Raw genomic sequence first — 57,671 nt, forward strand, 5'->3', positions numbered from 1 at the left:
GGGTGGCGCCGGTGACGATCAGCTTGGCGATCAGGGAGTCGAACTCCTGCGGGACGGTGTGGCCCTCCTCATACCCGGAGTCCAGCCGCACCCCGGGACCGGACGGCGGGCGCCAGGCCGACAGGGTGCCGACCGCCGGTAGGAAGCCCCGGCCCGCGTCCTCGGCGTTGATCCGGAACTCGATGGAGTGGCCGCGCATCGGCGGGTCGCCGTAGCCGAGCTCCTCACCGTCGGCGATCCGGAACATCTCCCGGACCAGGTCGATGCCGGTGACCTCCTCGGTCACCGGGTGCTCGACCTGCAGCCGGGTGTTGACCTCCAGGAACGAGATCGTCCCGTCCTGGCCCACCAGGAACTCACACGTACCCGCGCCCACATAGCCGGCCTCCTTGAGGATGGCCTTGGAGGAGCCGTACAGCAGCGCGACCTGCTCATCGGTCAAGAACGGCGCCGGGGCCTCCTCGACCAGCTTCTGGTGGCGGCGCTGCAACGAGCAGTCGCGGGTGGAGACCACCACCACGTTGCCGTGCCGGTCGGCCAGGCACTGGGTCTCCACGTGCCGAGGCCGGTCCAGGTAGCGCTCAACGAAGCACTCGCCGCGGCCGAAGGCGGCCACCGCCTCGCGCACCGCCGACTCGTACAGCTCGGGGACCTCCTCCAGGGTGCGGGCGACCTTCAGGCCCCGCCCGCCGCCGCCGTAGGCGGCCTTGATGGCGATGGGCAGCCCGTGCTCGCGGGCGAAGGCCACCACCTCCTCGGCCCCGGCCACCGGATCCTTGGTGCCGGCCACCAGCGGGGCGCCCACCTTCTGCGCGATGTGCCGGGCCTGCACCTTGTCGCCCAGCGCCGTGATCGCCGCCGGCGGCGGACCGATCCAGGTCAGCCCGGCGGCCTGCACCGCGGCCGCGAAGTCGGCGTTTTCGGCCAGGAAGCCGTAGCCGGGGTGCACCGCGTCCGCACCGGCCTCCGCCGCGATCTTCAAGATCTTGTCGATGTCCAGGTAGCTGTCGGCGGCCGTCCGGCCGCCCAGCGCGTACGCCTCGTCCGCGACCCGCACGTGCAGCGCGTCCAGATCCGGTTCGGCGTACACCGCCACGCTGGCCAGGCCGGCGTCGCGGCAGGCGCGAGCGATGCGTACAGCGATCTCGCCGCGGTTGGCAATCAGGACTTTGCGCACGTGCAACTCCCCTTCCTGCGCTCAATTCGCCGCCTTGCGCCTTACGGTTCGCCGCCTTACCGGCTCATCGCCGGGAGAGCAGCTTTTCGGTGAGGCGATGCAGCCGCGCCGCGTCCTCGGCGTCGAAAGACCCGTCGTCCAGGCTGATCGGACGGTCCTCCCACAGGGCGGTGAGCGGTTCGGCCGGCGGGTTGTCGATGACGTCGACGAGCGGGCCGGCGGAGTCCTCGGCGGACTTGGTAGCGCCCTGCTTCATCTGCTCGACCTGGGCCGCGGTCTCCGGGTCGAATTCACCGGCGAGGCCGGTGCGCGTACCACCGGGGAACTGCAGGACGTAACCGACGCCCTGGCCACCGTGCGCCGCGGCCCAGGAGACGCCGAGGAGGTTGTTGAGCTTGCCACCCTGGAACATCGCCTCCCAGCCGTTGTAGCCGTGCTCCAGCTCAAGGTCGTCCCAATGGATGCGGCCCGCCGCCACGCCCGGCCCCGCGACATTGAGGATCGCCGCCGCTCCGGCCCTGCGCATCGGTTCCACAAGGCCGTGGCTCAGCAGGAACCGGCTCAGGTAGTACAGCGCGAAGTTGTGTTCGAATCCCTCGGCGGTGACCCGACGGTAGGAGCGGAAGAACCGGGCGCACAGGACCAGGGCGTCGACGGTCGTGAAGGTGTCCCCGATCTCGTCGATGACCCGCTCGTTCTCGCCGACAAGGCTGAGATCGGCCGGTATGAAGAAAACCCGCTTTCCGGCCCCCTTGTTCTCCGACTCCTCGATGAAGCGTTCGCCCTTGGCCGGATCGGGGGCGATGACGAGGACGTTGTCCCCGCGGTCGCGACAGATGCGGGCCAGCGCCAGTCCGATGCCGGATGTCCCGCCCGTTACGACAATGTTCTTCACCGGAATATCCCTTCGGTCGCCGAGCCGGGGGCGAGCCCTCGGCCGGCGTTCTGTCGGCGTCACCTATTTGTGGTGGTGACGGCAATGCTTGCAGAGCTTTCACGGTCGCCGCAAGAGGTTGGGACCGTTCGGTCCGTGATCTGTGGCGAGGCCGTAGGGACGGCGGATCCGGGAGCGTTTAGGGTTTCAGCACTGGATTGCCGGCCCTGCCCAAAAAAGGAGGCTGAGCGGTGGAGGCCATCGGACCACCGGCGGTTCGGCCGTCGCGGCGCAGGTCGGTGCTCGTGTCGTGGCGCGGATGTCCGCGCCGACCGATCGAACCGGCTCGGGTCGCCGGCGCATCGCCGTATCGGCCCGCGTCGCCACTACGCTCGCCCCCACCCGAAAGGGCCGGCCATACTACCCTGAAAGGATTCATCCGGAAGATGAACCGAAAGCCGGCGGGTGCATCGTTCCCGGCGCGGCGCACCTCGCCGGCCATCCGCATGCAATGGGACGACCAGGCAGGCCGCACCTCCACGCCTCCACGCCACCGCCGGCGCACCCGATACCACCGTGCCGCACTCCACGGCGAAACCGCTGCTCAGCGCCTACTGCAAGCGTTCCCCGGCGTTCGCGGCGGGGCACGGGATCACCCTCAAGGCGACGGGACACCCCCCATGGCGTCGCGAGTGATGCAAGTCACCCATTTCGGGCATACGTGCCACCCTGACGCAACACTTGACTTTTCCTACCAAGTTGGTAGGCTACCTAAAATATTGGCGCAGACCTCCCGAATCCAACCCCCTCCATCGGGGTCGCGGACGATGGCGTACCCGGTTCGGGAATTCCGGCTGGTCGACACCGGCCTCCCCTCCCCCTTCAGGTGAGTGGCCTGCGCCACATGACAAGTGTTCTGATCACATATGACCCCAAGGGGCGGAATCCATGTGTCACATGTGAGCCTCCTCAATGATCGGACGGGCCACCCCGCCCTGGCTGTCTTGGGCGCCGTCTCCCAATGGTCGCGCCGAGCTTAGCTAACTGATGGGGACACAAGATCATGATCGGAAGACAACAAACAACCGCGGAAGCGGCTGGGAAACACGAAGAAGCACGCAGGGAACGACGGTTTCCCGCACCCAGGCCACAACGGGGCATCGGCCGCAGAGGCGGCGCCGCCGGGCGCCGCGAGCCGGTGGCCGGCTATATGCCGGGTATTGCCCGCTTTGATGAGGGCTGCCCTGTGTTGTGCGCGGCGGCCCGCCGCATCGAGACCGCTACGCTCGGCCGGCAGATGCGCGGCACGGTGGTCGAGGAGGTGGAACGGGCCCTCAACGCGGGCGAGCCGCATGTGAACCCGGACGCCATGTGGCTCACGCTGCTCGCCCTGCACTACACCGGCGACTTCGACGCCGTGAAGGCCTACTGCGACGAGCTGTCCCGGGATCCGGACTGGATGCGCGCGTCCCGGCGCCGGGAACTGGTGCTGATGATGCGGGCCCGCGTCGCCCTGGAGGGCAGGGCGATGGGGTCGGCCGCGGAAATGCTCAGGTCGGTGCTCGCCGACATGGGGCCGGGACCGCTGCGGACCCTGGCGGTCGCGTGGCTGATCGAGTCGCTGGTCCGCGCCGGCGAGTTCGACCAGGCGCACGAGGTGCTGCTCGCGCACGGGTTGACCGGCCGACTGGCCTGCGGCACGGCGGAGCGCGCGCACGTCCTGGCGGCGCGCGGGAACCTGCGCCTGGCCACGGGGCACTTCCAGCTCGGCCTCGACGACTACCTGGCGTGCGGCCGCCTGCTGAAGTCGCTCAACGTCGCCAACCCGGCGGTGATCCCGTGGCGTTCCATGGCGGCGTTGGGGGCGCTGGCGACGCACCGCTGCGACCTGGCACGCGTCCTGGCCGAAGAAGAACTGGTCGCGGCCAGGAGATGGGGGTCACCGCGCGCCATCGGCGCCGCGCTGCACGCTCTCGCCCTGGCGCGTCGGGACGAGTCCTCGGCGGCCATGCTGGAGGAGGCGGTGGAGCTCCTGTATCTGGCGCAGGCCGGGACGGAGTTGATTCAAGCACTTTACGACCTCGGCACGTTGCGTATCCAGCAAGGGAACGTTCCTGAGGGGCGGACCGGGCTGGCCGCCGCCGCGGCGGTGGCGCGCGAGTGCGGCAGCGCGTACTGGACGGCCCGGACCGAGACGGCCCTGGCCAGATCCGGTGAGGGCAACGCCGCCCAGGCCCTCACCCCACAGGAGGCACGGGTCGCCAACCTCGCCCGCGCGGGGTACAGCAACCGCAAAATCGCCGAAACGCTCTTCCTGACCGTCCGCACGGTCGAGTTCCATCTGTCCAGCGTCTACCGCAAACTCGGCATTTCCGGACGGCGTGAACTTTCCGCGGTGCTCAGCCTCACCATCTCCTAGCTCCCACAGTGACGTAGCAGCTCCATAGGCACCCCATAATGTCGTAGCTCCCCGAGCACGGCCCACATATCCCAAGGCCCCATCCGCCCATTCGGACGGATGGGGCCTTGGGCTGCGCGCAGACAAGCCGCTGTGGCCCTACCGTAGATTCGTTCGCCGCCTCTTGTGAGGGGTGTAGGGGCATGCCAGAGTCAAGGCATTGATCCGGGAACTCGACGATAAACCCTTCCCCCCGGCAATAGAGGTTCCCCATGCTCCAGCAGAACACGACAAAGCGGCTCGGTTATTGGCTGCTGCACCTGCACCAGTTGTTCGATGCGGCCACCGGCGCCGCGCTGGCGGACGAGAAACTGACCCGCCGGCAGTGGCAGGTCCTGCACGCGCTCAGCATCGACGTGGACACTGTCGCCGGCCTGGACGACGCGTTCGCCCCCTTCCTGGCCGTCGACGGCGACACCTCGTACCGGCCCATCGTGGACGAGTTCGTCGAGCGCGGATGGGTCACCGACGACGGCGGTACGCTCACGCTCACCGCGGCGGGCACGGCAGCGCACGAACGCGCCGAAACGCTCGTGAACGCGCACGCGGCCACATCACTCGCCGGAATCAGCGAAAGCGAATTCCTCGCCGCCAACGACGTGCTGGCACGGATCGCCCGCAACATCGAGAACACGTGAGAAAGCGCCGCACGCCCACCGGTTTTCGCCGGACCTACAGCCTCCCTCACTGGAGATCCGCATGGACGCTTCCGTAATCGTCATCGGTGCCGGGCCGACCGGGCTCATGCTGGCCGGAGAACTGCGCCTGGCCGGGACAGACGTCATCGTGCTGGACCGACTGGGCGCGCGCTCCGGGCAGTCCCGCGCCATCGGATTCACCATCCGCACGATGGAGGTCCTCGACCAGCGGGGGCTGTTGCCGCGATTCGGGGGCATTGAGACCGTTTACGCCGGGCATTTCGGCGGGCTCCCCCTGGATTTGGGACTGCTGGACTCGACACACGGCGCGGCCCACAACGTACCCCAGAACATCACCGAGGCCGTGCTGGAGGGCTGGGCCCGGCAGTTGGGCGCCGATATCCGGCGCGGTCAGGAATTCACCGGTTTCGTCGAGGACGGCACCGGGGTGACCGTCACCTTGCGTGACGGCCCGGCGCTGCGATGCCGGTACCTGGTCGGCTGCGACGGCGGGCGCAGCACGGTGCGCCGGATCGGTGGATTCGACTTCCCCGGGACGTCCGCCACCACCGAGCTGTTCCTCGCCGACATCCGCGGCCTGGAACTGGCGCCGCGCACGGCCGGTGCGCAGACCCCCAACGGCATGGCGATGGTGGCGCGGCTGTCCGACGGCGTCCACCGCATCGTCGTCGCCGAGCGGGGCATCCCACCGCGGGATCGGACCGGCCCGCCAGAGTTCGCCGAGGTCGCCGACGTCTGGAAGCGGGTGGCGGGCTCCGACATCTCCACAGCGAAGCCGGTGTGGGTCAGCGCCTTCGGTGACGCGGCCCGCCAGGTCACCGAGTACCGGCGCGGGCGGGTCCTGCTGGCCGGCGACGCCGCACACATCCACCTGCCGGCCGGCGGGCAGGGCATGAACACCGGCCTCCAGGACGCGGTGAACCTGGGCTGGAAGCTGGCCGCCGTCGTGCGCGGGCGAGCCCCCGGAACGCTGCTGGACACCTACCACGACGAGCGGCACGAGGTCGGCCGCGCACTGCTGGCCAACACCCGCGCACAGGGGGCGTTGCTGCTGGGCGGCAACGACGCGGTGCCGCTCCGCGACGTCCTAGGCGACCTGCTCGGCTCCGCGGAGGCGCAGCGACTGCTCGGCGCCCGGGTCAGCGGCCTGGACATCACCTACGACATGGGCCGCGGCCGGCATCCTCTGCTCGGCGCGCGCATGCCGCTCATCCGCCTGGACCGCGCGGGCCGCGGCACCGGCAGCGCCGAGTTGCTGCACACCGGGCGCGGCGTGCTTCTCGATCTGGCCGACAACCGGACCCTGCGGCGGCGCGCCCGACCGTGGCGCGACCGGATCGACATCGTGACGGCGACGCCGCGCGGGAACGACGCGGCCGACGCCCTGGCGGACACCACCGCGTTGCTGCTGCGGCCCGACGGCCATGTCGCCTGGGCCGCGCCCGGAACCGATGACGATCTGCGCACCGCCCTGGACCGCTGGTTCGGGCCGGGCCGATAACCATCGAGAAGAGGAACGATGCACAGCACCCTGATCGTGGCCAGAATGGCCGCCTCCTCGGCGGACAAGGTCGCCGGGCTCTTCGCCGACTTCGACCAGACCGATATGCCGAACCGGATGGGCACCCGACGGCGGCAGCTCTTCGAGTTCAACGGCCTGTACTTCCATCTTCAGGACTTCGACGAGGACAACGGCGGCGCGCTGATCGAAGAGGCCAAGACCGATCCGCGGTTCGTCCAGATCAGCGAGGACCTCAAGCCCTACATCACCGCCTACGACCCGCAGACGTGGCGCTCCCCCAAGGACGCCATGGCCCGCCGGTTCTATGCGTGGAGCGCACGATGAGCGGTGGGCACGTCCGGCGGCCGGTGATCACCGGTGTGGGGGTGACCGCACCGGGCGGCGTGGGCGTCAAGGAGTTCTGGAAGCTGCTCACCGATGGGCGGACCGCCACGCGCCGGATCTCCTTCTTCGACCCGTCCCCTTTTCGTTCCCAGGTCGCCGCCGAGGCCGACCTCGACGCGGAGCTGTCCGGGCTGACCCCGCAGGAGACGCGGCGGATGGACCGCGCGGCCCAGTTCGCCGTGGTCACCGCGCGCGAGGCGGTGGCCGACAGCGGGCTGGACTTCGCGGGGCTCCCCCCGCACCGCACCGGCGTGACCGTGGGCAGCGCGGTGGGCGCGACCATGGGGCTGGACCAGGAGTACCGCACCGTCAGCGACGGCGGCCGGCTGGAACTGGTCGACCACACCTACGCGGTGCCGCACCTCTACAACTACATGGTGCCCAGCTCGTTCGCGACGGAGGTCGCCTGGGCCGTGGGCGCGGAGGGGCCGGCCACGGTGGTCTCCACCGGCTGCACCTCCGGGCTGGACGCGATCGGCTACGCCGCCGACCTCATCCGGGAGGGCTCGGCCGACGTGGTGGTCGCCGGGGCGACCGACGCCCCCATCTCCCCCATCACGCTGGCCTGCTTCGACGCGATCAAGGCGACGACCCCGCGCAACGACGACCCCGAGCACGCCTCCCGCCCGTTCGACGCCACCCGCAACGGATTCGTCCTGGGCGAGGGGGCCGCGATGTTCGTCCTGGAGGACCTGGACGGCGCCCGGGCGCGCGGAGCGACGATCTACGCCGAGGTCGCCGGGTTCGCGACGCGGTCCAACGCCTTCCACATGACCGGTCTGCGCCCCGACGGCCGGGAGATGGCCGAGGCCATCCGCGTCGCGCTGGACGCGGCCCGGCTGGCCCCCGAGGACATCGACTACATCAACGCGCACGGCTCGGGCACCAAGCAGAACGACCGGCACGAGACCGCCGCGTTCAAGCGCAGCCTCGGCGAGCACGCCTACCGCACGCCGGTCAGCTCCATCAAGTCGATGATCGGGCACTCGCTGGGCGCCATCGGATCGATCGAGGTCGCCGCCTCGATCCTGGCGATGACGCACGACGTGGTGCCGCCGACGGCCAACCTGCACCACCCGGACCCGGAGTGCGACCTGGACTACGTGCCGCTGACCGCCAGGGAGCAGCGGGTCGACGCGGTGCTGTCGGTCGGCAGCGGGTTCGGCGGGTTCCAGAGCGCGATCGTGCTGGCCGATCCGGAGCGGAGCGGCGCATGACCACGGCGACGTGGGTCACCGGGCTCGCCGTGGCGGCTCCGACCGGGCTGACCGTTGAGGAGTACTGGGCGGCCACGCTTGCCGGGCGCAGCGCCATCGGTCCGGTGACCCGTTTCGACGCCTCGTCCTACCCGGCGCGGCTGGCCGGTGAGATCACCGGCTTCGCCGCCGAGGAGCACCTGCCCAGCCGGCTGCTGCCGCAGACCGACCGGATGACGCAGCTCGCGCTGGCCGGCAGCGACTGGGCGTTCGCCAACGCGGGGGTGGACCCGGCGCAGCTCCCCGAGTTCGACATCGGGGTCATCACCGCCAGCCATTCCGGCGGGTTCGAGTTCGGGCAGAACGAGCTGCGTGCGCTGTGGAGCAAGGGCGGCCGGTACGTCAGCGCCTACCAGTCGTTCGCCTGGTTTTACGCGGTCAACAGCGGCCAGATCTCCATCCGCCACGGCCTGCGCGGGCCGAGCAGCGTCGTGGTCAGCGACCAGGCGGGCGGTCTCGACGCGGTCGCGCAGGCGCGCCGGCAGATCCGCAAGGGCACCCCCATGGTGATCAGCGGCGCGGTCGACGCCTCCCTCTGCCCGTGGGGGTGGGTCGCCCAGCTCACCAGCGGCCGGCTCAGCACAAGGGACGACCCCGGGCGGGCCTACCTGCCGTTCGACGACGACGCGGCCGGCCACGTCCCCGGCGAGGGCGGCGCGCTGCTGGTGCTGGAAAGCGCCGAGCACGCTCGCACGCGCGGCGCCGGGCGGGTCTACGGGGAGATCGCCGGCTACGCGGCCACCACCGATCCCCGGCGGGGCAGTGGCCGGGAGCCGACCCTGCGGAACGCCATCGAAGGAGCGCTCGCCGACGCCGGGGTGGAGCCCGCCGACATCGGGGCGGTGTTCGCCGACGCCGCCGCCGTGCCCGAACTCGACCGCGTCGAGGCGGAGGCCATCGCCAAGGTCTTCGGACCGTCCGCCGTACCGGTGACCGCACCGAAGACGATGACCGGCCGCCTGTACTCCGGGGCGGCGCCGCTGGACCTCGCCGCCGCGTTCCTGGCCCTGCGGGACGGGGTGATCCCGCCGACGATCAACATCCGGCCGTCCCGCCGCTACGACCTCGACCTGGTCACCGGGGCTCCCCGCGCGGCGCCGCTGCGCTGCGTCCTGGTCGTCGCGCGCGGCCACGGCGGGCTCAACTCCGCCATGGTCGTGCGGGCCGTCGACCGCCCCGCTCCCCCGAACCGCTGACGACCCCGGTCTCCGAAACGGACGTCCACGAAAGAACCCCCGAGAAAGGCAGGACCACACATGCCCCGAAGTCAGTTCACGTTGGACGAGCTCAGGACCGTCCTGCGGGAGGCGGCCGGAACGGACGAGGGCGTCGACCTCGACGGGGACATCATCGACGTCTCGTTCGACGCCCTCGGCTACGAGTCCCTCGCGCTGCTGGAGACGGCCAGCCGCATCGAACGCGACCACGGCATCAGCCTCGATGAGGAGGCGCTGGTGGCAGCGAAGACCCCGCGCGAGCTGATCGACCTGGTCAACGCCCACCTGGCCGCCGCCTGAACGATCTAGAGGAGCTCTCATGTCCGTCACCACAGACAACGACTCCGCCGCCGGGACCGGCACGCAGCCGGTCGCCCGGGTCGCCCTGGTCACCGGTGCCACGAGCGGGATCGGGCTGTCCTGCGCACGGCTGCTCGCCCAGCAGGGCCACCGGGTGTTCATCTGCGCCCGCAGCGAGGAGGCCATCGCCGACACCGTCAAGACCCTGCAGAACGAGGGGCTCGACGTGGACGGGACCGCCGCCGACGTGCGTTCGCAGGAGGACGTCGCCCGCCTCGTCCGCGCCGCGGTGGACCGGTTCGGCACCATCGACGTGCTGGTGAACAACGCCGGCCGCAGCGGCGGCGGGGTGACCGCCGACATCGGCGACGACCTGTGGGCCGATGTCATCGCCACCAACCTCACCAGTGTCTTCGTGGTGACCCGCGAGGTGCTGAACGCGGGCGGGATGCGGGTCAAGTCCCGCGGCCGGATCATCAACATCGCCTCCACCGCCGGCAAGCAGGGCGTGGTGCTGGGCGCGCCGTACTCGGCCTCCAAGCACGGCGTCGTCGGCTTCACCAAGGCGCTGGGGAACGAACTGGCGCCGACCGGTATCACGGTCAACGCGGTGTGCCCCGGCTATGTCGAGACGCCGATGGCGCAGCGGGTCCGGCAGGGCTACGCGGAGGCGTACTCCACCAGCGAGGAGGCGATCCTGGAGCGCTTCCAGGCCAAGATCCCGCTGGGCCGGTACTCCACCCCGGACGAGGTGGCGGGGCTGGTCGGCTACCTCGCCTCCGACACCGCCGCCTCGATCACCGCGCAGGCGCTCAACGTCTGCGGCGGCCTGGGCAACTTCTGAGAGGAACGGGACAGTGTCACAGAAGACCACCGGGGACGAGACCACCGGACGCGAGGTCGAGCACACCATCACCGTGCGGGCGAGTGCCGAGCAGGTGTACCGGCTGCTGGCCGAGGTGGAGAACTGGCCGCGGCTGTTCCCACCGTCGGTGCACGTGGAGTACTTGGAGCGCGACGGCACCGACGAGCGGATCCGCATCTGGGCCACCGCCAACGGCGAGGCCAAGAACTGGACCTCGCGCCGCAAACTGGACCCCGAGAACCTGCGCATCGACTTCTGGCAGGAGGTCTCCGCGCCGCCTGTGGCGGAGATGACCGGCGCCTGGCTGATCGAGCCGGCCGGATCGGCGGAGACGCGGCTGCGGCTGCTGCACTGGTACCGGGCGATCGACGACGACCCGGAGGGACTGGCCTGGATCGACCAGGCCGTCGACCGCAACAGCCAGGAGGAGCTGCCGGCACTGAAGTCGGCGCTGGAGGAGGCGAGCGCGGACGACGGGCTGACGCTGTCGTTCATCGACTCGGTCGAGGTCGACGGATCGGTCAAGGACCTGTACGACTTCGTCAATGAGGCGGGCCGGTGGCGGGAGCGGCTGCCGCACGTCGCCGCCGTGCGGCTCACCGAGGACACGCCGGGTCTGCAGGTGCTGCGGATGGACACCCTCACCAAGGACGGCTCCTCGCACACCACCGAGTCGGTCCGGGTCTGCTTCCCCCACCACCGCATCGTCTACAAGCAGACCACGCTGCCGGCACTGATGAGCCTGCACACCGGCTACTGGGAGTTCGAGGAGACGGGCGACGGCACGGCCAGGGCCAGCTCCCAGCACACCGTCGTGATCAACGCGGCGCGGATCCCGGAGATCCTCGGCCCGGACGCCGGGGTGCCGGAGGCGCGGGCCTTCATCCGCGAGGCGCTCGGCGGCAACAGCCGGGCGACGCTGGAGCTGGCCAAGAAGTACGCCGAAGCCCGGCGCTGACCGATGGCGGACACGGCCACACGGGCCGTCCGAGGGGCCGGCGCGCTCGACGCCGACGTGGTCGTCGTCGGCGCCGGACCCGTCGGGCTGCTGCTCGCGGGAGACCTGGCGGAACAGGAGGTGCGCACCGTCGTGGTGGAGATGCTGGCCGAGCCCATGGCCGAGTCCCGGGCGTCCACCCTGCACGCGCGCACCATGGAGCTGCTCGCGGAACGGGGCGTGCTGGAGCGGCTCGGCGAACTGCCCGACGGCGGTCCCGGGCACTTCGGCGGCATCCGGATCGACCTGACCGAGGCCGACCCCGACCACCCGTACGCCGGGCAGTGGAAATGCCCTCAGACCAGGCTGGAGGCGGTGCTCCAGGAACGAGCGGTGCGGGCTGGAGCCGACCTGCGGCGCGGGTGGCGGCTGCAACGCCTCGACGACCGGGGCGACCTCGTCACCGCCGGGATCCGCGCGACCGACGGGACCGAACGGACGCTGACCGCCGCGTACCTGGTGGGCTGCGACGGCGAACGGTCCACGGTCCGTGGGCTCGCCGGCTTCGAGCTCGCCGGCACCGAGGCCCGGCGGGAGATGCTGCGCGCCGACATCGCCGGCATCGACATACCGGACCGGCGCTTCGAACGGCTGCCGAAGGGGCTGGCCACCGCGCACCGCTGGCCGGACGGCAGTACCCGGGTCATGGTGCACGTGTACGGCGTGCGCCCCCGCGCGCACCAGGGACCTCCGACGTTCAACGAGGTGGCGGCCGCCTGGGCGGAGGTGACCGGAGAACAGATCGGGCACGGCACGCCGTTGTGGCTCAATGCCTTCGACGACGCACGCCGGCAGGTGACGCGGTACCGCCGGGGCCGGGTCCTGCTCGCCGGCGACGCCGCCCACGTGCAGATGCCGGTCGGCGGGCAGGCGCTCAACCTGGGCCTCCAGGACGCGGCCGACCTCGGCGGGCCGCTCGCCGACCGGGTGGCGGGCCGGATCGGCGACGACGCCCTGGACGGCTACCACGAGCGGCGCCATGCCGTCGGTGCCCGCACGCTCAGCAACATCCAGGTGCAGTCGCTGCTGCTGCTCGAAGGGAGGGACGTGGAACCGCTCCGAGAGGTCTTCGCCGGGCTGCTGGAGCTCGGCCCGGTACGCCGCGCCGCGGCCGGCGCGATCAGCCAGATCGGCGAGCCCGCCACCTGGGCCATCGGCCGGCCGGCGGGCGCGCGGCCGCCGGTGCCGGGCCCGCCGACCGCGCGCCCGGTAGCGCCGGCGTCACCGCCGGCACGCACGCACACGCCACACCAAGGAAAGGGACACAGGATGGAACGGCTGGAGAACAAGACCGCGCTGGTCACCGGGTCGAGCCGGGGCATCGGCCGGGCCGTCGCGCTGCGACTGGCGGAGGAGGGCGCGCTGGTCGCCGTGCACTACGCCACGCAGCGGGACGCGGCCGAGGAGACCGTACGGCTGATCGAGCAGGACGGCGGGCGCGCCTTCGCCGTGCAGGCCGAACTCGGCGTGCCCGGTGACGTGCACGAGCTGTTCCTCGGGCTGGAGCACGAGCTCAAGGCGCGCACCGGGGAGACCGTGCTGAACATCCTGGTCAACAACGCGGCCATCACCACGCCGGCGGGGCAGACGCCGGAGGACGTCACCCCCGAGGACCTGGACCGGCTGTACGCGGTCAACGTCAAGGCCCCGTTCTTCATCGTGCAGCGCGCCCTGCCGCTGCTGTCCGCCGGCGGCCGGATCATCAACGTCTCGTCCGGGCTGACCCGGCTGGCCAACCCCGAGCAGGTGGCGTACGCGATGACCAAGGGCGCCGTCGAGCAGATCACCCTGCACCTGGCCCGCCATCTCGCGCCGCGCGGCATCACGGTCAACACCGTGGCGCCCGGCATCACCAACAACGGCAGCGCGATCTTCGACGTTCCGGAGGCGGTGCAGCAGATGGCACAGCTGTCGGCGTTCAAGCGGGTCGGCGAGGCGGCGGACGTCGCCGACGTGATCCGCTTCCTGGCGACCGACGAGGCTCGGTGGATCACCGGGGCGTTCGTCGACGCCAGCGGCGGCACGCTGCTCGGTTGACCACTCGCATCGGTTGAGTACTCGGCATCTCGGGAGTAGCGGGGTCCAATGACCACGGCACAGGAAACGATGACCGCACCGGAACCGGCTGCGGAAGGGAGGCCGGACAGCCTCGCCGACCGGATCGAGCGGCTGCGGGAGGTGAAGCGGCGGGTCCGCGAGGGGCCCGATCCGGTGGCGACCGAACGGCAGCACGCCAAGGGCAAGCTGACCGCCTACGAACGCATCGACCTGCTGCTCGACCCGGGCACTTTCACCGAGGTGGAGCCGCTGCGCCGGCACCGGGCGACGGGCTTTGGGCTGGAGCGGCGGCGCCCGCACAGCGACGGCGTGGTCACCGGTTGGGGCCGGGTCGGCGGCCGGACCGTGTTCGTCTACGCCCACGACTTCCGCGTCTTCGGCGGCGCGCTCGGCGAGGCGCACGCCCAGAAGATCCAGAAGATCATGGACATGGCGCTGGCCGCGGGCGCCCCGCTGGTCTCGCTGAACGACGGCGCGGGCGCGCGCATCCAGGAGGGCGTGTCCGCGCTGGCCGGGTACGGCGGCATCTTCCAGCGCAACACCCGGGCGTCCGGCGTCATCCCGCAGATCAGCGTGATGCTCGGCCCGTGCGCGGGCGGGGCGGCCTACTCGCCGGCGCTCACCGACTTCGTCTTCGCGGTCCGCGGCATCTCCCAGATGTTCATCACCGGCCCGGACGTGGTCGCGGCGGTGACCGGGGAGGAGGTGACGCACGAGGGCCTCGGCGGTGCGGACGTGCACGGCGGGGTCTCCGGCACCGCGCACTTCGTCTACGACGACGAGGAGACCTGCCTGGCGGAGGTACGGTACCTGCTGTCCATGCTGCCGTCCAACAACCGCGAGCTCCCGCCGGTGGTGCCCTGCACCGACCCGCCGGACCGGCGGCTGGAGCGCGTCCGCGACCTGGTGCCGCTGGACGGCAACCGGTCCTACGACGTGCGCGAGGTGATCGCGGAGATCGTCGACGACGAGGAGTTCCTGGAGGTGCACGCCGACTGGGCCCGCAACCTGGTGTGCGGGTTCGCCCGGTTGGACGGCCACGTGGTCGGCGTGGTGGCGAGCCAGCCCGCCATGCTGGCCGGGGTCCTGGACATCGACGCCAGCGAGAAGGGCGCGCGGTTCGTCCAGTTCTGCGACGCCTTCACCATCCCGCTGCTGACGCTGGTGGACGTGCCCGGGTTCCTGCCGGGGGTGCGGCAGGAGCACGACGGCATCATCAGGCGCGGCGCGAAACTGCTGTACGCCTACTGCAACGCCACGGTGCCGCGCGTCTCGGTGGTGCTGCGCAAGGCGTACGGCGGGGCGTACATCGTGATGGACTCGCGGTCGATCGGCGCGGACCTGGCGCTGGTGTGGCCGGGCAACGAGATCGCGGTGATGGGCGCCGATGCCGCCGCGGACGTGATCTTCCGCAGGGAGATCGCGGCGGCGGAGGACCCGGCCGCGACCCGCGCGCGGAAGATCGGGGAATACCGCGACCGGCTGGTGCACCCCTACTACGCGGCCGAGCACGGGCTGGTGGACGACGTGATCGACCCGGTGGACACCCGGGCCGTGCTGGTCCGGGCGTTCGCAATGCTGCGGCACAAGGACGCCGCTCTGCCGCACCGCAAGCACGGCAACCCGCCCCAGTGAGCCCGATGGACGCCGAGCCCGACGGGCCGGAAAACAGCGAGAGAGCGATTCGAGCGATGAGTGAGCACACGGACGTGCCGTTGCTGCGCGTCGAGAAGGGCACCCTGGACCCGCTGGAGCTCGCCGCGGTCACCGTGGTGCTGCTGCACCGGTTGAACGCGGCGCGGCGGGAGCCGGAGCCGGGCTCGTGGCCGTCGGCCGTCTCGGCCCCGTGGCGGCGTCCCGAGCGGATCCCCGCCTACCGGGGGCCGCGCAGCTGGCAGGCGCAGGCCGCCTGACGGCGTGCCTCGCCCCCTGACGAACGGAGACTGATATGCAAGTCGGGCTGCTCTTCGACCTGCGCAACCCCGAGCCCTGGCAGCGTCCCTGGACCGACCACTACGCCCGCTCCCTGGAACTGTGCGAGGAGGCCGACCGGCGCGGCGTGGGCGGTCTCTGGTTCACCGAGCACCACCTGTTCGAGGACGGCTATCTGCCGCAGCCGCTGACCATGGCCGCCGCCGCGGCGGCGCGTACCCGCAACGCCCGCATCGGCACCGCGGTGATGCTGCCGAACCTGCGCCACCCGGCGCACATCGCCGAGGAGGCCGCCGTCGTGGACCTCATCAGCGGCGGCCGGCTCGAACTCGGCTTCGGTGCCGGCTACGGGGTGCTGGAGTACGCGCTGTTCGGTGCGGACCACGGGCGCCGCTTCCGCAACGTCGAGCGGAACATCGGCGAGGTCCTGCGGCTGTGGAGGGAGGCGGACGTCACCCCGCTGCCGGTGCAGGATCCGGTGCCCGTGTGGGGCGGGTTCTACGGGCCGCGCGGCGCCGGCATCGCGGGCCGCCTGGGCCTCGGTCTGCTGCACATCTCCCCCGAGATGTTCGAGCACTACCGTGCGGGCCTGGTGGAGGGCGGGCACGACCCGGCCTCGGCACGCGTGTCGGACCTGCTGCCGGTGATCCTGGCCGACGACCCCGAGGCCGCCTGGCCCCGGGTCGCCCCCCACCTGGCCCACCAGAAGAACACCTACCGCGCGACCTGGGCGGCAGGCACCGACCTGCCAACACCACCGCTGCTGCATCCGGAGGACTTCCCGGAGGAGCGGCCCGCCGACGGGTCGTGGACCATGCTGGAGATCCTCACCCCCGAGGACGCGGCGGTGCGCATCCACGAGAAGATCCGCGGGCTGCCGGTCCAGCACCTCATCTTCTGGGCGAGCGTCGCGGGCATGCCGGACGACCTGGTGGTCCGCAACATCGAACTGATCACGGACAGGCTGCCGGAACTGCTGGAGAAGGCGTCGGCCGGTGGGTAGCCCGCACGCCGCGGCGGTCCGGCGCCGCACCGGTCGGGACGGATGGCCGCTGCTGTTCGTCCTGTCGGGGAACATGCTGCTCGACGCCGTCGAGGTCTCGGTGGTGCTGGTGGCGCTCCCGGCCATCGGCGCCGATCTCGGGCTGGACCTGTGGTCGGTGCAGTGGCTGATGAGCGGATTCGCCCTCGGATTCGCCGTGTTCCTGCTGCTGGGGCCGCGGCTGACCGCCGCCTGGGGGCTGCGCAGGAGCTACCTCGTCGCGATGCTGGTGTTCGCCGCCGCCTCTCTCGCCGGGGGGCTGAGCACGAGCATGACGCTCCTCGTGGCCTCCCGGGTGGTCAAAGGGGCCTGCGCGGCGCTGACCGCGCCGGCGGGGCTGGCGCTGATCGGCGAGACGTTCCCTTCCGGGCCGCGGCAGCGCAGAGCCGTGTCGGTGTACTCGATGTTCGGGGCGTACGGGTTCAGCCTGGGACTGGTGCTGTCCGGGGTCCTCGTCGCCGATGACTGGCACTGGACGTTCCTCTTCCCCGCTCCGGTGGCTCTGCTGCTGCTGGCGGTGGGGCATCGCGTCATACCGGACGTCAAAGGGCAGGCGCCGCCGGTGTTCGGCGCGGCACTGTTCCGCAACGGGCCGTTGATGCGCGCGGTGGCGGGCGCGGGCAGCCTGAACGGTGTCTACATCGGCCTGCTGCTGCTCGCGACGTTCACCATGAGCGGGAGCCTCGGATGGCAGGCATGGCAGACCGCGCTCGCGCTGCTGCCCGCCTGCCTGCCGCTGGCGATCTCCGTGCCGTTCGCCGGGCACCTGATCCAGCGGTTCGGCACGTCCCGGCTGATCGCGGCCGGGGCGCTGCTCGCGTTCGCGGCGCAACTGCTCGCGCTGGCCCTGTCCGGCCGGGACTCCTACGGCGGAGCCCTGCTGCCGTCACTGCTTCTGGTCGGGGCGGCGTTCGTGGTGTCGTTCGCCGCCCTGAACATGCAGGCGACCCAGAGCACCGCCCCCGCCCTGCGCCGCGCAGCGGTCCCCGTCTATCAGACGGGGGTCCAGATCGGCAGCGTCGTCATGCTGCCGCTGGTCGCCGCGCTGCTGAACGCACCGGGTGGGCAGCGGTCGGCACTGCTGGCCACCTCGGTGCTCGCCGCCCTCGGGCTCGCCGTCGCCGCCACCGGCCTGCGCACCCGCCCCGGCGCGGGAGAGTCCTGAACCGGCGGACTCCTGGAGCCGCGAACGCCCGCCCCGAGGGGACCGTTGCGGAAACTCACCCCAGCGCGCCGAGCGCCTTGAGCGCCGTCCGGAGTGCGTGGTCGTCGGTGACGAGGGCCTGTACGCCGAGCACCTGCCCGCCGCTCCGGACGGACTCCGCGGCACGGGCGAGATCGTCCGGGTCGCGGACGTACGCGATCAGCGGGCGCCCACCGAACGCGTCCGCGCCGCGGGCGGCCTCGATCGCCAGGTCGAGGGGCACCGTGACGGAGTCGAAGGCCGGCGGCACGGCGACCGGCGCACCGTCCGGGACGAACAGGGACAGCAGCGGGCGGCCACGGGTCGGTACCGGCAGCGGACCGGCCACGTCGTAGACGCCGCGATGATCGCTGGCGCGGACGCGCTCCAGGTCGAGATAGGTGTTGGAGGACGGGTCGGCGATGACGGCGTCGAACGGATAGTCGTCCCACAGTTTCCGCGCCACCACGCCGGCGTCGATGGTGGCCTCGGGACCGATGTCGACCGGCCTGGACAGGTTCCCGACGTCCCAGGCCCGCGCGCCGGGTCGTCCGTCGGGCACGGTGCGGTCCCGTGCTGCGAGGACGAGTCCGCTGCCGGACGGCACGAAGTTCTGCAGGCTGGCGACGGCCCGGGCGAGGTTCCAGGGATGCTCGCGATGGTTGGTCGCGGCGATCAGCAACCGGGTGTTCCGGATTCGCCGCGCCAGGATCGGGGCCAGTGAGGTGGGGTCCAGTTGGTGGCCTTCCGGTGCGAGCGGGTCGAGCCGTTCCAAGCCCAGGACCACGGCGTCCAGGCCGGCTTCGTCGATGCGTTCCGCCAGGTCGGCCTCGCTGAGCAGGTGTCGGGCCAGCCGGTCCGACAGCGCGATGGAGCGCCACTGCGTGCTCATGCCGACACCTCGCTGAGCCGTCCGGCGGCGGCCCGGAAGTGCCCGGCGAGCGTTGACGCCGCGTACTCGTGTTTGTAGATGCCGCGCCGCTGGAGCAGCGGGACCACCTCCTCGACCAGGATCGGCAGGGTTTCGGTGACGAGATCGGGCGCGATCACGAATCCGTCGGCGGCGTACGAGCGGAACCAGTGCTCCATGCGGTCCGCCAGGTGCTCTGGCGCCCCGACGAAGGTGCCGTGGCCACCGCTCAGATACCGGGTGCGCAGCAGGTGCTCGGAGAGCGGGATCTGCGGGCCGTCGGCCAGGACCCGCAGCGTCGACGCCCGCAGGTGGTCCCGGTCGGCCGTGGCGGCGGCGGTGGCGGCCTCCAGCACCGTCGCGGGGATGGGCTTGTCCGGGTCCAGGTCCGCGACGTTCGCGCCGATCAGTCCGCCGAACCAGGACTCGTGCTCCGACCGGGTGATCGGGTCCTGCGTGAACAGCTCGTCGACCCGGGCCTTGGCCTCCGCGGTGGTGCTCGCGAGCACGATCCGCAGGCCGGGCAGGTAGGCCAGGTCCGCGGGGTCGCGGCCGGCGTCCCGCGCGTCGGATTTGACCTTCCGGTACCGCTCCTGCGCCTCGGTGACGGTGAGCGCCGAGTCGAAGACCGCGGCGGCGAGGCGTCCGGCCAGCCGCCGTCCCTCGTCCGACGAGCTCGCGCGGATGATGGGCGGCCGTCCCTGCGGAGAGCGAGGCAGCGGCAGGCGTCCGGAGACCGTGAAGTTCTCGCCGCGGTGCGCCACCGCGGGACCGTCGCCGGCGGAGTCCCACAGCCCGACGACGACCTCCGCGAACTCCTCGGCGCGCCGGTACCGCAGCCCGCGCTCGGGGTGCCTGGCCAGGCCGAAGTTGGCCGCCGCGTCCTCGGCGAAGGTCGTGACGAGGTTCCACGAGACCCTGCCGTCCGACAGGAGGTCAAGGGACAAGAGCCGCTCGGCGAGCCGGTAGGGGTCGTTGTAGGTGGTCGACGCGGTAACGATGACACCGATCCGCTCCGTATGGGGCACGACCGAGGCCCATGCGACGAACCGGTCCACGCCGTCGATGTCGATCCGGTTGAAGCCGAGGAACTGCGACGAGTCCCCGGCGAAGACGGCGTCGAACAGGCCTTTCTCTGCGAGCCTGGTGATGCGCGACCAATAGTCGGCGGTGAATATCTCCCGGCCGGTCAGTTGCGGGGAAAGCCAGGCGCGTGGCGAGACGCCGTAACTGCGCACGTTGTAGGCGAGGAAAAGTCGCCTGCCGTCCTCGGTCATCTTCTCTCCTTCGTTCCGCTCACGACACCGGCCAGAGGCCGAAGTGGTCCCGGAGCGTGCTGCCGGTGTACTCCCGCCGGAACACGCCACGGTCCTGCAGGATCGGCACGACCTCGTCCGCAAACAGCCGTGCCCCGGCGAGGCCCTGCGCGGGCGATATGGCGAACCCGTCGGCCGCCCCGGCCTCGGCCCACCGCTCGATGTGATCCGCGACCTGCCGCGGGGTCCCGAACACGCGGCCATGGCCGTGGGCCGTGCCGAGCGCCTGCAGCAGCTGCCGCAAGGTGGCGCCCTTCTCCTTGGCCAGGTCGACGAAGATCTGCGCGCGGCCCGGCTGGCGTGTCAGCGTGGCGGCCTCGGGCAACCGTTCCTCGGGGACCTGCTCGTCCAGGTCGATATCGGAAAGGTCAATGCCCCCGAGGAGTGCCTCCAGGCTCGTCCGGGTCCGCTCGTAGTCGATCCGGGCGAGGAACTGGTCGTGGAGTTCTCGGGCCTCGGCTTCGGTGGCGCCGATCGTGACGACGAGTCCCGGGAGGATGCTGACCCGTGACTCGTCCCGTCCCTGCCGTTTGACGCGCTCCTTCACATCGCGGTAGAAGGCTTGCGCCTTCTCCAGGTCGCGTTGCGCGGTGAAGACGAGTTCGGCGTGTTCGGCGGCGAAGTTCCGGCCCCTGTCGGAGTCGCCGGCCTGGACGAAAACGGGACGGCCCTGCGGCGGACGGGCGATGTTGAGCGGACCGGCGACGTGGAAGTGCTTGCCGTGGTGGTCGATGCGGTTGATCTTCTTCGGATCGAAGAAGACCCCGTTCTCGCGGTCGACGAGCACCGCGTCAGACTCCCAGCTCGCCCACAGCTTTGAGACCACCTCGATGAACTCGTCGGCGCGCTCGTACCGCTCCTCGTGGCCGGGGATCTGGTCGTATCCGAACTGCTCCTCGCCCGCGACGGAGGTGACGATGTTCCAGCCGACCCGCCCGTTGCTGATGTGGTCGAGCGTCGCCAGGGTGCGGGCGAGGTTGTAGGGCTCGGTGAACGTGGTCGAGGCCGTCCCGATCAGCCCGATCTTCTCGGTCCGCGCCGCCAGCGCCGCCAGCAGCGTCAAGATCTCCAGCGAGCCTGCGTACGCCTGGTCCGGGCTGGGCAGCGGGAGCCCGAGCCCGTCGCCGCGGATGAGCGCGTCCAGCTTGGCCCGCTCGCCGATCTCGGCCACCTCCACGTAGGGCGCCAGAGAGTTCAGCTCCTCGGCCCTGCTGTCGGGGTTGCGCCAGTCGGCCGCGTCCAGGAAGGTGAGCCACAGCCCCAGGTGGATGTGTCTGCCATGCCGCTTTCCCATGCTTCTCCCGTGGTGAGTGCGGTGACACCGGTGCGCCGGTCGATGCGCCGGCCGGAGTGCCCTACTTGCCGAGCCAGGCGTCGTAGACGACGAGGTTGGACAGGCTGTCCAGGCGCAGACCGTGCACACGCGGCGCCGCCGCCACGAAACCGGATTCGTGTTCGACCAACGGAATGCAGATCGCGTCCTCGATGAGGATCTCCTGCGCCTCGGCAAGGAGCCGGTTGCGCTTGGTCGCGTCCACCTCGACGGCCTCGCCCTGCAGGACCTCCTGGAGCCGCTTGCCGTGCGAGCTCACCTCGGCGCTGTCGGAGTACAGCCACGGTTGCGTTGTGGTGCCGTTGTTCTGGTACATCTTGCGGAGGACGTCCGCCTCGGCGCTCTTGTTGCCCGAGAACCACAGGTCGGCGCCCGACTGCCACCAGGTCGGGCCGATCCCGGTCTCGGGCTTGATGGTGACCTCGATGCCGACCGTCTTGAGCTGCTCCTTGATCAGCACCATCGCGTCCTGGATCGGCTTGTTCTCCGCGGCTCCGATGATCACCAGGCTGAGCCGCCGGCCGTTCTTCACCCGGACGCCGTCGGCGCCGAGCGTCCAGCCCGCGTCGTCCAGGATCTTCCGTGCTCCCGCCTGGTCGTATCTCAGCAACGCACCGAAGTCCTGGTAGCCGTTCAGCGTCCGGGTGATCACGCTCGTCGCCGGCGGCGCGATCTTTCCGGTGGCGTTCTTCGACAGTTCCTCGCGGTTGATGGCCTTGAGCACCGCACGCCGCACGGCGATGTCCTGGACCAGCGGCTTCCTGAAGTTCGGCTGGAGGGAGTAGGGGATCCCGACCGTGGGACGCCAATAGAGCTTGTTCCCCTGCTTTTCCAAAAGTGCCGAACCGTCCACCGTCGGCGCTTCGGCGATCTGCGCCTCACCGCTCGTCAGCGCCCCCTCGCGCACTCCCGCCTCCGCGACGAGCCGGACGTCGATCTTCTCGATGGCGGCCCTGCCCTGATGCTGGGCGAGCCCCGAACCCCACGCGTAGTCCTCGCGGCGTTTCAGAACCAGGCGCTCGTCGGGCACGTACTTCTCGACCACGAACGGTCCGCTGGCGACGAAGTGGGTCCTGCGCTTCTCCAGCGGAATCTTGAACGAGGCGGGCGACAGCAGGGCCAACTGGCTGGTGGCCGCCGTGGTCAGGAACGACGGGTTCGGCTTGGAGAACTTCACGACGATGGTGTGATCGTCGACGATCTCGGTCTTCTCATAGTGCTCGAACTGGCCCCGGACGTACCAGCCTCCCCCCGCGGCGAGGTCCTGCGTCACCCCGTCGAAATTGGCCTTGACGGACGCGGCGTTCACCGGCACGCCGTCCGAGAAGGAGGCGCCCTTCCGCAGCCGGAAGGTGAACTCCGTCTGCTCGGCGTTGTGCTCCCATTTCTCGGCGAGCCAGGGCGCGAACCGTCCGGTGGTGGGGTCCCTGTCGAGCAGCGAGTCGCTCAGCGCCCGATTGAGCCAGCCGAAGGACTGGCGCGGGTCGAAGGCGGGATTCGGTACCGCGTAGACGACCAGCGTCCCGCCGTCCCGCCGTTGCGCCGAGGACCCGTCCGGATCGGCATCCGTTCCCGCGCAGCCCTGCAGGGCGAGCGCGGCCACGAGGCCACCGCCCAGCATCAGCGATCTGCGCCGCGTCAGAACAACCATTTTCCGCGTCCTCTTTCTAACGTGCCGAAGGTTCACTTGACTCGGTCCGGGGTGCTGCGGGGATCGCGTCGATCAACCGCCGGGTGTAGTCCTGCCGCGGACCGGTGAAGATCTGCTCGACCGGTGCCTCCTCGACGAGGGCGCCGTTGTGCAGCACGCCGACCCGATCCGAGACCAACCGGATGACACCGAGATCGTGCGAGATGAACAGGTAGGTCAGGCCGAACTCGTGCTGGAGGTCGACGAGCAGTCGCAGGACCTGCGCCTGCACGGACACGTCGAGCGCCGAGGTCGGTTCGTCCAGCACGATCAGCTCCGGCCGCAGCGCGATGGCGCGCGCGATCGCCACCCGCTGGCGCTGACCGCCGGACAGCTCGACCGGCTTGCGCCGGAGGAAGGAGGTGTCCAGCCCCACGGCGACCAGCGCCTCGGCCGCGCGGTCGAGGCGCTCGCCCCTGGCGCCGATCTTGAATCCGTGCAGCGGCTCGGCGACGATCTCGGCCACGTCGAGCCTCGGGTCGAGCGAGGAGTACGGGTTCTGGAAGACGTACTGGACGGCGCGGTGCAACCGGCGGCGCTCGGCGCGGCCCGCGTGCGCGACATCACGACCCCGGTAGGCGATCGTGCCGCAGTCCGGCCGGTCGATCCCCGCGACGATCCGGGCGACCGTCGACTTGCCCGAGCCGGATTCGCCGACCAGGCCGTAGGTGGTGCCCTCGGTAATCGCGAAGCTGACCTCGCGCACCGCCCGCTTGACGGTCTTGCCCGATCTCATGCCGCGCGTCACGTAGCTCTTGTGCAGCCCCGTCACCGTGACCAGGTGCGCCGCATCCGGCCGCTGCGGCCGGTCCCGCTCCGCGTGGCCGGCCGCAGGGCGGGGAGTCGCGGTCAGCCGGCGGGCGGAACGCGACGGGGCCGCCTCGAACAGTCGCCTGGTGTAGGAATGCCGGGGGGAGGCAACAACCTCGACAGTGTCACCCCGATCGACCACGCGCCCGTCCCGCAGCACCACGACCGAGTCGGTGCGCTGAGCGGCCACCGCCAGGTCGTGGGTGATGAGGAGGACTGACAGGCCCCTGCTCCGGACGAGGTCGTCGAGCGCGTCGAGGACCAGTTTCTGCACCGTGACGTCCAGCCCCGAGGTGGGCTCGTCGGCGATGATCAGCTCCGGTTCGCCGCCGAGCGCGATCGCGATGAGGACCCGCTGCCGCTGACCGCCGCTGAGCTGGTGGGGGAAGGCGTCGTAGACGCGCTCCGCCTCCGGCAGGCCGGCCTGACCGAGCAGTTCGACCGATCGCCTCCGCAGTTCCCGCCGGTCGCGTAGCCGCCGGTGCAGCCGCAGGGTCTCGTCGATCTGCTGCCCGACCCGCTTCACCGGGTCGAGCGCGATGTTCGGGTCCTGCGGGATGAACGCGATCGCCCCACCCCGGATACGGTTCCACTCCCGCTCGCTGCGGATCGCCAGCAGGTCCCGGTCGCCGAAGCGGGCCACGCCCGAATCGATGACCGCGTTGCCGGGGAGCAGGCCCAGGAGCGCATTGGCGATCGTCGACTTCCCGGCACCGGACTCGCCGATCACGGCGAGCCGTTCACCGCGGCGCACCTGGAACGACACTCCCCTGACCGCCTCGATCCGCTCCCGCGCCCGTAGATAGCAAACGCCCAAGTCCTCGACGTCCAGCACGAGGCCGGCCGAGCTCTCAGCGACCATGTCAGCGGATCCTCTCCACGAACGTGCCGACCCGGTTCGCCGAGACCACCACCAGCACGATCGCCAGCCCCGGCAAGGTGGTGAGCCACCAGGCGTAGGCGAGGTAGGCCCGGCCGTCCGAGACGAGCGACCCCCACTCCGGCGTGGGCGGCGGCGCGCCGAAACCGAGGAAGCTGAGGGCCGAGATCGACAGCAGTGCCGTACCGAACTCCAGCGCGGCCAGCGCGATCATCGGCCCGATGGCGTGCGGCAGGATGTGCCGGCGCAGGACGGTGGGCCAGCGCACACCGCAGTGCACCGCGGAGGTGACGAAGTCGGACCGCCGCACGCGCAGCACCTCGGCGCGCAGCACCCGGGTGAACGTCGCGATCGAACCGGCGCCGACCGCGACCGCGATGTTGACGGTGCCGAACCCGATGCTGGTGACCAGCATCAGCGAGATCAGCAACCCGGGCACCGCGAGGAAGATGTCGATCAACCGGCCGACGATCTCGTCGATGACACCGCCCAGGTAACCGGCGGGCAGGCCGATCAGCACGCTGACGGTGAATCCGATGGCGAGCGCGAGGAGCGCCGCGACCAGCGTCGTCCTGCTCCCATAGATGAACCGCGACAGATAGTCGCGCCCGAGGTTGTCGGTACCGAACGGATGGTCCGGCGAGGGCGCCGCGAGCTTGTCGGTCAGCTCTCTGGCGTACGGGTCGTGGGGCGCGAACGTCCCGGGAAAGAGGGCCCACAGGACGACCACGACCAGCACGAGGACCGCCAGGACCAGGCTCGGCTGGAGCAGTTGCGCCGGCACACCGCGCGCCCGCGCGCGCCGCAGCCACGAGGTGGTCCCCGCCCGGGCGCCCGTGCGGTCGGGTTTCACGTCCGGGGTCGGGTACGCGCTCGGCGCCTCGTCGACGATGGTTTCTTCGGACATGGGGTCACCCGATCGAGATCCGAGGGTCGATCTTGGGATAGACCAGATCGACCAGGAGGTTGGCCGCCGCGTAGAGCACGGCGGAGAAGACGACGACGCCCTGCACCACGGGGATGTCCTGGAGGGTCACGGAGGTCTGCATCAGACGGCCGAGCCCCTGGCGTGAGAACACGGTCTCGACCACGACCGCGCCGGCGAGGATGCCCCCGATCGACATTCCGAGCAGGGTGGTCGCGGGGATGATCGCGTTGCGGAAGGCGTGCGTGAGCAGAATGCGCCGGTGCGGGACGCCTTTCGCCCGCAGGTAGTCGGCATAGGGCGAGCGGAGGTTGGCGACCAGGCTCTTGGCGGTGACCTGGGCTATTCCCGCGCTCACGGGTATCGCGATGGTGATCGCCGGGAGAACGAGATGGGCCGCGGTGCCGGCCCCCGCCGCCGGCAGGAGCTTCAACCCGAAGGCGAAGAACTGCACCAGAAGGAGGCCGACGAAGAAGGCCGGCAGGGACGAGAACAGCGGAGGCAGCGAGAACAGCAGGTTGCGCAGGAAAGGGGCCCGGACCGCGTTGGCGGCCAGCGCGATGCCGAGGCCGAGGAACGTGCCAAGCACCAGGCCCGCCAGTCCGAGCTGGATCGTGCCGGGCAGGGCCTGCCCGATCACCTCGATCACGGGCCGCCCGGTGGCGGTGGAGATGCCGAAGTCCCCTTTGACCGCGCGGAACAACAGTGTCAGGTACTGCTCGTGCGGGGGACGGTCGAGGCCGTAGCGGTGCTCCAGCGCGGCGACCGCCGCGCGGTCCGCGGCGGAATCACCGCCGCTGACGTTGCGGAGCATTACTTCGGCGGCGTTGCTCGGCATGAGGAAGAGCAACAGCCATGTGATGGTGTACGCGGCCCAGACCACGAACACCGCGTAATAGACACGGCGGATGATGTAGCGGGCCTGCCCGCTCACACGACGCGAACCGAGCCGGCCGCGGGCGCGGGCCCGCGTTTTCGTATCCGGCATTGCCCCGCCTCTCTCATCTCCATGCCCAAAATTACGATCTAAGTGACCGGTTTAGTAGGAAATAGCGGGAGTCAGGGCGCGCACCTCCGCGGCACACCGCGTCAGCGCGTCGACCTACTCGGACCGATCGGTCCCGAGATGGGAGTATTGGCCCCCTCGCCGCGGCCTGTCAAGCCGAGGACGGCATCCGGGGCCGATGGGGCCGCCGCCCCGGCCCGGCGGCGCGGACCCGCGCCCGCACCGCCGCCCGATGCCACTGGTCAAGGTCACCGCGGGGTCACTGGAAGTGCTTCACCACGGTGTGCAGTTGCTGGTCGAGGACGTCGAAACCGCCGTCCACCCGGATCACCTGGCCGACCGCCGCCCCGAAGCCGTCATCGGCCACCGCCGCCACGCTCCGGGCGGCGTCCTCGGGGTCCATGAGCCGGCCGAGGACCGAACGCTCCTCGGTGAATTTCCGCAGATCGTCGTTCAGCACACCCGCGGTCGCATCGGTCCGCACCGTCCCGAACGCGACCGTGTTGACCACGACACCGTGCTGTGCGGCCGCCGCGGCCACATGACGGCTGAAGGTGTTCAGCGCCGCCTTCGCGGTCGAATGCGCGGCGACACTGCCGACCAGATCGGCGGCGGTGCTCGAAATGTAGACGATCCGACCCTCCCCTCGCCGCTGCATCACGGGCAGCACGTGCCGGGTGAGGAAGAACGATCCGGCCAGCTCCCCGCTGACCTTTCCGATGAACGCGTCCCAGGACACCGAGAGCAAGGGCTCGAACGGCGGGTTCACGGTATTGGCATTGCAGATCAGCACATCGATATGCCCGTGGTCGGCGAGTACCCGCTCGACCATGTCGCCGACCTGATCGCCGTCGCAGACGTCGGCCCGGCGCGCCTCCGCCGACCCTCCGGCGGCTTTGATCTCATCGACCACCCCCTGCGCGGCGGCGGCGTTCTGCCGGTAGTTCACGACCACGTGATATCCGCGTCGCCCCATTTCCCGTGCGGTCGCCGCGCCGATTCCCCGGCTTGCCCCGCTGATCAATGCCACCCGCCGTGGCTCGTCCATGTGCCCTCCCAGCGGCCGTCCGTGCCATCCGATGGAAATCTGCCCTGTCAAGCTAAGGCCGGCGGACCGCCGCTGTCCCTGCGGCTGTCCCACAGGACCCGCGGCGAACCCTTGCGGCCGGCATCACCCGGTTGCACAGTGGACATGCCGATGACCGGCACAATCCTCACCGCATTGCGTTCGTCCACCCCACCACGGTTGTTCCGTGAACGCACGCGCCCCGAATTCGCATGAGAGACGACCACCATTTCGACGCATCCCAGCCTCGACCAGGCCAACGGGCACTCCGGGACTACCGCCGAGGAGATCGATATGACTGAACGCTCCGTCGTGGACACCGGTACCGGTTACGGCCGCAGGAAACCCTCACATGACGCACGACTGACCGAAGTCGGCCCCGGCACACCGATGGGCGAGGCGATGCGCCGGTACTGGCACCCCATCGCCACGTCAGCGACGCTCACTCCCGACGTACCGCACCGCACCCGAGTGCTCGGCGAAGACCTGATCGTCTTCCGCGACGGCCGGGGCCGCCCCGGCGTGGTCTTCGAACGCTGCGCGCACCGGGGCGCCAGCCTCTATTACGGCCGTATCGAAGAGGACGGCATCCGATGCTGTTATCACGGCTGGAAATTCGACGTTCAAGGGCGGTGCCTGGAGCAGCCGTGCGAACCCGACCAGGGCCGCCGCCGCGACGTCGCGCGCCAGCCGTGGTATCCGGTCGAAGAGCGGTACGGCCTCGTGTTCGCCTACATGGGACCACCCGAGCGCAAACCCGTCCTTCCCCGCTACGACTGCCTGGAACCCCAGGAAGAAGGCGAGCGGTACCACACCGAGTGGCCGGTTCCCGGAATGACCGTGACCGGCCTGCAGCAGGACTTCAACTGGCTCCAGATATACGAGAACGCGATCGACCCGGGGCACATCAACTGGCTGCACTCCCAGCACAGCGGCTTCCAGTTCCTGGGAACGGGGAACACCGGTTTCCCCGAGGACTTCTACGACCCCTACACCGTGTCCGACAGGCTCACCTACAAGCGGACCGAATACGGGGCCAAATACGGCATTCGCTTCCTGGACAAAGAGGAGGACGGCGTCCGTCCCGAGCGCGCTTGGGGTGCTGAACTGCATCTTCCGAACGTCCTCGTACTGCCGGACTTCGTGAAACTGGTACCTGACGCACCGGCCGACATGCTGCTGTGGGTCGTCCCGAGCGACGACACCAGCCACCGGTCGTTCTTCTCCCTGCGCACCACCGATCCCGAGCGCCTCGACCGGTTCCTCCTCGGTGTGAAGCAGAACGGCAAGGACCCGTGGGAACTGACCGAAGAGGAGCGCCAACGCTACCCCGGCGACGGTGAGGCGCAGCAGTCGCAGGGCCCGATCACACTGCACTCGGAGGAGACCCTTGCGACCACCGACCGCGGCGTGGTGATGCTCCGCAGGCTGTTGAAGGCCATGGTCGACGATGTGGAGGCCGGCCGCGACCCGCAGGGGGTGAGCCTGGTCGAGGTGCCGCCGCGCCGCACCGAGGCCGGCATGTTCACCCTGTCCGCGACTGCACCCGCGGCCGGAGTCTGAGGGGAGGTGGCCGTGACGTGGACGGAGGCGGTGGTCGTCTCCCACTCCCCCGCGACCCCGGACATCGCGGTGATCGACCTCGCCCCGGCCACCGGGGACGAGTTCCCCGCCTACACCGCGGGCGCCCACATCGACGTGCTGATCACCCCGAACCTGGTCCGCCAGTACTCGCTGTGCGGGCCGCCCGAACAGGGGCGGTACCGCCTGGCGGTGCTGAACGAACCCGCCTCACGCGGCGGATCCCGGGCGATGCACGCACTCAAGGTCGGCGACCACCTGCGGATCTCGGCGCCGCGCAACCACTTCCCCCTCGTCACGGCACGACGGCACCTGCTGTTCGCCGGCGGAATCGGCATCACCCCACTGCTGGCGATGGCCCGGCAACTGGAACGCGAGGGCGGCGACTACGCCCTGCACTACTGCGCCCGCAGCCGCGCCCGCGCCGCCTTCGTGAAAGAACTGGCAGGCAACCCCCGGGTCGCCCTCCACTTCGACGACGGCGACCCGCGCCAACAACTCGACCTCGCCCGCGACCTGGGCGACCCGCAACCGGACACGGCGGTCTACGTCTGCGGACCGGACGGGTTCATGGACCACGTGCTCGGCAAGGCCGAAGCACTGGGCTGGCCACCACAATCCCTGCACAAGGAACGGTTCGGCACCGCCCCAGAACCGACCGCGTCCGGGGACTCCTTCACCGTACGTCTGGCCTCCACCGGCGCCGAATACCTCGTCCCCGACGACCGCAGCGTGCTCGACGTACTGCTGGAGAACGGAGTCGACGCCCCCTACTCATGCCGACAGGGCATCTGCGGCACATGCGTCGTCCGCGTCCTGGCGGGCCACCCCGACCACCGCGACGAGGTTCTCACCAACGAAGAACACGCCGAAGGTCTCTTCACCACATGCTCATCCCGGTCCCTCTCCCCCACCCTCAAGCTGGACGTCATCCCGCGTCGTGATCGTCCTTAATGAGGGTGTGGACCGGGCGCCCAGGGTCTGTCTGAAAGATCGTATGGGTGAGGCGGTGGGCCGGAACCTGGCACTTCAACGGCCGGACCTGGACGAGGAAGCAGCCGCTGCCCAAACTGTCGCTCTTCGCGACCAGCGCCGTGTCCAAGACCGACGTCTGGGCCGCCGGAGGTGACATGGTGGTCCGCTACAACGGCACCCGCTGGTCCCAGGTCTCGGTCGGCAAGGCGCTAGTCGCCCGAGGCACTGGAGTCACTCGAACGGCAGCTGGCCGTCCTGGCGGCCTTCGACGCGGACCATCCATCGCTGACACTGAGCGAGGTCGCCGCCCTCACCGACACGACACGCCCCACGGCACGGCGGATCCTGCTGACGTTGAAGTCCCTGGGCTACGTCAGGGCCGACGGCCGCCAATACTCCCTGACCCCGAAGGTGCTGAACTTCGGTTGGAGCTACTTCGCCTCGCTCAGTCTCGAGGAGGCCGTGCAGCCCGTCCTGGAGGACCTGCGGACGGCGATCGACGAGTCGTGTTCCGTCGCGGTGCTCGACGGAAGGGACATCGTCTACCTCGCCCGTGCCTTCACCCGCCGCATCACCACGAGCAGGGGACGGGTGGGCTCCCGGCTGCCCGCGCACGCGACCGCGATGGGGCGCGCCCTGCTCGCTCACCTCGACGACGACGAACTGGAAACCTGGCTCGGGCAGGAACCACTGCCGGAGTACACCTCGCGGACGCTCACCGACCCCGCACAGCTGCGCGCGGCGCTGGCGGAGACCAAACAGTAGGGCTGGGCGCTCGTCAACGGGGAACTCGAGACGGGACTGCGCGCCATCGCCGCTCCCATCCTCAACCCTGACGGCAGGGCGGTCGCGGCGGTGAGCGTCTCCACGATCTCCGCTCGCACTGTGCTCTCTGACCTGCGCAAACATGTTCCCGCCCTGCTCGAGACCGCCGAGGCCCTGTCATCGGTGTTCCGGCTGAACATCGACTGAGGCAAATCCACGCTCAGACCAGCACGACATCGATCAGAAGGAGGTCCCCGCGAGCATGACCGGCACCATGGAGGTCTTCAGTGCCCGCTCCTAGCTGTTCGCTCCTGGCGACAGCGAACGGAAGATGCAGAAGGCGGCCGCCGGCCCGGCGGACATCGTCCTGCTCGATCTGGAGAAGTACCGGCGCATCACGGGGGTGAACATATTCGGGGCGGGAGGGCCGAGGATTGTGGGAATCGGCCATGAACCGGTGTCCGGCTCCGGCCTCTGTCAGTCCACGTACTGGGTGGCGTACTCCTGTGAGGGGGCGATCGGGGTGATGACATCGATCAGGACCCCGTTGGGATCGGCCACGATGAAGTGCCGCTGGCCGAAGTCCTCGCTGCGGATCGCGAGCTCGGCGTTCAGTCCGCCGCGGGTGACGAGGCGGTCCCACTCGGCATCCACGTCCTCGACCTCGAAATTGAGCAGTAGGCCGGCAACCGGGGCGCGGTACGGCGCGGGCAGTGTCGGGTGGGTATGGTCGAGCAGGGCCAGCTCGTAGGTCGGTGGCCCGGGACGGCGCAGGCTCACGTACCAGTCGACCTCGAAGGTCGTCTCGAAGCCCAGCAGGCCGGTGTAGAAGTCCCAGGACTCCTTCAGCCGTGCGGTGCAGATCACGGGATAGAAGCTGCTCAGTCGCATGGGGTCGCCCTTTCACGTACCATCGGTATGTGAGCGTACGCTATTGACATACTGCTGGTATGTCAATGGGAGGGGCGATGCCGGGTACCAGGGCGCAGCAGCGCGAGCAGACCAGGCGAGCACTGCTGCGCGAGGGGCGGCGCCTGTTCGCCGAACGCGGTTACGGCTCGGTGGGACTGGCGGAGATCGTCCAAGCCACCGGGGTCACCAAGGGGGCCCTCTACCACCACTTCGACGGCAAGGCCGCCCTGTTCCGCGCCGTACTGGAGCAGGTGCAGCAGGAGGTGGCGGAGGCCGTGGCCCGGGCCGCCGACGAGCACGACGACCCCTGGACCCGGCTGACCGCGGGCTGCCGGGCGTTCCTGGCCGCGAGCACGGATCCGGACGTCCAGCAGATCATGCTGGTCGATGGCCCGGCCGTGCTGGGCTGGGCCGAATGGCGCGCGATGGACGAGGCCGCGTCCGCGCGCCATCTTGCCGAAGCCCTGGCCGATCTCGTCGAGAAGGGGATCATCGCCCGGCAGCCGGTCGCCCCGTTGACGCATCTGCTGTCAGGGGCGATGAACGAGGCCGCCCTGTGGCTGGCCGCCTCCCGGGACCCCGGTGATCTGTCCGCCACTCAGGCCGCCCTGACCCGCATGCTGGATGCGCTCCGCGACCGGTGACCCCTGCGCCGCCCTCCGCCGGCTCGTCCGTACCATCAAGCCAGTCAGCGCTGCGTAGACCATAACAACAGCCCCTGCAGGGGTGGATTCGGGGACGGGTACGGCCGTCGTCGTTCACCCGAACGCGTATCGTTTGGGTCGATCGGCTGACGCACCGCTTCCGAAACTCCGACCACGCCAACGCATTGGCGCGAGGACCGTTTTCACTTCCGCTTCTCACGCGTCGTCGGCATCGAGGGGGTCGAGGTTGGCCACTACGCGTTCGGAGACCTTGATGAGGACGTCGCGTTCCTCGGGGGTCATGAGGTCGAGGTAGTGCTCGCGGACGTGCTGCGCGTAGGGGACGAAGGCGTCCTCCACCGCAGCGCGGCCCGCGGCGGTCAGGGCGAGCAGGGAGCTGCGGGCATCGTCGGGGTTGGGTTCGCGGGTGATGAGTCCGCGCTGCTCCATGCGGCGGACCTGGTGGGACAGGCGGCTCTTCTCCCACACGAGCGTGCAGCGGACCCGCAGGGACGTCATGCGGCCGTCAGGTGAGGTCGCCAGGGCGGCGAGGACCTCGAAGTCGGCTTCGGACAGCCCGGTGTCGCGGGCGAGGCGACGGGCGAGGCTGGCGCCCAGCAGGGCGTGCATCCGCAGGTGGGACCGCCAGGTCAAGCCCTCCTCGGGGCTGAGGTGGTCCGGTTCGAGCGGCATGTGTCCAGCGTAGCCGGTGGTTGACATGTCACCCTGCGGCGTGGTGACGCACATCACTAAAGAGGTTGACATGTCATCCAACGGTGGCGGTGTTGAGGGGGACATCAACCAGCACGTCGCGGAGGCACACTCCATGTCCGACTACGGCCACGACCTTCGATTCGGCGCCTTCCTCACCCCCACCGCTCACGATCCCGAGCGGGTCGTCGAGCTCGCCGTCCTCGCCGAGGAATCCGGCCTCGACCTCGTCACCTTCCAGGACCACCCCTACCAGCCCGGCTTCCTCGACACCTGGACGCTGCTCACCTGGGTCGCCGCCCGTACCTCGCGCGTGGAGATCTCCGGCAACGTTCTTAACCTGCCGCTGCGCAACCCCGCCGTCCTAGCGCGCGCCGCAGCCTCCCTGGATCTGCTGTCCGGCGGGCGCGCCGCGCTCGGCCTCGGCGCCGGCGCGTTCCTGCCCGCCATCGCCGCGATGGGCGGCCCCGCCCTCACCGCGGGCGAGTCCGTGACCGCCCTCGAAGAGGCCGTGGAGATCATCCGCGGGGTGTGGCGGGCCGGCGACCGGACGCCGCTGCGCGTCCGCGGTAAGTTCCACCGCGTCGACGGCGCCAAGCGCGGCCCGGCCCCCGCGCACGACATCCCGCTCTGGCTCGGCGCCTACAAGCCCAGGATGCTGCGGCTCGTCGGCGCCGTCGCCGACGGTTGGCTGCCCTCACTCAACTACATCGACACACCCAACCTGCAGGAGAGCAACGCCATCATCGACCAGGCCGCCCGCGAGGCCGGACGCGACCCGCGCGAGATCCGGCGGCTGCTCAACATCCTGACCTCCGAGTCCCTGTCCACGCAGGAGTGGGTCGACCGGCTCGTGCCGCTCGCCCTGCAGGACGGCATCTCCACCTTCCTGCTCGGCAGCGACGACCCGGACGCCATCGCCTCCTTCGGACGGGAGGTCGCCCCGGCCGTCCGCGAGGCCGTCGACCGCGAGCGGGCCCGGGTCGGCACCCCGACCGGCCTCGTGCGGCCGGCCGCGGCGCTCGCCCTGCGCAGGACGGGTATCGACTACGACGCGATCCCGACGTCCCTGCAGGGGCGCGCCGTCGAACCCGGCGACCGCGAGTACGAGGACCTGCGCTCGACCTACATCTGGGAGGGCAGGCCCGGCCTGATCCTGCGTCCCGCCGACGAAGCGCAGGTCACCGACGCGCTGGCGTTCGCCCGCCGTCAGGACGTCCCGCTCGCCGTCCGCAGCGGCGGGCACGGCCTCAGCGGCCGCGCCACCAACGACGGCGGCATCGTGCTGGACCTGTCGGCGCTCGACTCCGTCGAAGTCCTCGACCGGGAGCGGCGGCTCGTCCGGGTCGGGGCCGGCGCTCGCTGGGGCGACGTCGCCGCCCGCCTGGCCCCGCACGGCCTGGCGATCGGCTCCGGCGACTACGGCGACGTCGGCGTCGGCGGGCTCGGCACCACCGCGGGCCTCGGCCTGCTCGCCCGCTCCTACGGCCTGACCATCGACCACGTGAAGGCCGCCACCGTCGTCCTCGCCGACGGCCGGACGGTGCGGGCCGACGCCGACCACCACCCGGACCTGCTGTGGGGGCTGCGCGGCGCGGGCGCCAGCCTCGGCGCCGTCACCTCCCTGGAGATCGAGGCGGCCGAGGTCAGCGACGTCGTCTTCGCCGTCTTCCTCCACGACGCATCCGACACCGCCGGCTTCCTCCAGCGCTGGGGTGAACTGGTCGAGGGCAGCCCGCGGAAGCTGACGGCGTTCCTCACCCTCACCCGCCAGGGCGGCGCGCTGATCGCACAGACCCTGGTCATGTGGGCGGACGCCGACACCGACGCGGCCGTCACCGCTCTGGAACCGTTCCTCGACCTGGCGCCCGTTCTGAGCCAGCAGGCCCAGCTCACCTCCTACGCGCAGGTCATGGCGCGCGCCCACAACCCGCACCGGGGCCAGGGCGGCGGAACCGGCGAACTGCGCTCGCGGTCCGCGCTCGTCCCGCACCTCGACGACCGCACCGCCAAGGCGCTGGCCGCGATGTTCGACGACGGGCACACCGGACTGGCGCAGGTCCGCTCGATGGGCGGCGCCGTCGCCGACACGCCAGCCGACCAGACGGCGTTCGCCCACCGCGACCGCGCGTTCGCGCTGTCGGCAACGATTCGGCCGCGAACGGGCACCCGCGCGGCGGAGGCCGCGCGGGCATGGGACGAGGTCGGCGACGACGCCATCTACCTCAGCTTCGAAACCCACGACCACGAAGCGGTCCTCACCCGCGCGTTCCCACCCGCCACGCTGGAACGGCTGCGGCAGGTGAAGCGGACCTACGACCCCGACAACGTCTTCCACGGCAACTTCACCGTCACCCCCGCCGCCTGAGCGACCGCCCGCCCCGGCCTTTCCCCTCGGCCGAGGCGGGCGGCGCCCCCGCCCCTCAGAATCCGCCGCTCAGAGAACGCAACGTGCGGCATCAGCCCGCGTGCACAGTCCGACCACGATGGCGCCAGGCACCTCGGCGACCCATCCGGCGATCGCGGCGAAGCCCTTCCTCCCAGCCACCGCTGCCGCGGCGGGATGGATACCCCTCGATCTGACCGCCCGTCCGATACCCCGGCGCACACCTCCGCGGCCGGCAACATCAACGCCCTGCGGCAGCTCCGGTGGCTGGCGAAACCGTGGTGACTTCTCGGTAGACGATCTTGTGGTGTCGTTGGGTGGTAGGGACGGCTTGAGATCGTACAAGTCTGGAGGCATGGGCGACGGCCGCACGGTCCCCGCAGGCCAGGTCGTTCCAGACGATGACCATGGCGATGCACGGTCCTCAGATCACCGGACGGGGAGGTCGGCGAGGTCGGAGGATCGGCCGCGACGGAGTTCGGCCGTCAGCGTCTGCTGGCCGAGGGAGGCGCGGACCGCCGCGGTGATGCGGTCCACATCGCCGCGAGCGGCGGCGGGCAGGGGTGCTCCCGCCGATTCCCTGGCCGCAGCCGCAGCGCCCAGCAGCCGGGCGGCTTGCGTATGGTCGCCGGCCAGCGCCCGGGCACCGGCCAGCCCTTCCAGCGCAAAGGCGATCGAGCGGGGATCGCCGGTGCGGCGCGCGGCACTCAGGCTCTCCAGATGCAGGTCATGGGCCGTCTGCGCGTCGCCTCGCTGTTCGGCGACGAAGCCGAGCTCGGACAGGGCCAGTGCGATGCCGGGCTCGAAGCCCACCTGCCGCTGCCAGTCGAGCGCGTCGCGCAACAGCTTCTCCGCGACGTCCAGTCTTCCCTCACGTCGCGCACCCAATGCCAGGCCTGTCTTCGCGAACACCTCGCCGGGCCGGTAACCCTGCTCGGCGGCCCACCGGAGGGCCTGTTCGTGGAGCCGCCGGGCCTCGACGTGGTCACCGTTCAGCAGCGCGATCCTGCCGAGCCCGGACAGCATGTAGGAGACCTGCATCCACAGTCCGAGTTCCTCCGCCATGCTCAGGCCCTGCCTGAGCAGGTCGGCCGCCTCTCGGTGGTCACCCCTGATCTCGGCCAGCCTGCCGAGCAGGTCGGTGGCTCGCAGCCTTCCCCAACGATCCCCGAGGTCGTCGAAGAACGCCGCGCCCTGTTCGGCATGACGGGCACAGGAGGACAGATCCCCGCGGAGGAGGGTGTAGTGGGCCAGGGTGGTCAGTGCGGCGGCCGTGCCCCAGCGGCACCCGAGGCGGCGGAAGCCGGCGAGGGCCTGCTCCGTCAGCTCCTCTCCGGTGGACGAGGCACCGCCGCCGAGCAGGATCTCGCCCAGGAACCATGCGGCCTTGGCTCGCCCGTGCGGATCGTCGAGGTGTTCGTACGGTTCAAGCGCCGCGCGAATCCGCTCCGACCGGTCGGTGCCGTGTCGTCCCAGTAGTTCCATGCCCACCCGCCAGGTCCCGGCCGCCGCCCGCAGTGCGGGGTCCGCCCGGCCGTCCAGGCTCAGCGCCATGCCCAGCAACCGGCGGCCCTCACCAAGACGACCACGCAGGAACCAATACCAGGCCATGGCGTTGACCAGCCGCAGCGCGAGGTCCGGCCGGTCGCGTCGTACGGCGCCCTCGATGGCGGCGCGCAGGTTGGCGTGTTCCAGATCCAGGAGCTTCAACCACCGCTGCTGTTCAGGGCCGTGCAGCCGCGGCGCGGCCCGTTCGGCGAACTCGGCGTAGTAGTGGTCATGCCGGGATCGGACGCGGTCGGACTCGCCCGCCTCCCGCAGCCGCTCGGTGCAGTAGGCCGCCACGGATTCCAGCAGCCGGTACCGGGAGCCGCGCGCGTCACCGGCCACGACGACCATGGAGCGGTCGACCAGGCGGGACAGCAGGTCCGCGACGTCCTCGGCGGGCACGCCGTCCCCGGCGCAGACCGCCTCGGCGGCCTCCAGGGAGCAGCCGTCGGCGTGCACGGCCAGGCGGCGGAGCACGGCGCGCTCGGGTCCGGTCAGCAGCTCCCAGCTCCAGTCGATCATGGCTCGCAGGGTGCGCTGCCGCTGCGGTACGTCCCGGCGCCCGGCCGACAGCAGCCGGAAGCGGCTGTCGAGCCGGGCCGCCAGTTCGTGCACGCCGAACGCCCGCACCCGGTTGGCCGCCAGTTCCAGGGCCAGCGGGATGCCGTCCAGTCGGCGGCAGATCGATGCGACGGCGCGGGCGTTGTCCGCGGTGAGGGCGAAGCCCGGCGCCGCGGCCGCCGCGCGCGCGGTGAACAGCCGTACGGCGCTGAACTTCTGCAGGGCCGCGGGCCCGGTCTCCGTCGCCGCGTACGGAAGTTCCAGCGGCGGCACCGTCCAGATCGCCTCCCCGCCGACCCCAAGGGTCTCCCGGCTGGTCGCCAGGATCCGTACCTCGGGGGCGGCGGCCAGCAGCCGGTGGGACAGTTCGGCGGCGGACCCGATGACGTGCTCGCAGTTGTCGAGCACGAGCAGCAGCCGCCTGTCGTGCAGCGCACGGGTGACCCGATCGGCCGCCTGGACGGTCGCACCGGCGAGCAGGGGACCGGGAGTGAGATCGTCGCGGATGCCGAGCGTGGCGGCCACCGCGTCCACCACCGCATCCGGCTGATCGATCCCGGCCAGCTCGACGAGCCACACGCCGTCGGGGAAGGCGTCGAGCAGCCGGGCCGCCGTCTCCAGGGCCAGCCGGGTCTTGCCCACGCCGCCCGGCCCGGTGAGCGTGACCAGCCGGTAGGAGGCGAGCAGCGCGTGCACCTCGACGACCGCCTCGTCCCTGCCGATCAGCGGGGTGGGCGACGCGGGCAGGTTCGTACGGTGCCGGGCGGGCGCCGGGTTCAGGGCGGGATCCTGGCGGAGGATCGCCTCGTGGAGGGCGACCAGCTCGGGACCGGGATCCAGGCCCATCTCCTCGCGCAGGCGGTCGCGCAGCCCGGCGAAGCTCTCCAGCGCCTCGCTCTGCCGCCCGGACCGGTAGAGGGCGCGCATGTGCGCGGCGCGCAGCCGTTCCCGGAGCGGATGCCGGACCACCAGGTCGCCCAGCTCACCGGCCAGCGGGCCGTGCTCGCCGAGGGCGAGCCGTGCCTCGGCGAGGTCCTCCACCGCGGTCAGCCGCTGCTCCTCCAGGCGCATGATCGCGGCCCGGGCGAACTCCGCGTCGACGAAGTCGGCGTACGCCGGTCCCCGCCACAGCGCCAGCGCGTCGGCCAGCAGCGCCGCCCTGGCCCGGGGGTCGGCCGTCTCCCGTGCCCCGGCCAGCAGTGCGGCGAACCGGGCGGCGTCGAGCGTGTCGGCATCGACGCGCAGCGCATACCCGGGCGGCCGGAACGCCAGCAGCTCTCGAGCGCCCGGTTCGGCGTCCTCCAGGGCCCGGCGCAGCTGGGACACCTTGACCTGGAGTGCGCCCGCGGGGTCACGGGGCGGCCTGGGTCCCCACAGGTCGTCGATCAGCCGGTCCGCCGACAGCGGCCGTCCCTCCTGGACGAGCAGGTCGGCCAGTAGGGCGCGGACCGTCGGCCTGCGGATCGTGACCGGGGCGCCGGCCGCCGTCCACACCTCCATCGGCCCGAGCACCCCGAATCGCATGAGGTCACGATAACCGGGCGGAAACCTCCGGCCGGCACCGGCAGGCGGCCGGAAAGCGAGCGGAAGGCCGGCGATAAGTGCGGGACCGCAGAGTCGGATCGCAACACCGACGACTCACGGGAGCGCGTATGACCTTCACGACACCCCACACGGCGCCGTTGCGCACAGTGATGATCATCAGCAGTACCCGCAAGGGCCGCTTCGGCTCCACGGTCGCCCGCTGGTTCGCCGAACAGGCCGGTCAGCGCACCGACATGACTCTCGACGTCATCGACCTGAGCACGGCCGGGCTACCCGACACGCTCGTCGACGACGATGATGACGTCCCCGAGCCGGTGCGGGCCCTGACCCCGCGGCTGGCCGCCGCCGACGCGTTCGTGATCGTCACACCCGAGTACAACCACAGTTTCCCCGCCCCCCTTAAGACCGCCATCGACTGGTTCGTGGACGAGTGGAGGGCCAAGCCCGTCGGTTTGGTCTCCTACGGGGGGAGGGCCGGCGGCCTGCGCGCGGTCGAGCAGCTCCGCCTGGTCTTCGCCGCGCTGCACGCCACGACCGTCCGCGAGACCGTCAGCTTCCATAACTGCCGGGACAAGTTCGACGACGCCGGCCGGCCCATCGACGCGGCGGGCTGTGACGCGGCCGCCAAGAGCCTGCTCGACCAGCTCGCCTGGTGGGCCCATGCCCTCCGCGACGCCCGCGCCACCCGTCCCTACGGCCTGTGAACCCGCCGAAGGAGATTGCGATGACCTCCATGACCTCGAGGAGGTGGAGCCTGGCCCTGCTGGCGTTCTCCTCCCTCATCACCTCGCTGGACTTCACCATCGTGTACGTGGCGCTGCCCGACATCGTGCGGGAGGTCGGATTCTACGGCCACTCGGCCCAGTGGGTCATCAGCGCCTACGCCGTCTTCTTCGGCGGCTTCCTCCTCCTCGGCGGGCGTTCGGCCGACCTGCTGGGACGCCGCCGCATGTTCGTCCTGGGAATGGCCCTGTTCGGCGGCGCGTCGCTGCTCGGCGGGCTGACATCCACGCCCGGTGCGCTGATCACCGCGCGCGCGATTCAGGGAGTGGGCGCCGCGGTGGTGTTCCCGGCCACCCTGTCGCTGGTCAACACCATGTTCGCCGAGGGACGCGAGCGCGTCCGGGCGCTGTCGGTCTGGGCGATGGCCGGTGCGGGAGGACTGAGCCTCGGCGCGCTGCTGGGCGGCGTGCTGACGTACGGGTTCGGCTGGCAGGCGGTGTTCCTGGTGAACGTGCCGCTGGTGATCGCCGCCGCCGCGGCCGCGTTCGCCCTGCTGGACGCGGACGGGCCGGTGGAACGCGGCCACGACCATGATCTGCTCGGCGCGCTGACCGGTACGGCGGGCGCCACCCTCCTGGTCTACGCGATCGCCGAGATTCCCGAGACGGGCTGGACCTCCACGACCGTCGCCGCCGCCGTGGCGGCGTTCGTGCTGCTGGCCGCCTTCCTCGGCGTCGAGGCATACAGCCCGAACCCGTTGATGCCGCTGCGGCTGCTGCGCAACCGCGGTCTCGCCGCCGCCCTGGTGGTCATCTTCGTGTTCGGGGCCACCATGCAGAACATCGTCTACTTCCTCACCTTGTACTTCCAGGACGTGCTGGGCTACTCGGCGCTGCAGGCGGGGCTGGCGTTCCTCAGCCTGTCCGTGGTGATCGCGCTGGCCAACTTCATCGCCGAGCGGCTGATGGTCCGCATCGGCATCCGCGCCACCCTGGCCATCGCGCTGGTGCTCGGAGCCGCGGGGGGCGTCCTGCTGGCCGCCGGGATGGTGGCCGGCGGCTCCTACCTCACCGTCCTCGCCGGGATCCTGGTGTACGGCCTGGGCATGGGCACCATTTACCCCACTCAGTTCGCGGCCGCCGGCACCGGAGTGGCCGCCCGGGAGCAGGGCATCGCCGGCGGCATGGCCAACACCGCCATGCAGTTGGGGGTGGGCGCGGGACTGGCCGTGCTCGTCGGGGTCGCGGGCTCGGGCCTGGACGGTCTGACGGGTGAGGCGCTGCGCGAAGCCACCGCCGGCGGGCTGCGCGCGGCCGTCTTCGCGGCCGCCGTGCTGACGCTGCTGGGCATCCTCGCGGCCCTGGTATTTCCCCGGCAACGCATCCCCGCCGGGACCGGCGGTGATCCCGATCCGGCTCGCGCCGAGGCCACCGGGCGATCGCGCGCCTGACAGGATCAAGATCACGCATCGGTCCCCTCGGTGCAGGACTCCGTCAATCCACTGACAGGGATCGCATGCTCGACAGCAATTCGGCGGAGAGGTCCCGGTCCAGGCGTTAAGCGTGACGATTCGACACCCAACGCCTGGACTGGGCGCACATGGGCCTCTCCGCATGCCCCAGGTGGGGCAGGTCGTGTTCGGTCAGCCGGCAGGGCCTGTTCTGCAACGGGTCACGCCCGGATCGGCCGGCTCAGGAACAATTCTCACCGTGCCCCCGTGTTATCGAACTCGACCGCCCTCAATCTGTCGTGTCGGAACCGGTGGGCCACATGGTCAGGGTCGTCGCGGGCTCAAGGACAAAGTCATCAAGATCGACCTCTCTCGCCATCCGCCAGTAGTCCACGACCCGCCACGGTGAGTTGGTCACGACCCGTCCCGCCGCATTGCGGTACCACGTGTCCATCCCCTGGTGGCTCCAGATCATCTGTGAATGCGCCTCGTCGACCCGCCGGTTGTACTCGTCGTGCGCCTCCCGCCGGACCTCGACCGCGCCGAGGCCGCGCTCGATCATCGCGGTGCACACGTCGGTGATGTAGCGCGCCTGCAACTCGCCGAAGAACATGTAGCTGCCGCCGTGCCCGAGGTTGATGTTGGGGCCGTACATCACGAAGAAGTTCGGGAAGCCCGGCACGGTGATCCCGAGGTAGGCGCGCGCATCCTCATCCCCCCACAGCTCACGGATCGAGCCCCCCGACCGGCCCCGGATGTCGAGCGGGTACAGCATCTTCTTGGCCTCGAACCCGGTGGCGTAGACGATGACGTCGACCTCGACGCGCTCTCCCGCCGTCGTCGTGATTCCGGTGGCGTCGATCGAGGCTACCTGGTCGGTCACCAGGTCGACGTGGGGCTTGCGCAGGGCGGCGTACCACCCGTTGTCGAGCAGCATGCGCTTGCCGAACGGCGGGTAGCTCGGCAGCGACTTCTCGAGCAGGTCCTCGCGCCCTTCGAGTTCGGCGACGATGTACTTGGTCAGTGAACGACGATGAGCATCGTTCACGACGTTGACGGACCGCTCGGGGTGCGGCCACTCCGGGTCGATCCTGAGCGATGCGTGCACCCGGTCGTTGGTCAGCCAGGACAGCCTCAGGCGGTACCAGGTGTGGTAGAAGGGCACGTGCTCCATCAGCCAGTGGACGCCCTCGGGCACCGGTGAAGAGTAGTGGTAGCTGGGTGCGACCCACTGCGGTGAGCGCTGGAGGACCGTCAGGTGCGCGACCCGGTCCGCCACGGCGGGAACGATCTGCATCGCGCTGGCGCCCGAGCCGACCACCGCGACCCGGAGTCCGGTGACATCGAAACCCTCCGGCCAGTCTGCGGAGTGGAACTGCGTCCCTGCGAACGTGTCGGCCCCGGGGAAGCGCGGGAGCTTCGGCCGGTTCAGCTGGCCGACGGCCGAGACGACCGCGTTCGCGACGTGTTCCTCGACGGTGCCGTCCGCGGACCGCACCGTGACCGTCCAGCGCTGCGCCGTCTCGTCGTAGACCGCCGAGAGCACCTCGGTCTCAAAGCGGACGAGATCGGTGACGCCCATGGCGTCGGCGACCTCGCGCACGTACTCGTGGACCTCGGCGCGCTTGCCGTAAAACGTCGACCACCGCCGCGGGAAGTACGAGAAGCTGTAGACGTAACTCGGCGTGTCCACACCGCAACCGGGGTAGCGGTTCTCCCACCAGGTTCCGCCGACGTCGGAATTCTTCTCGAAGATGGTGACGCCGATCCCGGCCGCCTTGAACTCGACCGCCGCCGAGATCCCGGAGATCCCGGCGCCGATGATGACGACCGAGAAGTTCTCGGCCCCCGCCACCGCCGTGCGGCGCCGGCCGCCTCCGGCGCTCGCACGCATGTCCTCGGCCATCATCGGGCCGAACTCCGCGGGCACCTCCTCGCCCATGCAGGCACTGATCATCTCGACGATCGTGGGCTCGTCCGGCATCTGGATCGCGGCGGGTGCGCCGTCGCCCCACGCCATCAGGATCCGCAGCGCCGCCTCGCGGATCTCCGCCTGGATCTCGGGGCTGAAGCCGCCGGTGTCGTTGTCGCTCATCCCCCTGGTGCGCTGCGGGCGGTACGGTTCCCGCAGCCAGGTCCGATCCCCACTGAGCTGGAACATCACCATCAGCAGGGTGGGCAGGTTGGCGGCGGCGAGCGCGTCGCGCAGCGTCGCCTCGTCGAAGGGCCGGGGGGCGGGCATCAGTGTCATGGCGATTCCTCGGTCTGGATCTGGATTCATCGCTTACGCCGGGCCTGCCTGGCCCCAGCGGTCGTGGTAGCTGACCTCGTCCAGCGGCCTGCGCTTGGGCTCGCCCCATCTGCCGAGCGGGTGGCCGACCGGGATCAGTGCGTAGGTCGTCACGTGCGGAGGAATCCCGAGGAGTTCCTTGACCGCGTCTTCTTCGAACAGGTGCGCCGTGGTCAGCGTCGTCCCCAGGCCGAGGGCGCGGGCGGCCAGCATCAGGTTCTGCACGGAGGGGTAGACCGAGGCGTCGTGCCGCCTGCCCTGCGGGCCGGTATCGGCGCAGGCCAGGATCAGGACCGGTGACCGGTGCAGGTTCGCCGCGAGGTGGTCGGCCGAGTTCAGCACCGCCGGCGCGATCCGGCCGGGCTCGGCCGCGTAGGGCTTGCGCCCGCGGTTCCAGCAACGCTGGTAGATCTCCTGCAGCCTGTCCTTGGTGTCCTGGTCGCGGATCACCAGCCAGCGGATCGGCTGCTGGTTGCCCCCGCTCGGCCCCTTCAGCGCGGCCTCCAGGATCGTGCGCACGTCGGCGTCGGACACCGGCCGGTCGGAATCCAGCCGCCGCATGGCTCGCGTGGTGCGGATCGCTTCGAACAGGTCCATGATTCTCCGGCTTCGTCAGGTACGTCGGGACGTGGAGTCGAGGGACGCGAGGTAGGCGCGTGCTGCGGCCAGCGCCTCCGGGTCGCCGGCCGCGACGGCCAGTGACGCGGCATCGTCGTCGACGCCTTCGGCGCGGCTCCGGTCGGCCACCGCGCGGATCCGGCCGAGCGCGATCGTGGTTCCCCGGCGGGGGCGGGTCGCGCACAGCGCGGCAATCCGCCGAGCCCGATCCAGCAGGCCGCCGGGAGCCACCCGCTCCATCGCAAATCCCCTGGCCACCGCCTCGTCGGCCGTCAGGGGGCGTGCGGTCAGCAGGAGGTCCCGGGTCACCGCCGGCCCCAGATCGCGGACCAGCCGCTCGATCCCGCCCCAGGCGAGCGGCAACCCCATCGCCAGCTCGGGCACCACCAGACGGGCGTCGTCGGCGAACAGCCGCAGATCACAGGCGGCGACCACGGCCGCCGCACCGCCGATGGCGGCGCCGTGCACCGCGGCGATCGTGACGATGTCCGGCGACTCGAGTGCCGCGGTCAGCCGGGCCCCGTCACGCGCCTCGCGCTCGGTGGCGGCGGGATCGACGCCTGCGGCGCCGAAGTCGTCGCGGAACTCGTCGAGGTCCGCGCCCGCCGAGAACATCCGGCCCTCCCCCGCCAGCACCACGCAGCGCACTGCGGTGTCGGCGGCGAGCTCCTCCAGGACCGAGGTGAGCTCGGCCACCATCCGCCGGCTCATCGCGTTGAGCTTCTCGGGGCGCGCCAGGGTCAGCAGTCCGACCGGACCGTCCAGTTCCAGGCGGATCGTCGTGAGGTCGGCCATCTCAGGACAGGCGCTCGACGAGCATCGCGATGCCCATGCCGCCGCCGATGCACATCGTCTCCAGGCCGATCTGCTTGTCCAGCGTCTGCAGGTCGTTGATCAGGGTCGTCATGATGCGCGTGCCGGTCATGCCGAACGGGTGTCCCAGCGCGATGGAGCCGCCGTGCGGGTTGAGCTGGTCCTCGATCGAGATCCCGAGTTCGCGCGCGATCGGCAGCACCTGCGCGGCGAAGGCCTCGTTGAGCTCGACGACGTCGACGTCGTCGATCCTCATCCCGTGACGGGCGAGCAGTTCACCGACCGCCGCGATCGGGCCCACGCCCATGATCTCGGGCGCCAGGCCGGTGACGGCCGAGCCGATGATGCGGGCCAGCGGCGTGATGCCGAGTTCCGCGGCGCGGACGTCCGACATGACGACCACCGCGGCGGCGCCGTCGTTCAGCGGGCAGGAGTTGCCCGGGGTGACCGTGCCGTCCTCGCGGAAGGCCGGCTTGAGGGCGGCGAGGCCGTCGAGGGTCGTCCCGGGGCGCGGGCAGTCATCGCGGTCGACCACCGTGCCGTCGTCGAGGGTCACCGGGGTGATCTCGCGGGCGAAGAAACCCGCCTCGATGGCGGCGGCGGCACGCCGCTGGGACAGCAGGGCGAACTCGTCCATGTCCCGGCGGGTCACGCCGTACTTCTTCGCCACGTTCTCGGCGGTCTCGCCCATCGAGATGTACATGTCGTTGATGTAGTCGTCACGGCCGCTGTCGAGGAAGCGGGGGTTCATCGCCTCCCTGTCGTAGACGCCGGGGAGCCGGCTGACGCTCTCGACGCCGGCGGCGACGAAGGCGTGCCCCTCACCGGTCGCGATCGCCTGGTGGGCCATCCGGATCGACTGCAGCGACGATCCGCACCCGCGGTTGACGGTGGTCCCCGGGACGGTGTCGGGCAGGCCGGCGAGGGCCGCCGCGTTGCGGCCCAGGTTCATCCCCTGTTCGCCGACGTGGTTTGCGGCACCCATGATCACGTCGCCGATCTCGGAACGGTCCAGGGCGGGGACCTTCCGCAGCGCGGCATCGATGATCGTGCCCGAGAGGTCGTCGGGTCGCGCCGTGACCAGTGAGCCCTTGAACGCCCGGCCGATGGGAGTGCGGGTGGCGGCGACGATGACGGCTTCTGGCATGGCGTTCTCCCGGGGTCTGGCGGTGTGACCCGGCTTACATTATAATAATGCTCATAGATTCGCAACGAGCTCTCCTGCCGGTTCGTTCGAAGCCCGAGGAGCACCATGTACGACCCCACCTCGCACGCCCGGAGATGGCCCGACAAGCCGGCCGTCATCATGGGCGGCACGGGCGAGACCTTGACATTCGCCGAGCTCGACGAACGGTCGAAGCGGCTGGCGCAGTTGTTCCACGCCGAGGGCCTGCGCCCCGGCGACCATGTGGCGATCCTGATGGAGAACCACCTCCGCTACATCGAGGTCTTCTGGGCCGCGTTCCGTTCCGGTCTGTACCTGACGGCCGTCAACCACCACCTGACCCCCGGTGAAGCCGGCTACATCATCGACAACTGCGACGCGCAGGTCCTCGTGATGTCCAGGCACAAGGGCGAACTGGCCCGCGAACTCGTCGCGGTCACGCCGAAGGTGCGCCGTCGCCTGATGGTCGACGGCACCGTTCCGGAGTACGAGGCCTATGAGGAGGCCATCGCGGCCTACCCGGCCAAAGCGCTCGACGAGGAGCCGCTCGGCCGCACGATGCTGTACAGCTCCGGCAGCACCGGCCGCCCCAAGGGCGTATGGCGTCCGCTGTCGGGGCGCACCGTCCAGCAGGGCAAGGCCGCCCTCGGCCCGATCTACCAGGACCTCTACCACATGGGCCCGGACACGGTGTACCTGTCGCCGGCCCCGATCTACCACTCGGCCCCGCTGCTGTTCAGCACCGACTCGATGGCGCTCGGCGCGACCGTGGTGATCATGGAGAAGTTCGACGCCGAGGAGGCGCTCGCGCTGATCGAGAAGCACCGGGTGACCCACGCGCAGTTCGTGGCCACCATGTTCAGCCGGATGCTGAAGCTGCCCGAGGAAGTGCGCGACAAGTACGACCTGTCGAGCCTCGAAGTGGTCATCCACGGCGCCGCTCCGTGCCCGATCCCGGTCAAGCAGGCCATGATCGAGTGGCTGGGTCCGATCCTCGCCGAGTACTACGCCGGCACCGAGGACACCGGCGCCACGTTGATCTACTCCGACGAGTGGCTGGCCCATCCCGGTTCCGTCGGCCGCGCGATCGAGGGTTGCACGATCCACATCTGCGACGCCGACGGGCGCGAACTGCCGACCGGCGAGGTCGGCCGGATCTACTTCGAGACGTCCGACGAGGTCGCCGGCTTCCAGTACTACGGCGAGGCCGAGAAGACGGCCGGCGCGCACCACCCCGAGCATCCGAACTGGACGGCGCTGGGCGACCTGGGGCGGGTCGACGAGGAGGGCTATCTCTACCTGGCCGACCGCGAGGCGTTCATGATCATTTCCGGTGGGGTGAACATCTACCCGCAGGAGATCGAGAACGTGCTGCTGCAGCACCCCGGCGTCGTGGACGCGGCGGTCTTCGGCGTGCCCAACGACGAGTTCGGCGAGGAGGTCAAGGCGATAGTCCAGCCCGCCGACCCCTCGACCGCCGACGACGCCTTCGCCAGGGAACTGCTGGCGCACTGTGCACAGCACCTGGCGAAGTTCAAGTGGCCGCGCTCCATCGAGTTCCTCGAGGACTTCCCCCGCTCCCCCACCGGCAAGCTGTACAAGGCGCCGCTCCGGGAGAAGTACTGGGCCGGTCACGCCTCCCGGATCATCTGACTCCCCACACCCACTGCACTGGAGACCCACGAGCATGAGCTTTGTCGATTTCGAAGGCCGGTCCGTCGTCGTCACCGGAGCCGGAGGCGGTCTCGGCCGCGAGTACGCGCTGGCGCTCGCCAGGCACGGCGCCCGGGTCGTGGTGAACGACCTCGGTGGAACCGTCGACGGCGCCGGCGGCGGGGCCGGCATGGCCGACGGCGTCGTCCGCGAGATCCGGGAGGCGGGCGGCGAGGCCGTCGCCTGCTACGACAGCGTATCCACCCCTGAGGGCGGCCAGGCGATCATCGACGCCGCGATGGACGCCTTCGGCCAGGTGGACGCGGTGATCCATAACGCGGGCATCCTGCGCGACCGGTCCCTGTCGAACCTCTCCCCCGAGGAACTCGATGCGGTCATCGACGTGCACCTCAAGGGCGGGTTCAATGTCACGATCCCGGCCTTCAGGGTGATGAAGGCCGCCTCGTACGGGCGCATCGTGCTCACCTCGTCCTCCTCCGGCCTGCTGGGCAACTTCGGCCAGGCCAACTACGGCGCCGCCAAGACCGGCCTGGTCGGTCTGATGCACGTCGCGGCCATCGAGGGCGCCCGGTACGGAATCCTGGCCAACTGCATCGCCCCGGGCGCACGCACCCGCATGACCGCGGGCATGCTCGGCGAGCTGGACGAACTGCTCGATCCGGCCCAGGTCGCCGCGATGGCCGTCTACCTGGCGTCTCCGCAGTGCACCCACACGCACGAGATCTACTCCGCCGGCGGCGGCCGGTTCGCCCGCTACGTGGTCGGCGTGAACGAGGGCTGGTTCACGCCGGACGGCCCGGCGAGCGCCGATGACGTCCTGATGCACCTCGACGAGATCCGCGACATTGGCACGCTCCACGTGTTCGACAGCGGCGCGGAGGAACTCGCGTTGCTCCGCCGGATGGCCGCCCAGGCGGGGGCGCTGAACCCGGCGGGTTAGTCGCCTGTGACGGCAGAGGGGCCCACCGAGTACCGGTGGGCCCCTCTGCCGTCCTGGTCGGACCGAGATCAGTGCATGCGGCGGGCCTCGGTGGCCTGGGCTCCGGAGGTCCAGCCGCCGTCGATGGCGATCTCGGCCCCGGTGATGAACGCCGCGGCGTCCGAGGCGAGGAACGCCACGAGTTCACCCGCCTCCCAGGCCTCGCCGGGCCGCCCCAGCGGGAGCAGCGACGCCTTGGCGGCCCGCAGTTCGGGCGAGGCGAAGTCGTTCATCGGCGTGTCCATGTAACCGGGATGGATGCTGTTGACCCGGATCCGCCACGGCCCGAACTCCTGCGCGGCCGTCTTCGTCAGGCCGCGCAGGCCCCACTTGCTGGCCGTGTACGACGGATCGGGGTGCTGGTCCAGGCCGGCCACCGAGGAGACGTTGACGATCGAGCCGCCGCCGGCGTCGCGGAGGTCCGGTGCGAGCGTCTTCATGCCCAGAAAGGCGCCTTTGAGGTTGACGTCCATGACCCGCTGCCAGTCGGCTCGGCTGATCTTGCCGATCCGCCGGTGACCGACGACCCCGGCGTTGTTCACCAGGACGTGTACGGCGCCGAAGCGGTCGAGGACCGCCCTGCGGACGGTCTGCCAGTGCGCCGGGTCGCTCACGTCCGCCGGCGTGAACGCGACCGCGGAGCCGTGCTCCTCCAGCTCTGCGGCCAGCGCGCGTCCCCGGTCGGCGTCGACGTCGACCAGGAGCACGGCACTGCCGCGGGCCGCCAGCGAGCGGGCCTGCTCGGCCCCCATGCCGCGGGCGGCGCCGGTGACCACGGCGACCTTGCCGTCCAGTGAGGTCCGCTCCAGGATGCGGCGACCGGGGTCAGGCATTGCGGCGCTCCTTTCGCGCGGCGACCGCCAGTTCCAGTGCGCGGTTGGCCCCACCGGCGATGAATCCGCCGTCGACGGCCAGCTCCGCGCCCGTGGTGAACGACGCCTCGTCCGAGGCCAGGTACAGCACCGCCCAGGCGATCTCTTCCGGGCTTCCCGCCCGGCGGTTGGGGTTGACCCGGACGTAGTGCTGGATCACCTCGTCGCTGATCCCGGCGAGCATCGGGGTGACGATCGTGCCCGGGTGGACGGAGTTGACCCGGATCCCGTCGTCGGCGAACTCCAGCGCCGCCACCTTGGTGACGCCGCGCAGCGCCCACTTGCTGGCGGTGTAGGCAGCGTGGTCGTACCCGGTGAGTCCCGCGACGGAGGAGATGTTGACGATCGAGCCGCCTCCGCCGCGGGCCATGGCCGGGGCCACGGCGCGCATGCCCACCACCGGTCCCCACACGTTGATGTCGATCACCCGGTCCCAGCCGCGCAGCCCCTGGTCGAACACGCCGCGGCCGTCCCCGACGCCGGCGTTGTTGACCAGGATGTCCAGCCGGCCGAACTCGCGCTCGATCTCGTCCACGAGGGCGGACCAGCCGTCCTCGTCGGTGACGTCGAGTTCGCGGAAAAGGGCGCGGCCGCCCGCGGCCGTGATCTCGGCCGCGAGCGCCTCGCCCTGCTCGACCAGCACGTCCGCGATCACGACCGCCGCACCCTCGTTGGCGAACAGCCGGGCCTCGGCGGCGCCCTGTCCTCCCGAGGCACCGGTGATCAGTGCCACCTTGCCCGCTAGTCGCGACATCTGTGCAGTACTCCTATCGTTCGCCGCTTCGAGGGCCTCAGGAGACCAGGTAGGTGCCGCCGTCGACGGACACCACCTGGCCGGTCAGGTAGCTGGCCCCCTCCGAGAGCAGGAATCCGAAGGTGGGCGCCATCTCCTCGGCCATCGCGAACCGGCCGAGGGCGATCTTGGCCAAATACGTCTTGGCGAACTTCGGATCGTTCATGATGGTGCGGGTCATCTTGGTCGCGGCGGACGGGGCCACGGCGTTGACCCGGATCCCGTACCGGCCGAGCTCCTTGGCCGCCGACTTGGTCATCGCGGTGATCGCACCTTTGGCGGCCGAGTAGTTGATCTGCCCGATCGTGCCGCCGAGGCCGGCCAGGGAGGTCACGTTGACGATCACGCCGGCCGTGCCGGTCGCGACCATCCGGCGGGCGGCCTCGCGGATTCCCAGGAACGTGCCCCGGGCGTGCACGGACATGACGTCGTCGAAGGCGTCGGCCTCCATCTTGATCAGCATCGCCGGGCGGGTGTTCCCGGCGTTGTTGATCCAGGCGGTCAGCGGGCCGAGCTCGGACTCCGCCACCTCGCCGATGCGTTTGACGTCGCTCTCGCAGGAGACGTCGGCGCGCACCCCGATGACACGGTGCCCGGCCTCGGTCAGTTCTGATGCGGCCCGTTGCGACGCCTCCTCGTCGATGTCGGCGACGCACACGCTCCACCCCTCGGCGGCCAGGTGATTGACGATCGTGCGGCCGATCCCGTCACCGCCGCCGGTGACGACCACCACCTTGGGCTCGCTCATGACGTCTTCTTCTCCTTCTCGTTCATCAAGGGGGTACGGGCTCACACCGTCTGCCCGAAGTAGATCGCGGTCAGTGCCGGATCGTTCATGACTTCCTCGGGCGTGCCCTCGGTGAGCAGCCGCCCGCGGTCGAGGAACATCACCCAGGAGGCGACCTCCCGGACGACCTGCATGCTGTGCTCGACGATGCAGATGGACGTACCGTCGGCGACCATCCGCTGCAGGAGCGCCGAGAGCCGGGCGCGGGCGCTCTGGTCGAGGCCGGACATCGGCTCGTCGAGCAGGTAACAGCTGGCCCCGGTCGCCAGCAGGCGTCCCATCATGAGCATCTTCTGCTCGGCGTAGGACAGGTCACCGGCCAGCGAGTGCCGCTTCTCGTGGAGACCGAGGCTTCGGAGCATCTGCTCGGCGCGCTCCTCCTCGGCCTCCCCTCGGTTACGGAAGGACGCCGGGGAGAACTGTGCGATGAGCGTCTCCTTGCGGATGTCCGTGGTCGCGACGTGGATGTTCTCCTGCACGGTCATGTTCTCGAAGAGGCGGACCTCCTGGAAGGAGCGCACGACGCCGAGCTGTGCCCGCCGCTCGATGCTGAGCGCGGAGATGTCCTGGTCTCCATAAAAGGTTCGCCCGGTGTCGGCCTTCAGCGCCCCGCTGAGCAGGTTGAAGACCGTCGTCTTGCCCGCCCCGTTCGGGCCCACCAGGGCGGTGATCTGACCCGGGCGGATCGACAGCGTGACGTCGTCGACCGCCTTGAGCCCGCCGAAGGAGATGCCGATGCCCTCGCAGCGCAGGGTCTTGGCGCGCTCGGCCATCGTGCCGCCGTCCTCCCGCGGCAGGGCCGCGAACAGGCTCGACGCGTCCTCAGGCACGGTCTGCGGCTCCGCCGCCGGCCCAGGCTCACCGTCGCCTCGGCGCCCCGCCCGGGCCGCCTTGCGCCGGGCGGCCCGTTCGGCCTCCTCCACGGCGCCGCGGCCGAGGATCCCCTGGGGGCGGTAGATCAGCAGCAGCAGGACGACCGTGGTGTAGATGATGCCGTTGATCGGGCCGGCGACCGAGTCCGGGATGTCGGCGAAGCTCAGGGCCTCCGGGAGCGCCAGCACGACGGCGGCGCCGACGAAGGGGCCCCAGTACGCGGCCAGGCCGCCGATGATGGTGATCGACAGAATCTCCACCGAGCGGTCGACGGTGAACTCGGCGGGGCTGATGTACAGGGTGTGAGTGGCGTACAGGCCACCGGCGACGCCGGCGATCGCCGAGCTGAAGGCGAAGACCGTGACCTTGGTCCACAGCGCGCGCTTGCCGAGCGAGCGCGCGGCCGGGACGTCCTCGCGCAGCGCCTTCAGCAGCCGGCCGTAGGGTGAGCGCACGACCCGCCAGCACAGCACGGCGAGCACGGCACAGACGATCCACGCCAGGATCGCGACCTTGAAGTTGTCGTCGAACTGGTAGCCCATGATCGTCGGGCGGGGGATGCCGGAGATGCCGGCCGAGCGGCCGGTCAGCTCGAGGTTGTTGAACAGCTCCACGAGTGCCACCTGCGTGGCGATCGTCACGATGAACAGGAACTCGTCGGACAACCGCCCGGCGGCGTAGCCGACGATCAGGCTCATCAGCCCGGCCAGGGCGGCGCCGACGCCCACGGCCGGCAGGAACTCCAGGTGGTAGTCCTTGATCAAGATGGCGGTGGCGTAGGCGCCGACGCCGAAGAATCCCCCGTGCGAGACCGACAGCAGCCCGCCGTAGCCGAGCAACAGGTTGAACGAGATGCCCAGGATGATGAAGATGGGCAACAGGCCCAGCAGGCTGATCAGGTAGTAGCCCATGGCTAGCTCATATCTCCACGTCTGCGTGGTCAGGCGGTCGTCGGCGTAGCCACGGCCACGGCGGACTTGCGGGACTTACGTGGCTTGCGCTTGTTGCCCACCAGACCGGTCGGGCGGAAGATGACGAAGGCGAGCGCCACGATGAACAGGACGAACTCGCCCCACTCGGTGGGCAGCCAGAACGGCGGGAGCGCCTCGGTCAAGCCGACCAGGACGCCGCCGATGAGAGCGCCGCTCATGCGCCCCATGCCACCGATCGTCAGGGCGATCACGGCCTTCAGCAGTAGGTCGAACCCCATGCTCGGGTGGATCGGCGCCTTGAGCGACAGCAGCACGGCCGCCGGCACGACGAGCACCGACCCCAGGATCATGGACCGCAGGAACACCCGGTCGAGGTCGATCGCCAGGGCCCTGGCGCGCTCGGGGTTGTCTCCCACCGCCCTGAACTCCAGCCCCGGACGGGTCCGGGTGAGGAACCAGTGCATCAGGGCGAAGATCAGCAGGCTCATGACCAGGACACTGAGGTCATAGGCCTCCAGCCGCAGCCCGAGCACCGTGGTGGACCACGCGAACCACTCGGGCGCCTTGACCGCCACCACTCCGGCGCCCCACACCAGTTCGATCACGTACTGGGTGAACGCCACCAGGAGGAGCGAGGCGACCAGCACGACCGTCGGGTCGGCGTTGCGTCTGGCCAACGGCCGGTACACGAGGTACTGCATCCCCGTCGCGGCGGCGGTGGCCGCGAGCATCGCTCCGAGGAAGGCGACGGCCAGCGGGAGTTCGTAGGTCGTCCCCAGTGTCAGGAAGGCGTAGGCGGAGAGCACGAAGGTCGCTCCCTGGGCCACATGGAACACCTTGTTGACAGCGAGGATCAGGCTCAGACCGTACGCGAACAGTCCGTACAACAGGCCCATCACCAGGCCCGTCTTGATGAGCACGATCAGGAGGTCCATGGTTCGGCCTCTCTCGTCAGACGGTGGGGGCGGCCCGCGCCGCGCCACGGCGGCGCGGCGCGGGCATGGTCGAGCGGCTCAGCCGCCGCTGCTGACGGACGCGACGGTCTCGTCCTCCAGTGGGTCGGCCTTCCAGTCCTTGATCTGACGGATCGTGGTCGGGGCCTTGTAGGTGAGCTTGTTGGTCAGGTCCACCGGGCCGATGATCGGCACGTTCAGGTCCTTGGCCTCGCGCAGTACGGCCAGGACGTTCCCGCCGGTGACGGGCGCGCCCTGCGCGCGCAGCTTCTTGATCACCTGTGCGTAGAGGAACGGGGTGGCGTACCAGTAGGGGTCGTAGGACTGGTTCGCGATGACCATCTTCGGGTGCGACTCCTGCAGGGACTTGAGCAGCTCGCGCGTTCCGTCGACGTCCTTGGGCAGGTGCGACACATAGAGCATGCCGTTGCTCTTCTCCTGGCCCGCCTCGCGGATGACCTTGCTCTCGGCGACCGCGTTGTAGGTGCCGATGACGGACTTCAGGTCGGCCTCGCGCGCCGCCTTCAGGATGGACGCGCCGTCGACGAGCAGCGCGTGCACGTAGAGGAAGTCGGGGTTGGCCGCCTTGATCTTCGCGATCTGGGCCGTGGCGTCCGTGGCGTCCTGCCGGATCGACTCGGTCGCCACGATCTCACCGCCCTGGGCCTTGACGGCATTGGCGAACTCCCCCGCCGCCGCCCGGCCGGTGTCGGTGTCGATCGCGACGTAGGCGAACTTCTTGTACCCGAGCGTCTTGGTGAGGTGCGAGGCGTAGTCGGCGAACATGGAGTTGTTCATCGGCAGCAGGTTGACCAGGTTGGGGCTCGCGCCAACCAAGGAGGAGGTCTGGACGCCGGCGTTCAGCAGCGCGAACCCGAGGTCCTCGGCGATCGGCATCGAGGCCTGGACGACCGTTCCCCATCCGGTCAGGATCGCGGGCGCCTTCTCAACGGCTCCGAGCTTGTTCGCGGCGTTCACGCCGCCCTCGGCCGTCGCCTGGGTGTCGGCCGTGACGAGCTCGATCTTGATGCCGTCGGCGGCGAAGTCCCGGTTGGTCTTCTCGATGCCCATCTCGACGATCGCGCGGTACTCCTCGCCGTAGGAGGCGGCCGAGCCGGTCAGTGGCAGTCCGAGTCCGAGCTTGTAGGTCTTCGCGGCGGTCTCGGCCTTGCCCGTCGCGCCCTGGATTCCGGTGGTCTCGGAGCCGGTGGATTCGTTGGACGTGGTGCACGCTGTCGCCAGTGCCAGCGCTGCCACGAGGGCAACGACCTGAGCCGGTCGAATCAAACGCATGGGTGTTCCTATCTCGGTGGTGCTTACAACGGCTCAGCCGTGTCGAACGGTCAAAAGAGGCCCCAGATGTCAGGGGCGTCCAGGAGCGTCGATGCCGGTCCTTCCCTCACGATCTCCCCGAGTCTCAGGACGTAGGCGCGGTCCGAGATGCGCAGCGCCTCGTGGATGTTCTGCTCGACGATCAGAACGCCGATCCCCAGCTCACGGTGGACCGAGCGGATCTGGGCGAGCATGGTCTGGACGAGCACCGGGGCCAGGCCCGTCGAGGGCTCGTCGAGGAGCAGGAACTTGGGGCTGGCCATCAGCGCCGTGCCGATGGCGACCATCTGCTGCTGGCCGCCGCTCAGCGTGCCGGCGTCCTCGTGGAGCCGGTCGGCCAGCGCGGGGAACAGTTCGAGCACGAAGTCGAGGGTCACCCGTGTCCGGTCGGTCACGTTGCGGGCCACACCGGCCCCCAGCCGCAGGTTCTCCCCGATGCTCAGGGTCGGGAAGATTCCCCGGCCCTGAGGCACCAGTGCAATGCCGTCCTGGGCGATGCGGGCCGCGCCGCGGCCGAGCTGGCTGACGCCCGCGAAGCGGATGTCCCCCCGCTCGACGTCCAGCGCACCGGCGATCGCGCGCAGCAAGGTGGACTTGCCAGCGCCGTTGTGCCCGAGCAGCGTCACGACCTCGCCGTCGCCAACCGCGAGCGACACGTCCCGCAGAACGGTGTGCGCGCCGTAGCCGGCGGTGACACCGACCACCTCGAGTGCTGCCGCACCGGCGGACGATGTGCCATCGCCACCCGTGATCCGACCATCGACCTGAGCCATCTCAGCCGGACTCCTCTCGCCCACCCGCCTCCGGGCTCCGAATGTAAGCTGCCTCACATTTCGCTAAGTAGTATCATACTTAGCATGATTAGCCGAGTAGCTGTCCAAGAATTTTTCGAGGACCGCCCGCGTCTGCACGGACGGCGCGGTCAGAGCGGGGCGAAGTCACCGTGAGCAGGCACTGCCACGAGCACCGGCCGGCCCCGCCAGGTTCGGCGCCCTCTGGCTGACGGGCCCAGCGCCCGGAGCCCGGTCGACCTCGGTCGACCGGGCTCGTACCGGCTCGGCGGCCTTAGCGCCCGCACGCGCGGACCGTCATGGGAGGCCGGACGGGCAAGCCCGGCTCCAGAGAACAGAAGTGATCGCCTGGTTAGGGGCTCTCGACCTCCGGCTCCCGCAAGGGGGCGAAACGCAGCACAGGCAGGTCCGTGGACTCGGCACGCTCGAACACGGCGGCCACCCGCAGACCGATGGCCAACTGCTCGGCCGAGCAGTCGATGACGTTGGCCTGCACGGTGACTCCGGCGTCGAGCGTGACCAACGCCAGGACGAACGGCACCTTCGAGGCCCAGACGCCACCGGCCCGGCGGACGACAGAGTAGGTGTGCACTGTCCCGTACCCGTCGGAAACGCTCCACCGCAGGTCTGCGCCACCGCACCGCGGGCAGAAGCCGCGCGGGTACCAGAAGGGCCGCCGGCACGACTGGCAGTGCGGAAGCACCAGCTCACCGCGCTCCGCCGCAGCCCAGTACGGCTCGGTCTCGGGGTCGACCTCGGGCGATGGCGTCGGAAGTCCGGCCGCGTAGTACTCGCTCATGCGGTGCGCTCCAGGATGATGGTCGAGCTGTAGTGGTTGGCGCCCAGGCGGAATCCGGTACCGGAGGCGAGCGCGAGCCGGCAGCCGGGCACCTGTACGGCGGGATGCGCCTCGCCGCGGAGCTGGCGCACCGCCTCGATGACCTTGGTCATCCCTCCGCGGTTCCCCGGGTGGTTGTTCGACAGGCCACCGCCGTCGGTGTTGACCGCCAGCCGTCCCGAGCCGCTGACCAGGCCACCGTCCTCCACGAACCGCCCGCCCTCGCCCCGTTCGCAGAAGCCGAGGTCCTCGAGCGCCAGGAGGACGGTGATCGTGAAGGAGTCGTAGAGGGAGGCGTAG

The 57,671-nt window shown here is 70.4% G+C and carries 48 protein-coding genes and 1 pseudogene (1 of these 49 running past the window's edge); 23 read left to right on the plus strand and 26 right to left on the minus strand.

What is annotated here, in order from left to right:
* Together C4U03_RS34360 and C4U03_RS34365 are read right to left on the minus strand one after the other, a co-directional pair.
* The coding region (locus C4U03_RS34360) for an acetyl-CoA carboxylase biotin carboxylase subunit (RefSeq protein WP_103944055.1) at positions 1-1,177 on the minus strand (1,177 nt) is incomplete at its 3' end.
* Between the two features lie 64 nt (positions 1,178-1,241).
* Entirely contained in the window at positions 1,242-2,072 is an 831-nt protein-coding gene (locus C4U03_RS34365) for an SDR family NAD(P)-dependent oxidoreductase (protein ID WP_103943989.1), read from the minus strand.
* Positions 2,073-3,348: 1,276 nt separating this feature from the next.
* Here C4U03_RS34365 and C4U03_RS34370 point away from each other — a divergent pair.
* The 14 genes from C4U03_RS34370 to C4U03_RS34435 all read left to right on the plus strand — a co-directional run bounded on the left by C4U03_RS34370 (position 3,349) and on the right by C4U03_RS34435 (position 17,906).
* The gene (locus C4U03_RS34370) at positions 3,349-4,470 is read left to right on the plus strand and encodes a helix-turn-helix transcriptional regulator (RefSeq protein ID WP_146087626.1); all 1,122 of its coding nucleotides are present in this window, start codon (positions 3,349-3,351) and stop codon (positions 4,468-4,470) included.
* Between the two features lie 251 nt (positions 4,471-4,721).
* Complete coding sequence (locus C4U03_RS34375) at positions 4,722-5,147, plus strand: MarR family winged helix-turn-helix transcriptional regulator (protein WP_103943991.1); 426 nt, start codon at positions 4,722-4,724, stop codon at positions 5,145-5,147.
* A gap of 61 nt (positions 5,148-5,208) precedes the next feature.
* The gene (locus C4U03_RS34380) at positions 5,209-6,669 is read left to right on the plus strand and encodes an FAD-dependent monooxygenase (protein ID WP_103943992.1); all 1,461 of its coding nucleotides are present in this window, start codon (positions 5,209-5,211) and stop codon (positions 6,667-6,669) included.
* A gap of 18 nt (positions 6,670-6,687) precedes the next feature.
* Complete coding sequence (locus C4U03_RS34385) at positions 6,688-7,014, plus strand: TcmI family type II polyketide cyclase (RefSeq protein WP_103943993.1); 327 nt, start codon at positions 6,688-6,690, stop codon at positions 7,012-7,014.
* Positions 7,011-8,291, plus strand: a complete 1,281-nt coding sequence (locus C4U03_RS34390; RefSeq protein WP_103944056.1) for a beta-ketoacyl-[acyl-carrier-protein] synthase family protein — start codon at positions 7,011-7,013, stop codon at positions 8,289-8,291. The genes C4U03_RS34385 and C4U03_RS34390 overlap by 4 nt, the downstream gene beginning before the upstream one ends.
* A complete protein-coding gene (locus C4U03_RS34395; RefSeq protein ID WP_103943994.1) occupies positions 8,288-9,526 on the plus strand; it encodes a ketosynthase chain-length factor in 1,239 nt (412 codons plus the stop codon). The genes C4U03_RS34390 and C4U03_RS34395 overlap by 4 nt, the downstream gene beginning before the upstream one ends.
* Positions 9,527-9,586: 60 nt before the next feature.
* On the plus strand, positions 9,587-9,847 hold the full coding sequence (locus tag C4U03_RS34400; protein WP_103943995.1) for an acyl carrier protein: 261 nt from the start codon (positions 9,587-9,589) through the stop codon (positions 9,845-9,847).
* 19 nt (positions 9,848-9,866) lie between these two features.
* The gene (fabG, locus tag C4U03_RS34405) at positions 9,867-10,691 is read left to right on the plus strand and encodes a 3-oxoacyl-ACP reductase FabG (protein ID WP_103943996.1); all 825 of its coding nucleotides are present in this window, start codon (positions 9,867-9,869) and stop codon (positions 10,689-10,691) included.
* 13 nt (positions 10,692-10,704) lie between these two features.
* Positions 10,705-11,670, plus strand: a complete 966-nt coding sequence (locus tag C4U03_RS34410) for an aromatase/cyclase (RefSeq protein ID WP_103943997.1) — start codon at positions 10,705-10,707, stop codon at positions 11,668-11,670.
* Between the two features lie 3 nt (positions 11,671-11,673).
* Complete coding sequence (locus C4U03_RS34415; protein WP_103943998.1) at positions 11,674-13,746, plus strand: SDR family oxidoreductase; 2,073 nt, start codon at positions 11,674-11,676, stop codon at positions 13,744-13,746.
* Between the two features lie 69 nt (positions 13,747-13,815).
* Positions 13,816-15,402: an acyl-CoA carboxylase subunit beta gene (locus tag C4U03_RS34420; protein ID WP_103943999.1), complete on the plus strand. Its 1,587-nt coding sequence runs from the start codon at positions 13,816-13,818 to the stop codon at positions 15,400-15,402.
* Positions 15,403-15,458: 56 nt separating this feature from the next.
* Positions 15,459-15,680 carry an acyl-CoA carboxylase subunit epsilon gene (locus C4U03_RS34425; protein WP_160147194.1) on the plus strand — a complete coding sequence of 74 codons (222 nt, stop codon included), beginning with the start codon at positions 15,459-15,461 and terminating at the stop codon, positions 15,678-15,680.
* A gap of 35 nt (positions 15,681-15,715) precedes the next feature.
* Complete coding sequence (locus tag C4U03_RS34430; protein WP_103944001.1) at positions 15,716-16,702, plus strand: LLM class flavin-dependent oxidoreductase; 987 nt, start codon at positions 15,716-15,718, stop codon at positions 16,700-16,702.
* Positions 16,695-17,906, plus strand: coding sequence for an MFS transporter (locus C4U03_RS34435; protein ID WP_200827671.1), 1,212 nt, complete (start codon positions 16,695-16,697; stop codon positions 17,904-17,906). The genes C4U03_RS34430 and C4U03_RS34435 overlap by 8 nt, the downstream gene beginning before the upstream one ends.
* Before the next feature lie 55 nt (positions 17,907-17,961).
* Here C4U03_RS34435 and C4U03_RS34440 read toward each other — a convergent pair whose 3' ends face one another.
* From C4U03_RS34440 to C4U03_RS34475, 8 genes are all read right to left on the minus strand, one after another.
* On the minus strand, positions 17,962-18,816 hold the full coding sequence (locus C4U03_RS34440; RefSeq protein WP_103944002.1) for an LLM class oxidoreductase: 855 nt from the start codon (positions 18,814-18,816) through the stop codon (positions 17,962-17,964).
* Positions 18,813-20,111 (minus strand): NtaA/DmoA family FMN-dependent monooxygenase, encoded by a 1,299-nt coding sequence (locus C4U03_RS34445; RefSeq protein ID WP_103944003.1) that lies wholly within the window; start codon positions 20,109-20,111, stop codon positions 18,813-18,815. Before C4U03_RS34445 ends, C4U03_RS34440 begins: the two co-directional genes overlap by 4 nt.
* A 19-nt stretch (positions 20,112-20,130) precedes the next feature.
* Positions 20,131-21,444 carry an NtaA/DmoA family FMN-dependent monooxygenase gene (locus C4U03_RS34450; RefSeq protein WP_103944004.1) on the minus strand — a complete coding sequence of 438 codons (1,314 nt, stop codon included), beginning with the start codon at positions 21,442-21,444 and terminating at the stop codon, positions 20,131-20,133.
* A gap of 61 nt (positions 21,445-21,505) precedes the next feature.
* Positions 21,506-23,134, minus strand: coding sequence for an ABC transporter substrate-binding protein (locus tag C4U03_RS34455; RefSeq protein ID WP_103944005.1), 1,629 nt, complete (start codon positions 23,132-23,134; stop codon positions 21,506-21,508).
* A 16-nt stretch (positions 23,135-23,150) separates the two neighbouring features.
* On the minus strand, positions 23,151-24,845 hold the full coding sequence (locus C4U03_RS34460) for a dipeptide ABC transporter ATP-binding protein (protein WP_103944006.1): 1,695 nt from the start codon (positions 24,843-24,845) through the stop codon (positions 23,151-23,153).
* Between the two features lies 1 nt (position 24,846).
* A complete protein-coding gene (locus tag C4U03_RS34465) occupies positions 24,847-25,770 on the minus strand; it encodes an ABC transporter permease (RefSeq protein ID WP_103944007.1) in 924 nt (307 codons plus the stop codon).
* 4 nt (positions 25,771-25,774) lie between these two features.
* Positions 25,775-26,776: an ABC transporter permease gene (locus C4U03_RS34470; protein ID WP_103944008.1), complete on the minus strand. Its 1,002-nt coding sequence runs from the start codon at positions 26,774-26,776 to the stop codon at positions 25,775-25,777.
* 277 nt (positions 26,777-27,053) lie between these two features.
* Positions 27,054-27,842 (minus strand): SDR family oxidoreductase, encoded by a 789-nt coding sequence (locus C4U03_RS34475; RefSeq protein WP_103944009.1) that lies wholly within the window; start codon positions 27,840-27,842, stop codon positions 27,054-27,056.
* A gap of 312 nt (positions 27,843-28,154) precedes the next feature.
* Here C4U03_RS34475 and C4U03_RS34480 point away from each other — a divergent pair, with 312 nt between their 5' ends.
* From C4U03_RS34480 to C4U03_RS34495, 3 genes and pseudogenes are all read left to right on the plus strand, one after another.
* Complete coding sequence (locus C4U03_RS34480; protein WP_103944010.1) at positions 28,155-29,423, plus strand: Rieske 2Fe-2S domain-containing protein; 1,269 nt, start codon at positions 28,155-28,157, stop codon at positions 29,421-29,423.
* A gap of 12 nt (positions 29,424-29,435) precedes the next feature.
* Positions 29,436-30,395 (plus strand): PDR/VanB family oxidoreductase, encoded by a 960-nt coding sequence (locus C4U03_RS34485; protein WP_103944058.1) that lies wholly within the window; start codon positions 29,436-29,438, stop codon positions 30,393-30,395.
* Between the two features lie 246 nt (positions 30,396-30,641).
* A pseudogene (locus tag C4U03_RS34495) lies at positions 30,642-31,388 on the plus strand (IclR family transcriptional regulator domain-containing protein).
* Between the two features lie 270 nt (positions 31,389-31,658).
* On the opposite strand, the gene C4U03_RS34505 reads toward C4U03_RS34495, so the two are convergent.
* The gene (locus C4U03_RS34505) at positions 31,659-32,072 is read right to left on the minus strand and encodes a VOC family protein (RefSeq protein WP_103944012.1); all 414 of its coding nucleotides are present in this window, start codon (positions 32,070-32,072) and stop codon (positions 31,659-31,661) included.
* Between the two features lie 77 nt (positions 32,073-32,149).
* Here C4U03_RS34505 and C4U03_RS34510 point away from each other — a divergent pair, with 77 nt between their 5' ends.
* Positions 32,150-32,737 carry a TetR/AcrR family transcriptional regulator gene (locus C4U03_RS34510; RefSeq protein ID WP_103944013.1) on the plus strand — a complete coding sequence of 196 codons (588 nt, stop codon included), beginning with the start codon at positions 32,150-32,152 and terminating at the stop codon, positions 32,735-32,737.
* Between the two features lie 216 nt (positions 32,738-32,953).
* Here C4U03_RS34510 and C4U03_RS34515 read toward each other — a convergent pair whose 3' ends face one another.
* On the minus strand, positions 32,954-33,430 hold the full coding sequence (locus tag C4U03_RS34515) for a MarR family winged helix-turn-helix transcriptional regulator (RefSeq protein WP_103944059.1): 477 nt from the start codon (positions 33,428-33,430) through the stop codon (positions 32,954-32,956).
* A 70-nt stretch (positions 33,431-33,500) separates the two neighbouring features.
* Between C4U03_RS34515 and C4U03_RS34520 the strand changes: the two genes are divergently transcribed.
* Positions 33,501-35,816, plus strand: a complete 2,316-nt coding sequence (locus C4U03_RS34520; protein WP_327374230.1) for an LLM class flavin-dependent oxidoreductase — start codon at positions 33,501-33,503, stop codon at positions 35,814-35,816.
* 447 nt (positions 35,817-36,263) lie between these two features.
* On the opposite strand, the gene C4U03_RS34525 is transcribed toward C4U03_RS34520, so the two are convergent.
* Positions 36,264-39,467: a BTAD domain-containing putative transcriptional regulator gene (locus C4U03_RS34525; protein WP_103944014.1), complete on the minus strand. Its 3,204-nt coding sequence runs from the start codon at positions 39,465-39,467 to the stop codon at positions 36,264-36,266.
* Positions 39,468-39,595: 128 nt separating this feature from the next.
* Here C4U03_RS34525 and C4U03_RS34530 point away from each other — a divergent pair, with 128 nt between their 5' ends.
* Complete coding sequence (locus C4U03_RS34530) at positions 39,596-40,192, plus strand: NADPH-dependent FMN reductase (protein WP_103944015.1); 597 nt, start codon at positions 39,596-39,598, stop codon at positions 40,190-40,192.
* A gap of 20 nt (positions 40,193-40,212) precedes the next feature.
* Positions 40,213-41,661, plus strand: coding sequence for an MFS transporter (locus C4U03_RS34535; protein WP_103944016.1), 1,449 nt, complete (start codon positions 40,213-40,215; stop codon positions 41,659-41,661).
* Positions 41,662-41,950: 289 nt separating this feature from the next.
* On the opposite strand, the gene C4U03_RS34540 is transcribed toward C4U03_RS34535, so the two are convergent.
* The 4 genes from C4U03_RS34540 to C4U03_RS34555 are packed head-to-tail and all read right to left on the minus strand — an operon-like array spanning position 41,951 to position 46,529.
* Positions 41,951-43,912, minus strand: coding sequence for a flavin-containing monooxygenase (locus tag C4U03_RS34540; RefSeq protein ID WP_200827672.1), 1,962 nt, complete (start codon positions 43,910-43,912; stop codon positions 41,951-41,953).
* A 33-nt stretch (positions 43,913-43,945) separates the two neighbouring features.
* Complete coding sequence (locus C4U03_RS34545) at positions 43,946-44,548, minus strand: nitroreductase family protein (protein ID WP_103944017.1); 603 nt, start codon at positions 44,546-44,548, stop codon at positions 43,946-43,948.
* A gap of 15 nt (positions 44,549-44,563) precedes the next feature.
* Complete coding sequence (locus C4U03_RS34550) at positions 44,564-45,364, minus strand: enoyl-CoA hydratase/isomerase family protein (RefSeq protein WP_103944018.1); 801 nt, start codon at positions 45,362-45,364, stop codon at positions 44,564-44,566.
* A gap of 1 nt (position 45,365) precedes the next feature.
* Positions 45,366-46,529: an acetyl-CoA C-acyltransferase gene (locus C4U03_RS34555; protein WP_103944019.1), complete on the minus strand. Its 1,164-nt coding sequence runs from the start codon at positions 46,527-46,529 to the stop codon at positions 45,366-45,368.
* Positions 46,530-46,634: 105 nt separating this feature from the next.
* On the opposite strand from C4U03_RS34555, the gene C4U03_RS34560 reads away from it, so the two are divergent.
* Together C4U03_RS34560 and C4U03_RS34565 are read left to right on the plus strand one after the other, a co-directional pair.
* Entirely contained in the window at positions 46,635-48,200 is a 1,566-nt protein-coding gene (locus C4U03_RS34560) for an AMP-binding protein (protein ID WP_103944020.1), read from the plus strand.
* Between the two features lie 34 nt (positions 48,201-48,234).
* The gene (locus C4U03_RS34565; protein WP_103944021.1) at positions 48,235-49,161 is read left to right on the plus strand and encodes an SDR family NAD(P)-dependent oxidoreductase; all 927 of its coding nucleotides are present in this window, start codon (positions 48,235-48,237) and stop codon (positions 49,159-49,161) included.
* Between the two features lie 68 nt (positions 49,162-49,229).
* Here C4U03_RS34565 and C4U03_RS34570 read toward each other — a convergent pair whose 3' ends face one another.
* The 9 genes from C4U03_RS34570 to C4U03_RS34610 form a co-directional block, all read right to left on the minus strand.
* Positions 49,230-50,033: an SDR family NAD(P)-dependent oxidoreductase gene (locus C4U03_RS34570; RefSeq protein WP_103944022.1), complete on the minus strand. Its 804-nt coding sequence runs from the start codon at positions 50,031-50,033 to the stop codon at positions 49,230-49,232.
* Positions 50,026-50,826 (minus strand): SDR family NAD(P)-dependent oxidoreductase, encoded by an 801-nt coding sequence (locus C4U03_RS34575; RefSeq protein WP_103944023.1) that lies wholly within the window; start codon positions 50,824-50,826, stop codon positions 50,026-50,028. The genes C4U03_RS34570 and C4U03_RS34575 overlap by 8 nt, the downstream gene beginning before the upstream one ends.
* 37 nt (positions 50,827-50,863) lie before the next feature.
* Positions 50,864-51,613, minus strand: a complete 750-nt coding sequence (locus tag C4U03_RS34580; RefSeq protein ID WP_103944024.1) for an SDR family NAD(P)-dependent oxidoreductase — start codon at positions 51,611-51,613, stop codon at positions 50,864-50,866.
* Positions 51,614-51,654: 41 nt separating this feature from the next.
* Entirely contained in the window at positions 51,655-53,436 is a 1,782-nt protein-coding gene (locus tag C4U03_RS34585; protein WP_103944025.1) for a branched-chain amino acid ABC transporter ATP-binding protein/permease, read from the minus strand.
* A gap of 29 nt (positions 53,437-53,465) precedes the next feature.
* Entirely contained in the window at positions 53,466-54,392 is a 927-nt protein-coding gene (locus C4U03_RS34590; protein WP_103944026.1) for a branched-chain amino acid ABC transporter permease, read from the minus strand.
* Positions 54,393-54,470: 78 nt separating this feature from the next.
* On the minus strand, positions 54,471-55,667 hold the full coding sequence (locus C4U03_RS34595; RefSeq protein ID WP_160147195.1) for an ABC transporter substrate-binding protein: 1,197 nt from the start codon (positions 55,665-55,667) through the stop codon (positions 54,471-54,473).
* An 86-nt stretch (positions 55,668-55,753) separates the two neighbouring features.
* Positions 55,754-56,515, minus strand: a complete 762-nt coding sequence (locus C4U03_RS34600) for an ABC transporter ATP-binding protein (protein ID WP_103944028.1) — start codon at positions 56,513-56,515, stop codon at positions 55,754-55,756.
* 370 nt (positions 56,516-56,885) lie between these two features.
* On the minus strand, positions 56,886-57,332 hold the full coding sequence (locus C4U03_RS34605) for a Zn-ribbon domain-containing OB-fold protein (protein WP_103944029.1): 447 nt from the start codon (positions 57,330-57,332) through the stop codon (positions 56,886-56,888).
* Positions 57,329-57,671, minus strand: partial view of a thiolase domain-containing protein gene (locus tag C4U03_RS34610; protein ID WP_103944030.1) — the 3' end only. Its footprint extends 827 nt past the window's final position; the window shows 343 of its 1,170 coding nt (coding positions 828-1,170); its start codon lies off the right edge, out of view; its stop codon occupies positions 57,329-57,331. Before C4U03_RS34610 ends, C4U03_RS34605 begins: the two co-directional genes overlap by 4 nt.

Origin of the sequence: Thermomonospora echinospora, from assembly GCF_900108175.1 — a bacterium.
Classification (GTDB): Bacteria; Actinomycetota; Actinomycetes; order Streptosporangiales; family Streptosporangiaceae; genus Thermomonospora; species Thermomonospora echinospora.

Excerpts from the sequence above, each read along its gene's own strand:
- C4U03_RS34580 (WP_103944024.1), bottom strand. The coding sequence starts at position 51,613 with ATGAGCGAGCCCAAGGTGGTGGTCGTCACCGGCGGCGGTGACGGGATC.
- C4U03_RS34505 (WP_103944012.1), bottom strand. The coding sequence starts at position 32,072 with ATGCGACTGAGCAGCTTCTATCCCGTGATCTGCACCGCACGGCTGAAG.
- C4U03_RS34460 (WP_103944006.1), bottom strand. The coding sequence starts at position 24,845 with ATGGTCGCTGAGAGCTCGGCCGGCCTCGTGCTGGACGTCGAGGACTTG.
- C4U03_RS34370 (WP_146087626.1), top strand. The coding sequence starts at position 3,349 with ATGCGCGGCACGGTGGTCGAGGAGGTGGAACGGGCCCTCAACGCGGGC.
- C4U03_RS34565 (WP_103944021.1), top strand. The coding sequence starts at position 48,235 with ATGAGCTTTGTCGATTTCGAAGGCCGGTCCGTCGTCGTCACCGGAGCC.
- C4U03_RS34465 (WP_103944007.1), bottom strand. The coding sequence starts at position 25,770 with ATGTCCGAAGAAACCATCGTCGACGAGGCGCCGAGCGCGTACCCGACC.
- C4U03_RS34475 (WP_103944009.1), bottom strand. The coding sequence starts at position 27,842 with ATGGACGAGCCACGGCGGGTGGCATTGATCAGCGGGGCAAGCCGGGGA.
- C4U03_RS34445 (WP_103944003.1), bottom strand. The coding sequence starts at position 20,111 with ATGACCGAGGACGGCAGGCGACTTTTCCTCGCCTACAACGTGCGCAGT.
- C4U03_RS34400 (WP_103943995.1), top strand. The coding sequence starts at position 9,587 with ATGCCCCGAAGTCAGTTCACGTTGGACGAGCTCAGGACCGTCCTGCGG.
- fabG (WP_103943996.1), top strand. The coding sequence starts at position 9,867 with ATGTCCGTCACCACAGACAACGACTCCGCCGCCGGGACCGGCACGCAG.
- C4U03_RS34470 (WP_103944008.1), bottom strand. The coding sequence starts at position 26,776 with ATGCCGGATACGAAAACGCGGGCCCGCGCCCGCGGCCGGCTCGGTTCG.
- C4U03_RS34530 (WP_103944015.1), top strand. The coding sequence starts at position 39,596 with ATGACCTTCACGACACCCCACACGGCGCCGTTGCGCACAGTGATGATC.
- C4U03_RS34605 (WP_103944029.1), bottom strand. The coding sequence starts at position 57,332 with ATGAGCGAGTACTACGCGGCCGGACTTCCGACGCCATCGCCCGAGGTC.
- C4U03_RS34380 (WP_103943992.1), top strand. The coding sequence starts at position 5,209 with ATGGACGCTTCCGTAATCGTCATCGGTGCCGGGCCGACCGGGCTCATG.
- C4U03_RS34425 (WP_160147194.1), top strand. The coding sequence starts at position 15,459 with ATGAGTGAGCACACGGACGTGCCGTTGCTGCGCGTCGAGAAGGGCACC.
- C4U03_RS34590 (WP_103944026.1), bottom strand. The coding sequence starts at position 54,392 with ATGGACCTCCTGATCGTGCTCATCAAGACGGGCCTGGTGATGGGCCTG.
- C4U03_RS34520 (WP_327374230.1), top strand. The coding sequence starts at position 33,501 with ATGTCATCCAACGGTGGCGGTGTTGAGGGGGACATCAACCAGCACGTC.
- C4U03_RS34545 (WP_103944017.1), bottom strand. The coding sequence starts at position 44,548 with ATGGACCTGTTCGAAGCGATCCGCACCACGCGAGCCATGCGGCGGCTG.
- C4U03_RS34525 (WP_103944014.1), bottom strand. The coding sequence starts at position 39,467 with ATGCGATTCGGGGTGCTCGGGCCGATGGAGGTGTGGACGGCGGCCGGC.
- C4U03_RS34510 (WP_103944013.1), top strand. The coding sequence starts at position 32,150 with ATGCCGGGTACCAGGGCGCAGCAGCGCGAGCAGACCAGGCGAGCACTG.
- C4U03_RS34540 (WP_200827672.1), bottom strand. The coding sequence starts at position 43,912 with ATGACACTGATGCCCGCCCCCCGGCCCTTCGACGAGGCGACGCTGCGC.
- C4U03_RS34450 (WP_103944004.1), bottom strand. The coding sequence starts at position 21,444 with ATGGGAAAGCGGCATGGCAGACACATCCACCTGGGGCTGTGGCTCACC.
- C4U03_RS34535 (WP_103944016.1), top strand. The coding sequence starts at position 40,213 with ATGACCTCCATGACCTCGAGGAGGTGGAGCCTGGCCCTGCTGGCGTTC.
- C4U03_RS34455 (WP_103944005.1), bottom strand. The coding sequence starts at position 23,134 with ATGGTTGTTCTGACGCGGCGCAGATCGCTGATGCTGGGCGGTGGCCTC.
- C4U03_RS34385 (WP_103943993.1), top strand. The coding sequence starts at position 6,688 with ATGCACAGCACCCTGATCGTGGCCAGAATGGCCGCCTCCTCGGCGGAC.
- C4U03_RS34420 (WP_103943999.1), top strand. The coding sequence starts at position 13,816 with ATGACCGCACCGGAACCGGCTGCGGAAGGGAGGCCGGACAGCCTCGCC.
- C4U03_RS34560 (WP_103944020.1), top strand. The coding sequence starts at position 46,635 with ATGTACGACCCCACCTCGCACGCCCGGAGATGGCCCGACAAGCCGGCC.
- C4U03_RS34600 (WP_103944028.1), bottom strand. The coding sequence starts at position 56,515 with ATGGCTCAGGTCGATGGTCGGATCACGGGTGGCGATGGCACATCGTCC.
- C4U03_RS34390 (WP_103944056.1), top strand. The coding sequence starts at position 7,011 with ATGAGCGGTGGGCACGTCCGGCGGCCGGTGATCACCGGTGTGGGGGTG.
- C4U03_RS34430 (WP_103944001.1), top strand. The coding sequence starts at position 15,716 with ATGCAAGTCGGGCTGCTCTTCGACCTGCGCAACCCCGAGCCCTGGCAG.
- C4U03_RS34395 (WP_103943994.1), top strand. The coding sequence starts at position 8,288 with ATGACCACGGCGACGTGGGTCACCGGGCTCGCCGTGGCGGCTCCGACC.
- C4U03_RS34480 (WP_103944010.1), top strand. The coding sequence starts at position 28,155 with ATGACTGAACGCTCCGTCGTGGACACCGGTACCGGTTACGGCCGCAGG.
- C4U03_RS34375 (WP_103943991.1), top strand. The coding sequence starts at position 4,722 with ATGCTCCAGCAGAACACGACAAAGCGGCTCGGTTATTGGCTGCTGCAC.
- C4U03_RS34570 (WP_103944022.1), bottom strand. The coding sequence starts at position 50,033 with ATGCCTGACCCCGGTCGCCGCATCCTGGAGCGGACCTCACTGGACGGC.
- C4U03_RS34585 (WP_103944025.1), bottom strand. The coding sequence starts at position 53,436 with ATGGGCTACTACCTGATCAGCCTGCTGGGCCTGTTGCCCATCTTCATC.
- C4U03_RS34515 (WP_103944059.1), bottom strand. The coding sequence starts at position 33,430 with ATGCCGCTCGAACCGGACCACCTCAGCCCCGAGGAGGGCTTGACCTGG.
- C4U03_RS34415 (WP_103943998.1), top strand. The coding sequence starts at position 11,674 with ATGGCGGACACGGCCACACGGGCCGTCCGAGGGGCCGGCGCGCTCGAC.
- C4U03_RS34555 (WP_103944019.1), bottom strand. The coding sequence starts at position 46,529 with ATGCCAGAAGCCGTCATCGTCGCCGCCACCCGCACTCCCATCGGCCGG.
- C4U03_RS34550 (WP_103944018.1), bottom strand. The coding sequence starts at position 45,364 with ATGGCCGACCTCACGACGATCCGCCTGGAACTGGACGGTCCGGTCGGA.
- C4U03_RS34575 (WP_103944023.1), bottom strand. The coding sequence starts at position 50,826 with ATGTCGCGACTAGCGGGCAAGGTGGCACTGATCACCGGTGCCTCGGGA.
- C4U03_RS34440 (WP_103944002.1), bottom strand. The coding sequence starts at position 18,816 with ATGAGCACGCAGTGGCGCTCCATCGCGCTGTCGGACCGGCTGGCCCGA.